This window comes from Shewanella sp. ZOR0012, from assembly GCF_000798835.1.
GTDB lineage: Bacteria > Pseudomonadota > Gammaproteobacteria > Enterobacterales > Shewanellaceae > Shewanella > Shewanella xiamenensis.
Genome location: NZ_JTLE01000094.1, coordinates 2162205 through 2219875, shown reverse-complemented (window position 1 = coordinate 2219875; position 57671 = coordinate 2162205). Strand labels below are relative to the sequence as shown.

Here is a 57671-nt window from a genome sequence, read left to right as displayed (position 1 = left end):
CGGGTACGAACGGTGACTTTTTTCGCTACGATAAAGGCGGAATAGAAGCCCACACCGAATTGACCGATTAGCTGCGAATCCTTTGAGGCTTCACCAGAGAGGTTTTTAAAGAATTCAGCGGTGCCCGATTTGGCGATCGTACCTAAATGCTCAATCACGCCATCGCGGGTCATACCCACGCCGTTGTCTTCGATGGTCACAGTGCCTTTTTCTTTGTCTGCGCTGATACGCACACGTAGCTCACCGTCACCTTCGTATAACGCGTCGTTGGTTAACGCAAGGTAACGCAGCTTATCGGCCGCATCCGCAGCGTTAGAGACCAGTTCACGCAAGAAAATTTCTTTGTTGGAATACAAAGAATGGATCATCAAATGCAACAGCTGTTTGACTTCAGTTTGAAAACCATGAGTTTCTTGTTGTGACATGAAATTTTCCTTATTTGTTACGCAATTTGGTTAAAGCAAACGCTCAGTGCTTTATAAAATGGGGCTGCAAATCCACTTTTCAAGGGGGGAGATAAAATCACAGATCAAATGGCGAAAAATAAGGCAGTATCAAACCGAAATTACGCTATCCCTATGTCAGAATTAAGAAAGGAATATTAGACCTAGACACGCTAGGGCGTGTTCGCTAAACAAATACAGCCATAAAATAAAAACCCGCGAGCACTGGGCCAGCGGGTTTACTCTTTAGGCCATCACAGGCTACAGCGGGATACGCCCATTGAAGGACAGCGCTAAGGTGGTGCTGTCGACATATTCCAGTTCGCCACCCACGGGCACGCCGTGGGCAATGCGGCTGATCAGCACCTTGTGGCGCCTTGCCATATCGGCGATAAAGTGGGCTGTGGCCTCACCTTCAACCGTAGGATTAGTCGCTAAAATCAGCTCAGCAACATCGCCAGAGGCTAAGTGACGCTCTAATAGCGCCAAGCCTAACTCTTCAGGCCCCACGCCATCGAGGGGAGATAAATGGCCCAGCAAAACAAAATAGCGACCCGTAAAATGTCCACCTGCTTCAATGGCTAACACATCGGCTGGCGTTTCGACCACACAAATTGTCGAAGACGAGCCGCGTTTATGGCTAGCACAAATCGGACAGAGGCTTTCTTCAGTGTAGGTTCGGCAAGACTGACAATGACCGATATCGCTCATGGCACTCGACAGCGCCGAGGCTAATTTAAGCCCAGCTTTTCTATCGCGCTCAAGCAATTGAAACGCCATACGTTGAGCCGATTTCGGCCCAACCCCTGGCAAACAACGCAGGGACTGAATTAACTCGTCAAGCAGGGGACTAAATTTCATTGTCTATCTCAATTAAAATGGCATTTTCATGCCTGGTGGTAATTGCATACCGCCAGTCACTTCGGCCATTTTGGCTTTTTGGTTTTCTTCGATACGACGCGCGGCATCGTTACAGGCTGCCGCGATCAAATCTTCTAACATCTCTTTATCGTCTTCCATCAAGCTTGGATCGATTTCGACTTTACGTACTGTGTGTGAGCCAGTCATGGTGACTTTAACCAGACCCGCACCTGATTCACCGACCATTTCCATGCGGGCAATTTCTTCCTGCATTTTTGCCATTCTTTCTTGCATCATCTGGGCTTGTTTCATCAGATTGCCCATACCGCCTTTTCCAAACATAGTCATTTCTCTTCTATTAGGGTTAGTCGCAAGCTTTTAAGCTGGCTAATCTTACTGAAATAAATGGGATTGGCAATCAATGCCGATATCCCATCGCTAAACTTATGATCTTGATAGCGAGTTTTTAACAAACTCTGCCACTCCACGCAGCATATGCACAGAGGAAATATTACTCGGGCTCAGGTAACGCAGGAATAAGCCCGCTGCGCTGATTTAACAGTTCAGGCGGATAGAGCAAGCTATCCTTCTCAAGCTCAGCCCCAAAGCGGTTAATCAGCCATTGCACATTGTCATCCATTATTAGCGACTGCTGCGCCTGTTGCAGTAACTCTTGGTGAAAACGTTTACGCATCTCTAAGGGCGTCTCCCGTGAAGGATCGGTTCCTATGACCACCTCAACCTGCCTTGGGTTCCCAAGGGCTGCGGTTAAGGCTTGCTCGAGTTGCTCAATGGCCACCTGCGCCGCCAAGTGTTTCTGATCGGGTTTTAACAGTAATGGCAAAGGGTTAGCCTGCACCTGACAAACCGAGTTTACCGCCAACTGACGCACACGGCCGCCAATCTCTAGGCTCGCCATGAGCTTATACCAATGCAAATCGAGCGGATGACCGGTAATCGATTGTGCCTGCGCTAATGCGGTGAATGACGCAGGTGAAACCGTCTCGCTTGGCGGTGACTGTTGGGTCCGTTGCTGCGTCTGTGATAATTCCTGTGTCTGAGACGGTTGCAGCACGGTATTTGCTTCAGTGCGTTGCAGATCAGTCTTAATCTCTTCCACTTCGGTATCGATTGTCGAGGTTTGAGCCGAAGCATGCCCAGATACTGCCGCACCAACTGATTTTTGCGGCGCGCTCACGCCACTTTGTAGGTGTGAGCTAGCTGCCAATGGGCCCGCCTCATCCATTGCAACGACGGGTGCATCTTCCCATGGCGGACGATCGTTTGGATCAAACTGCGGAGTCGGCGTGACATTGGATAGTGACTCAAGATGGATCTCGGCCTCGAAATCGTCGTCAAAGGGCAGCTCAAAGTCGTTATCGGACTCGTTACTGACAACTTGCGGCTCGATAGAAGCATCAACTGAAGGCGTTTTATGTGTAGGCGCGTGAGAGACTGGCGCAGTATGGCCATTCTGACTCGGGGTTTTAAGCTTAACTTCCGCTGCCGACTTTTTTCCATCACCATCCTTGGTGCTGAGCGCATCGAGATCGGATAGTAAGGAGTCGCGCGCCGCTAATACCGCCGATAAAATATCGTCATCATCGAGGGACACTGTAGTTGAAGCCGGAGGAGTTGTTGAAGCCAGAGGGCTTGTTGAAGCAGAGCTTTCGGCAAAAGACTGCGACTTTTGCGTTGGTGTAGCAGACGTTTGAGCGGTATGTCCATGAACAGCGGACTCATGCATAACATGGCTATGATCAATAGACTGAGCACTGTCGCGATTAAACGAATTATCTTCTATATCAGAAAATGCGCCCTGCTCCTCAGATATAAATTGCGCATAATCATCTTGATATGCATCCAGCGGCGCGGCGGCATAATCGTATTGCCCGTAAGACTCAGCTGAATAAGCATCAGGCGTTAACTTATCTACACTTTCGTTAACACTCGTTTGAGTCTCTTCCTCGACATCATTTTCATTAGATAATGCCACTGTAGGTTCTGTTAACTGGTTGGCGTAAGGCTTAAGGTTAACACTAGCAGTATCAACAACCGCGGCTTGATTATGCTCTGCATCAGTATTTGATGCAGGCATAGAAACAGCACTTACTTCTGTCTCAGTATTCGATACAACATCCACATTTGCGCCAAAGCCCTGACTTTGGGCTTGACTTAAAATCACTTGCTGCTCGGCAATCAATGCGGCATTGAGTGCTAACGCTTCATCAACCTCATCCTCATCGACAGCTAAAACATCCTCATCGGATAAAGTTTGTTGCGATGCTTCGACGAGTGAAGTCGTAGCAAGCGCAGACGTTGCTGCAACTTGTGGCAAAGCTAGGGAATCAACGCTGGAAGTTAGCGAAGTTTTTTTTTCAGCCACTGCCTGATTAACTGTCTGTTCTACCGCGGGCATATTTGATGCGGGCGAAGCAGACATTGGCTGCTTAGAAGGCAAACTTACCTTAGCTGGGTCTTCGACTTGCCAACGTTTCACGGGCTTTTCGGGAACAAATGCCACCGCTCGCAGCAGCGCCATTTCGAGGCCTGATTTAGGATCCGGCGCATGGGGTAAGTCTTTACGGCCAGTCAGTAAAATTTGGTAATACAGCTGCACTTGTTCAGGCGCTAACTGCTCGGCAAAGGCCTGAATTTGAGCACTATAAAGGGATTGCTGTGCGGCGGCAGGGGCAAATTGAGTCAGGGTAATTTGATGCAATAATTCCAGTAAACTGCGCAGCACTTCTTGGGCGTCCGCGCCATAGGCGAGCACCTGTGCGCAGCTTTGCATCAAGACGCCAATATCGGCATCGGTTAAGGCTTTGAGTAAGCCCAGCACATGCTGCTCATCGATGCTGCCCAGCATAGATTGCACTTGATTAAGCATTACCGTGCCGCCACCGAAGGCGATGGCCTGATCGGTCAAGCTTAAAGCATCACGCATGCTGCCATTGGCCGCTTTGGCGAGCAGAGTTAGGGCTTCGTGCTCAAAGGGCAATTGCTCTTGGGTTAAAATATGCTGTAGCTGAGTGCCAATTTCCTGCTGGGTTAAACTCTTTAAATTAAATTGCAAACAGCGGGATAACACAGTCACCGGCAGCTTTTGCGGATCGGTGGTCGCCAGCAAAAACTTCACATGCTCTGGCGGTTCTTCGAGGGTTTTTAGCAGCGCATTAAAACTGCTGCGGGAAAGCATGTGTACTTCGTCGATCAGATAAACCTTAAAACGGCCTCGGGTCGGACGATATTGCACATTATCTAAGAGTTCACGAGTGTCATCGACTTTGGTACGCGAGGCGGCATCGACTTCAATTAAGTCAACAAAACGGCCTTGGGCAATTTCGACACAGCTGCCACACACACCACAGGGGGAAGCCGTTACGCCCTTCTCACAGTTAAGACCTTTGGCAAAGAGACGCGCCAAACTGGTCTTGCCCACGCCGCGCGTGCCAGTAAAAAGATACGCATGGTGTAAACGTTGCTGGGTTAACGCATTGGTTAATGCGTGCAACACATGACTTTGGCCGACCATCTGTTCGAATGTGGCAGGGCGCCATTTTCTGGCTAACACCTGATATGACATGGAACTCCCCAATGTGCATGACAAGAATGTTGGTACAAAAAAGGGGATCGCGCCCCGAGATAGTTGCAAGATAACATGTCAATTAACGACATGCCATTAAACTATCCCTAGGCGCCTTTGGCTGAAGAATTATTCGCCTTCAAACTCACAAAGTTTAACCAACTCAAGACCTAAGGCAGTTAAACGAGCCTCACCACCTAAATCAGGTAACGAAATCACAAAGGCGGCATCTTGCACTTCACCACCGAGTTGGCGGATAAGTTTTACCGTGGCTTCGATAGTACCGCCCGTGGCCAGCAAGTCGTCAACCACTAGCACTTTGTCGTTAGCGGTAATCGCATCGGTATGGATTTCAAGGCTATCGTGGCCATATTCCAGCTCATAGCTTTGGCTAATCGTCGCGCGTGGCAGTTTACCTGGCTTACGAACTGGCACAAAACCAATACCTAATTCCAACGCCAAAGGTGCACCAAATAAGAAACCACGGGCTTCGGTACCCACAATCTTGGTAAAGCCTTTGTTGCGGTAATGCTCAACTAATAAATCAATAGTCGCTTTATAGGCTGCAGCATTTTCCAGCAGACTGGTCACATCGCGAAATAGAATCCCTTCCTTAGGATAATTAGGAATGGTTTTAATGCTTTGCTTTATCAAGGATAAGGTTTCTGTATTCATAGCCATTTAATTTAACTTAATCGTTTCGCCACGCTTATTGCTGGCAGTAAAAACAAAACGTCCACAGCGAGTGTGGACGAGCTTTAATAATTCGCACAAAGCTTATGCCGCTTTGGTTTGAGTTGCAACTAGCAGCGTATTCAAGTGACGAATTGGTTATCAATTTGTGCCTTAGATCAAATGTACTTAGGATTCGATTTCAGGAATCGTTTTCAGATACCAGAGAAGCCCGATTGCCATGGTTAACAGCAACAATTTTACCCATACGATTGGCACAACAAGAATACTGACACTAAAACTGAGACCAGAGAGTAGCATAGCTCTGCGTTTAAGGCCTGGGCGCATGGCTCGGTGCTCTTGCCACTGGGTGAGCGCATCGGCAAACCAAGGATGTGTCATTAACCACTGATGTAAGCGAGTGCTTGAACGGGCGAAGCAAAAAGCGGCGAGTAAAATAAACGGCACCGTCGGTAACAGTGGCACGATAATACCTAGCAGTCCAAGGCCCAGCGCAAGGCAGCCTATCAATAAAAACAAACCACGTTTCAATATCATAGCGTGTAAATAATCATAGTGTGTAAATGCCTCGAACCTCAAAAACAAAAGCCACTCTCAGAGTGGCCAGTAGTATACTCAATTTGAGATTAAAACCTGCTTAAATTAAGCCTAATTGCTTTAACCAAGTCAGGCTTGCTGGTAGTGTCGGCAACAGTAAGACTAAAATAAAACCAATAAAATACATAACGTTAAATGGGTCTTTAAATGGCTGACTGCTCATTACAGCTCCTCAAATGTGTGCGTAGATAAGTGCGCGGGAATCATACAGTGATTAAGATCACAAAACGGGCGTCATTGTAGCGGTTTGCCACACCAACAAAAACCCTTTTTCTGTATGGTTATTGCAATTATTTTGCGTACTTAAGCACCATATCTTTCTATGTTCCGCGAACGATACCTTTAGCGGTTAGTTGTTCGAGTAACTGTAAACAACCTTGAGTTAAGGTCTCTGTTAGCATTTGCGGATAAGTCGACACCAACCATTGAATCAATTCATTAAAGGTGCTCTGCCCCTTTTCGGTTAAATAACCCAGTACTTGCGCGCTTAAAGGCGTTAATTGCAAAAAGCCTACCTCACCTGCCTCATCCTGATACAGGCAAAAAAACACTGGCTGCGGCAGAGGAGCTTCTGGGCGATAATCTTGCCGTATTTGCTGCACTGGGTACTGGTATTGCGCCACGGTTGCCGTTGCGGCTAAACATAGATTTTGATGCGTAATTCCCTCTTTACCAATCAGGACTTGGCGGCTATCTTGCTGCGCAGTTGCCACCCGTAGTTCAAGCCATTCATAGTGCGCAAGTTCCAGCATAAAGGGCGGATCAATGTTTATTGGAGAATATTGAAACTGCAGGAACTGTAAAAACTCCCCAGCAATATCGATAAAAATCGGTGATTTACAATCATGTCGACTAAAAAAAGCCTGCACTAAGGTTTGCCACTGCGCATCAGTGTATAAGCTTTTGAGTACGGGGAAGGCATTAGAAACAAAACCCATCACATTATTAAAAAATAGCTCTCGGTAAACCTGCATCCGCTCAATAGGTACACCGATCGGCACGGAATTGTTAGGATCACGAATATAATCGATAAAGGATTGCTGTACTTGCTTAAAATCCATTAGGCAATCCTCTTCGCTAGATTTTTTTTGGCCTGGGCTTGGTAAGTATGAATTTGATTAATTTCATCCAATAAATGCGCTGTTGCCGGCAGATTAAAGTCACGCTCGAGCAAGGTGGGTAATACGCCATGCATGGCATAGCAACTATCTAGGAGCGCCCATACAGGGGCGTTGATATCGCTGCCGTGGGTATCAATCAATAATTCTTCTGATTCTTTAAAATGTCCTGCGATATGCAAGTAGGCAATCCGCTCAGTTGGCATCGCCTTTAAAAATGCCGCCGCATCATATTGATGATTTATCGAGTTAACATAAATATTATTCACATCTAACAGGAGTTTGCAGTCGGCTTCTTCCAGCACTGCCGTCAAAAACGCCAGCTCAGTCATCTGCGCACTGGGCGCCGCATAAAAGGAGACATTTTCCAAAATAAGCGGTCGTTCTAAAATATCTTCGACTTGCTTAACTCGCCGAGCGACATGCTTAACGGCGGCCTCGGTAAAAGGAATTGGCATCAGATCGTATAAATGACCAGCTCCTGAGCAGTAACTTAAATGCTCTGAATAGACATCAATTTGATGTAAGTCCATAAAAGCTTTGATACGACGAACAAACTCAAGATCCAACGGCTCAGGGCTACCGATTGAGAGCGACAGACCATGGCAAAAAAAGGTATGTTGTTCAGTTAATTGTCTAAATTGTTTACCGTATTTTCCACCTAGCGTCATCCAGTTTTCAGGGGCAACCTCTAAAAAATCGATAGCACTCGGCAGCGATTGGCAAAACTCGCTGAGCATTTCACGCCGTAACCCTAATCCAACTAATCCACGATCTTGCATTGCTTTAACCCCTTTAATTTGGATGCTGCTAAACAAAGGCCAGCATAGGCTGGCCATGTGCTAGGGCAGTACCTCCACTAAGTACAACTGAACTTATTTGACTTCCTTTTTTACGGCTTCAGTTTTAGCGTCAACTTTTTCAGCGGCTTTCTTCATATCAGCACCGCATTTGCCTTCACCACATTTGCCTTCATGAGCTTTGTCTGCTGCTTTTTTCATATCAGCGCCACATTTTGCTTCACCACACTTACCTTCGTGAGCTTTGTCTGCCGCCGCTTTTTTCATATCTGCGCCACATTTTGCTTCACCGCATTTACCTTCTTTAGCTTTTTCTGCAGCCGCTTTTTTCATATCTGCACCGCATTTACCCTCGCCACACTTACCTTCAGAACCAACGAGTTGATATCCTGATTCCATGGTTTCAAAACCAAATAAATTTGTTTGCGCGTTAACAGTAAACGCTGAACCAACCACCACTGTACCTAATGCCACTGCAACCGCGGTTTGCTTAACTGATTTCATATTCTTGCTTCCTTTTATTGATTAATGGTGACCAACAATAGGGTTATCGTTGGCTTACTGCAAAAGACCTGCACCGCTTTCATTTCATTTCAAAAAATATCACCAAATCACAGAAATTATCAAAATATGCTGATAGAAAGCTGAATTTGGCCAATTAAATAGCTATAAATAGTTGTCATTGTTGCCAAGTCTCTCTGCGCACTTTGTAACAGCAAGCCAATAGGATAGAATGCACGCCCTTTGTTTCTCTATATGGGTTTGTAGCAGTGCGGGTAATCTTGGCTCCGATGGAAGGCGTGGTTGATGACTTAATGCGAGATATTTTGTCGTCGATTAACCCTTACGATTTGCTTGTCACCGAATTTGTGCGCGTCGTTGACCAACTCTTACCTGAAAAGGTCTTTCTTAAACTCTGTCCAGAGCTACTGAGCGGTGGCTATACGCCATCGGGTACCCCAGTCCGCGTACAACTTTTAGGCCAAGAACCTCATTGCATGGCCGAAAACGCCATGCGCGCAATTGAGCTTGGCTCCCACGGCGTAGATGCAAACTTTGGCTGTCCTGCCAAGATGGTCAATCGCAGTAATGGCGGCGCGGTGTTGCTGCAATACCCAAATACGATTCACGATATTGTGCGCGCCATGCGCCAAGCAGTGCCCGCTGAGCATCCGGTGACAGCCAAAATCCGTTTAGGCTACGAAGACAAATCCCTGTTTATGGAAAATGCGCTGGCCGTTTATGAAGCGGGCGCAACTGAGCTTGCTATCCATGCCCGCAGTAAGGTTGATGGTTACAAACCACCCGCTTATTGGGAATACATCACCGAAGTGCGCAAACGTTTGCCAATACCGGTAATTGCCAACGGTGAGATTTGGAATAGTGACGACGCTAAACGTTGTATGGAAGTGACGGGGTGCGACAGTATCATGATTGGCCGCGGCGCGATCTCGCTCCCCAATCTTGCAGACACCATAAAAACCGGTGCTACGCCCTACAGTTGGGCTGACACGTTACAATTAATGCTCAGTTATACCCAAAGGGAGCTTAGTGGCCGTAAGAGTGATTATTATCCAGCGCGCATTAAGCAGTGGTTTAGTTATCTCAATCGCCAATATCCCGAGGCAGATACCCTATTTCGGGAACTTAGGATCTATAAAACTACTGAAGACATTGTGCGTGTGCTAGAACAAGCGCAACAACATCTTAGCCAGTAACCCCATACAAAAGTGGTGGTTTTTTATGTTAACCACCACGTTACCCCTAAAAATCGTACAGATACTTGATCTTTATCATAGTCGTTGGTAGTGGAACTATTAGACTGAATGCCCAGAGTCAGATAAAACAGGCGATTTTACGTGAGCACCACCCATATCAGACAAGAATTGTCAGAGCTTGAAGCTAATCTAAGGAAGGAAATCGGCGCGCTCCCTCAGTTTATTGAAATACTTGGGACGCATTGTGCCAACCTCAGCCTAGGGGAACTCATCGACCGACTGGCACAGAGCCACCTTGCCGATCACCCGCTATTTTGTCGTTTAAACCGCCTCGATGCCGCATTCTGCCAACTTGACTTAGGTCTTTATGGCCTTTGTTCCGATTGCGAAACTGAAATCGAAGCTGAACGTTTAATGCAAGATCCTACCGAACAACGTTGCAGTTGCTGCGCTGAGCATTACCAGCATGAGCATCGTCATGAACTGCGCCTGAGTCATTAAGCAGCGTCTCTATATTCCACAAGCAAAAAAACCTCCGCAAGCGGAGGTTTGAGTTATCCAGGGAGAAGGATAACTTAAAACTTCTGGTTAATTCTCAAATAGTAAGTACGGCCCAACACATCATACAGTCCAACGTTTACATCACGGTAATCAGCATAGGTATAAAAGTTTGGTGCATCGGCATCAAACACATTATTCACCCCAACCGTGATTGAACCATTGTAAGCATGGTTATAGGCAAACTGGATGTTGTGTTTAAAGTAGTTTGAATAATCGACGTAAACATCGGTTTCTTCTAACTGATTGTAGTAATCAGCCGATTGACGACCAATATACACTACGGTCCAGGCCGCAGAAAAATCGTCATATTTCCAGCTGGTTGCAAAATTACCACGCCAATCAGGCGAATCGGTTAGCCCGGCATAATCAATCATTTCTGATTCGGCATTATCTTGCTTTTTAAAATCCAAAACATGGGTTAAATCGAGTCTGAAGTTGAAATCACCGATCCCCGTTTCTAGGTTATAAGCTGTGACAAAATCAATACCTGACGTTTCAACCGTCGCTAAGTTGCGCACACCCGCTTCAATATATTCAATCTTGCCATCGGCACCACGGTGAACATAGGGTGATGAACCATTTTTAATTTCATCACGCAGTATGTCGTTCACACTTATCGACTCAATTTTATTCTCGTAGGCAATCGAAAAGTAGGATAATTCGATATTCCAATTATCAGTAGCATTCCACACGCCACCTAACGTCAAGGAGTTACCCTCCTCGGCCTCAAGGTCGGGATTACCACCATACCAAGTTTTGTGTTGATTACTGGTCGCACAATAAACCGCATCCACATTACCTGGCTCATTACACCAAAGCGAATCGACGGCTTTTTCAAAACTTAAAGATTGTGAAGAGAACATTTCACCCATATTGGGTGCTCGGAAGGAGTCACCGTAACTGGCACGCAGTAACAAGCTATCCACGGGGCGCCAACTAATACCAAATTTAGGCACTACGGCATCAAAAGTTGATGAATTAACCACCTGCCCTTGTGGACCCGTTAACGAGCCTTCCTGTTCATAACGCTCGTATCGAACGGCGGCCGATAACTCAACATTCGCGGGTAAGCCAACTTGGAATTCTAAATAAGCTGCACTTCGATCACGGGTTGCATCCACATCATCGCCACCCGAGCCACCTGAGATAATGCCCGAAGCAGACTCTGGATCACTGGTCTGCTTAAACTTAATCATTTCATATTCAAGCCCACCGACCATAGCAACAGAGACATCGCCATTATCAACAAGCAGCGTTGAAGCCAGTCCATCAATTTGAGTGCTTTCAAACTTACCTTGATACACGCCTGTATGAGCCGCCTTACGATACAGCTCAGTCATCTGCTGGTTCCACTGCTCATAACTCATGCCCGTGGTATTAAAAATATCGTACTGTTCAGAATCTATTCCTTGCTGAACTATCTCATCATTAATTAAATTGTAATTAAATGAATTCGTGGTTGAGCGGGAATGTTGGGCATTTAATTCCCAATCAATGCCATTGCCTAAATCCAGCGTACCAATAAAACCACCGAGAATATCGACATTATTGGTCTCAGTTAAGGTATCACGCTCGCCAATTTGGGCAGAGCGCATATAAAGTGTCATATCTTCCCCAACGGGGTTGAATTTATTATCAGCACTCATTACTGGATAATTTGTTGACACAGGTGTCCCTGCGTAACGCGTTTCAGTTTCAGCTAACGAGGCAGATGCACGACCGCGAAATTGAATACCGTCGGTAATTTCATAGGTAAAATTGGATAAAAAGGAATTACGGGTCTGATCACCAAATAATTTAGTCACTCTACCTGAATCATATAAACAGCGGCCCTTATTATTTCCATCGGTTGTATCGACGGTATTTTCAGTTTGATCACAAATATCTGAATTGCTATACCAACTGCCATTACCTGTGCCATATTTACCATTTGGCACAGAACTAAAACCACTGTAGGTTGCGTAACTCGGATCGTCCATATTCCAAATATCACGATCCATGACGGCTTTGGTATCATAATATTCATAGGTTAAGGTAATATTGCCTTTATCCGTATTATAACCAGTTGCAATGGATAAACGATTAGCATCACCGCCTTCAACACTAGGCTGCTCTGTACTGTAATCTAATTGCAAGCCATCAAATTCTTTTTTGGTAATAATGTTGATCACACCCGCAACAGCATCTGAACCATAAACAGCAGAGGCGCCATCACGTAGGATTTCAATGCGCTCGACTATCGCCATTGGAATTGAGGATGTGTCTGCAACAGAGCCAGAGCTTGAGCTCGTACCAGGCATACGGCGGCCATCGAGCAACACCAGCGTAGCAGACGAGCCTAGTCCGCGAAGATTAACATTACTTGTTGAGCTAGCACCTGAACCATATCCAGAAATCCCTCGCCATGAACCAAAGCTATTGATTGCCGAGTTATTCAAAACATCAGCAACGGTTTTTTCACCCGTCATCGCAATATCAGCTGCATTAATCACAGTGACAGGAGAAACGGTTTCCATATCCACCTGTTTAATACGTGATCCAGTGACTTCAATACGTTCAACTTTGGTATTTTCTTCTGCCGCAATCGTTATTCCAGATAATAAAACACTAGCAGAACCCATAGTGATTAGACTAGCGCGAACAGCTCTAGCTGCTAACGTTAGATGATGCATATATCTCTCCTTGAGGCTTAAATGAATAAACCCGTCTTGTTGTTATTTTAGTTAATTTTCAAGTTCCCTTGACGTATCAATACTGTTAAGCAAAACGAATATCGACAACAACAAATAACAACAAAAAAACAAATTGATACATACACAGCAAATAAATTTTGAGTTTAAAACGTACAAAATTCAACCCAAACATAGCGTTAAAGGTCTTTAAGCAAATTTAAGCGATTATTGATAAACTGATACAAATAGAATCAATTGAACACCTCGCGTTACGAAATATCAATCTACTCAATTTAATATACATAGTTAGCAAAATGTATCGCTTTATTTTATTGTGATTTTAGGCTGTATCTAACGGATGGAAAAATAAACGAGCAAAATAAAAATGCCACTCAAATTGAGTGGCATTTTATTAACCGCTGTAGATTACTTAGCAGTAATCTTACAACCTTCTACACTTTCAGAGTTTTCATACACAATGTCACCTACTGGATTATAATCAGCTGCAACAATGGATTGTTTCTCTTTCAGGAAGGAATAGAGTAAATCGGCGTCTACATAACCTGTTTGGATTGGGCTCGCCAGTTTTGGATAACCGTCACCACCTGCAGCGTTAAAGCTAGGTACAGTGAATTTGTAGTTTGCTGTAGCGCTGAACTCTTTACCATTGATTTCATGAACTGTCGCTTTTTTAGCCACGCAGTCAATGGTCATCTTCACGCCGGTAATTTGCGCATAACCACCAGAACCAATTTGTAAACTACCCACAGCCCCTAAATAATCAGCAGCCGCCGCACCAGTCATTTCGTTTAAGGTTACCATGTTGCCGAAAGGTTGAACGGTGAGAACATCACGGTAAGTAATGTTACCCGCTTTAATAGAAGCGCGCACACCACCAGAGTTCATCACGCCAAAATCAGCAGACACTTTAGCACTTTGTGCCATGGCTAACATACGGCCTAAGTTGGTTTGTTTGTTACGTACGTTTGCACGTTCACCATCAAGCAGCGCATCGGTAGTCGCAATCACTTCGTCTAACTTAGCTTGACCTTTCTCTTGATAGTAAGAAAGCAGCTCTTTTAACTCTGTATCAGGCTCAATCTTTTCACCAATGAGTACTTTTTTCTTATTACCCGCTTCATCAGTGACTTCTTTAACTAAGTTCACTGGCACTAATTTATAGCTGGCTAAGTGAAGTTCACCATTAAAGTATTCAAAGTCAGCACGACCGACATACTTACCCCATTCGTGGGCTTGCATGATCCAAGTGCCATTTTGTTGATCTGGTGCGCAGGCATCGCCCGGTTTGAATGCTGCATAGGCCTTATTACCTGGCTCCATACAGACGGGATTTTGTGAATGACCACCAATCACCACTTGAAGTTCGCCTTCCTTAAGTGAACGGGCTAACGCCACATCACCAGGGGCATTGCTACCATTTTGGCCATCTGCGTAGTGACCCATATGCGTCACAGCAAAAATGATGTCTGCCGACTTAGCATCTTTGATTTCTTTGATGACTTTGGCAACTTCAGTCTTTGGATCTCTGAACTCTAATTCACTAATATATTCAGGGTTACCGATCTTAGCAGTATCTTCAGTGGTTAGACCGATAACAGCTATTTTGACACCATTAACATCAAATATTTTATAGGCATCGAAATAGCGAGTACCATCAGTCTTATAAATGTTAGCCGCTAACATAGGGAATTCAGCAAGACTACGTTGCATGTCCACAATGGATAATGGATTATCAAACTCATGGTTACCGACCGCCATTGCGTCGTAACCAATTTTGTTCATACCAGTAAAGTCAGGAATCGCATCTTGTAAATCGGATTCAGGCACACCAGTGTTAATATCACCACCAGAAAGCAACAATGTTTGACCACCTTTCTTGCTGACTTCAGCACGAATTTGATCAACCAAAGTTTTCTGAGCAGCTAAACCATATTCACCATCTTTGTTTTCCCAAAAACGGCCATGGTTATCGTTTGTATGTAATACCGTAAATGTTTTACAGGCAGCACCCGCTTCGGCGCAAGTTGTTGGAACTTTGTCATCATCACTATTACAACCTGCTAACGCAGCAAGCACAGCAGTGGCAATTAATCCTTTAATAAGCTTATTTGTCATTACATCAACCCCTTGATTTTAATTATTTTATCATAGATAGATTGTGCGAGTACCATCAACTCTCGCGTCACGCATAATATCAAAGAATAAAGATGAATTGTGTCATTTTTATTAATAAACGTGACTTTAATGTGGGATTTTTGGCGAGTTTTAATACAGTTTTGTTTCAAATAAAAAATAAGCTAATCGACTTATTTTCACTTTTCGAATTTAATGACAATTAAAAATATAATTGTAAATTTTAATGCTTTAATTTAAATAGCTTACAGAAGTTTCGCAGACAGCCGCATTGTTCTTTATATAAAACATCAAGCGGCAAAAAATTGTTTACCGCATGATGATTTTATAAGCATTTAGATTTAACTACATTTCAAAACGCTGTTGTAACCAAGCACTAATCGCTTTTAATTGCACAGGAATAACTGAATGTGGCATCGGATAGGTTTGCCATTGCACCGGATATCCACCGGCAATTAATGCCTCTTTTGCCAACAATCCAGCCGATAACGGAACGACATCATCCTGCTCGCCATGCTGCTGCAAAATCGGCGTGTCAGCATTGGCTACACTTAGCTGGCTTGGCAATACATCACCCGTTGGCAAATAGCAGGATAACGCCATAATACCGGCAAGTTTTTGAGGATAGCGTAATCCGGTAAACAGACTCATCACCCCGCCTTGGCTAAATCCCGCCAGCACAATGCGCTCACTTGGAATACCTGCGGCGATCTGCTCATCAATCAGCGCCTGAACGCTTAATTCTGATGCCATCACGCCCTGCATATCCGCTCTATCATGCAAGTCCATACTTTTAATGTCATACCAAGCACGCATAATATAACCACCATTGATGGTGACCGCCTGCTCAGGTGCATGGGGAAAAATAAAGCGAATACTGTGATCCGCTGGCAACCCTAGCGCAGGTACAACGGGGGCAAAACCAGCACCAGAATCGCCTAACCCATGAAGCCAGACCACAACTGCGGTCGCCTCAACTTGGGGTTCAATCACAATACGTTCGAGCGTCATACTGATAAATCCTTTCTAAATCAAATTGAAAACTAAGGTTAAACGTCAAGCACATTTGGCGATAATCAAGTGTGCTTACAAATAATCAATCCCGAGGAGTGCTTGTAACGCATCGAGCTGTTCCGCGTTATCTAATTTCATGCTCCAACGCACGCCGCCACCATTGGCGATGATCATTGGAGGGTCAAGCCTAAGGCTAATATCTTCGGCACTCGCTTGAAGCACAACATTGGCCACGCTTAATCTGATCTGTACTTCAAACTCTGTTGCTATCAGCTTACCCTGCGAAAAATCCAGTACCATAGTTGTCCTGTTGTAGCTATAAGACATTGTGAACACGCGTCATGATAACAAAGTTATATCGCTGGGGATGTACTTTTACATACCCGATAACCTCTATGTGCCAAGTCGCTTTGCATCCCCCTGCAAGAGTTAAATAGCACACTCTGGCGTGCGTTTTCGTAAAAGAGTAACCTTTCCTCAACATCAACCTCATTCCAAATTAAGTTTGATTACATTTTAGTGTCAGCTAAATAGCCCCAAACCTACAGAGTTCGAGTAAACTCACGCCCCAACGAATACAGTCGCCGCGGCGATCGCGTTTTACACCATACAAGAATCACAACACTGGGTGGTTATATGTTTTTATCCCGTCGTACCCTCATTAGCAGTGCCCTGTTGCTACTGCTGCCATTAGTACAATATGCCAATGCAACCAATAGCTTACCTAATAGTAATATTGCTAGCGTCGCCTCCAGCCAATTTCATACTGCCACCGATGAACTGACCTTTGCCAATTACCAACAAGTAAGTATTCGCCACATTGAACTCGCATTAAATGTGGATTTTGAGCTGCAACAACTTTCGGGCAACGCCATTCTCGAGCTAGATTGGCATAAAGCAGGCAAGATGCTGGTGTTAGATACCCGTGACCTGACGATTAACAGTGTCAGCATGTTAAATGCAAACGGCCAATGGCAATCCGTGCCCTTTAGTTTAGGTGCGACCGATAAGGTCAAAGGCGCAGCGCTCACCATCAATCTGCCTCAAGAGCGAGTCGCTAAGATCAAAGTTAATTACCATACATCCAAGAATCCATCAGGCATTCAATGGCTGACTCCAGAGCAAACCCAAGGTAAGCAATGGCCATTTATGTTTAGCCAGAGCCAAGCCATCCATGCCAGGAGCTGGATCCCGCTGCAAGATACGCCCGCAGTGCGCCAAACCTACAGCGCCACAGTCACAGCCAAGCAAGGCATTAGCGTCGTGATGAGTGCAGACCGAGAGAGCGTGTCTGCAACTCAAACCCAATTCACTATGCCGCAGGCGATTCCTGCTTACTTGATTGCCATTGCCGCAGGACACCTGCAATTTGCCGCCTTAGACGACACCTCAGGCATTTGGGCCGAGCCAGAAGTGCTTGCCAAGGCCAGCAAAGAATTTGCCGATACGCCGGAGATGATCGCCATCGCCGCCAAACGCTACGGCGATTACCGCTGGGGTCGATACGATTTACTGATCCTTCCGCCGAGTTTTCCCTTCGGCGGGATGGAAAATCCGCGATTATCCTTTATTACTCCCACAGTCATCGCGGGAGATAAAAGCTTAGTGAGTTTAATTGCCCACGAGTTGGCCCACTCTTGGTCGGGCAATTTAGTCACTAACGCCACCTGGCGCGATCTCTGGCTCAACGAAGGTTTTACCACTTATGTGGAAAACCGCATTATGGAAGATCTCTATGGCCGCGACCGTGCATTGATGGAGCAAACCATTGGTTACTCTGAACTATTGGCAGAATTAGCCGAGTTACCCGCAGGCGACACCGTACTGCATATTGACTTAGGTGAGCGCGATCCCGACGATGCCTTTAGCGGCGTGCCCTATGTCAAAGGACAATTATTCCTGCGTTTCCTTGAGCAAAAGTTCGGCCGTGAACGCTTCGATAACTTTGTCAAAAGTTACTTTGATCACTTTGCGTTTCAAAGCATTACCACGGAGCAGTTCCGCAATTACCTCACGCAGCAGTTATTGCAAAAATATCCCAATATCGTCAGTGAGTCCGAAGTGGATACTTGGGTTGAGGGACAGGGGTTACCTAGCTTTTTAGTGCCCCCCAACTCACACGCCTTCGATGATATCGATGCCCAGCGCAAAGCATGGTTAGAAGGTCAGCGTGCCGCCAGCGCCCTAAACACTCAGGGCTGGACTGTGCATCAATGGCTACGCTTTATTAATGAAATGCCAAGGCTAAATCTCACTGAGCAACAATTAGCCGAGTTAGATAAGGCCTTTCATTTTACTGGCACCCACAATAATGAAATCGCCTTTGCTTGGTATGCCCTCGCCCTCGATAACGGATACTACAGCGTGTTACCCGCATTAAAACAGCACTTAACTGAGATCGGCCGGCGCAGGCTGATTGTGCCCTTGTACCAAAAACTGGCGAGCAGCGAGCACTATGACTGGGCTAAAGCCGTCTACCTTGCGGCGCGCAGCGGCTACCATCCACAGACTCAAGCCAGTTTAGATATGATGTTTAGCGATACCCCGATTGAACACGAGCATTAACCGCAAGTGAAGATTGATCTGGAGTGTGAAAACTAAGAATTAAGTCAATTCATCGCAGTAAGCGCGGTAAAGAGCGGTTTGAGGTGAATTTACCGTCACGAAATGAGGTTAAAGCAGAATTCAAATAATAACCCAATAAAAAAGCCCAAACTTAGGTTTGGGCTTTGCTTTATCATCGGCAGGTGATTGTATCGCAGCACTTAAAATGCACTAGCAGCGCTATCAAACATCACATTCTGGCCGATTAGTGGTGATGACCACCGACACCATGGGCATGACCGTGGGCGATTTCTTCATCGGTCGCATCTCGGGCGCCAACCACTTCGATATCGAAGGTTAAGTCACGGCCCGCTAATGGATGGTTAACATCCACAGTCGCCATAAATTTACCGACTTTTACGATTGTCACTTGGCGTTGACCGTGGTCAGTATGAACTACCGCCGTCATACCTGGCTTCCACACGCTAGCGCCTAACAGGTGCTTTACCGATACACGTTGCTGCGCCGCTTCACCTTCAATACGTTGACCATAGGTTTCAGTGCATGGCAGCGTCACTGTGAACTTTTCACCAACCGCTTTACCATTAATCGCATTCTCAACACCAGGCATCATGTTGTCATGACCGTGTAAATAAGCGATAGGCTCGCGACCTTCGTTCGTCTCGATCACTTCGCCTTTTTCGTCGCGCAGGGTGTAATTAAACTGCACAACCATATCGTCTTTAATGTTCATCGAATATCCTTTGACTTGCTTCGATTTCAAATGTCGGCCGAGCTTAACAAAACTGGCCTTTGCACTCCACTGTTTTATCCCTACAAAACCACTGCGCCAATGGAGCGCAGTGGTTGCTTCAAGCATTGTCTGCGGGCGATGACCTATAACGAGGCGTCTATCAGAGTGAAATACCTAGGGCAGTAAAGACTTCAGGACTTGGGAAACCATCGGCAATCATATTATTACTGCGTTGGAATGCTTGGATCCCCGCAGTCGAATTGCGGCCTAACACACCATCAGGTTTACCAACATCAAAGCCTGATTCATTCAGTTTGGTTTGTAACTGTTTGATTTGCTCGCGGCTCAAACGTGGCTGCTCGGGCGGCGCGACTTTTAATGGTTCGCCGCCATTAATTCTATCAGCCAAATGGCCCACGGTAATGGCGTAAAACTCCGAGCGATTCCAACGCATAATCACATTGAAGTTTTCATAGCCTAAAAACGCAGGTCCAGTGTGACCTGAAGGCAAATATAGCGCGGCCTTCATATCAATAGCGGGCAAAGACAATCCATTCGTTTGCCGCACAGATTGCGCAGCCCATTGTGACAGAGGCTGCGCCTCTTTAGCCCCAAGATGTTGGTAGCTAAAATTGTTTGGCAATAATACTTCGCGGCCCCAACGCTCGTTACGCTGCCAGCCTAAGTGTTGTAGAAAGTTAGCCGCTGATGTGAGGGCATCCTCTGTGCTATTCCACAGATCCGCTTTACCGTCTCCATCGCCATCGATGGCATATTTAGCATAAGCCGAGGGCATAAATTGAGTATGCCCCATGGCGCCCGCCCAAGAGCCCACCATAGTGCTCTTATCAAAGCCATATTTTTCTTTAAGCTTAAGCGCTTGCATCAGCTCAGTCGTAAAATAATCACTTCGACGAGGCTCACAGGCTAAGGTTGCAAGGGAATCTAAGACGGACATTTTGCCTTTATAAGAACCATAGTTGGTCTCTAGTCCCCAAAAAGACAGAATGTATTGTGGCTGTACGCCGTATTGCTGCGCGAGTTTATCAAGCAATACTCGGTGTTTTTTCAGTAGACGTCGACCTTCATTAACTCGCCAATCCGTTGCCCGTTTGGTGAAATAATTCGTGAAGGTTTGACTAAATTCAGGCTGAGCTTGATCAAGCTCAATCACCTTAGGTACAAACTGTAGGCTTGCCACTGTATTGTTAATCGTCTCTTCAGATAGACCTTCACGTTGCGCGCGCGCCTGAAGGTTTGCAACACACGTAGGAAAGGCGGCCGCATGGCTGGCGATAATCTCGTTCAATTGCACGGCTTGCGCCTGTTCGATAGCAATTTGACTATTATTGTCAAACGTAGCATTAGCGGTCGGCGCGCTAGAACAAGCACTTAAGCTAACACAGGCCGTGATGCTCGCTGCAAGATAGTACATGCCTTTTGCTTTCATCAAATCAATTACTCCTCAATTCAGTGCTAAGGTATGCCTTAGCTGAGCAAGACACGAGTTGGGATCGACTCATGCCAAGAGAGATACGATTTTTAGCCACAAAGCAGTTGCTGGCTTAATTCAAGGATAAACGAGAATGAACAACGGCTAAAAATCCACAAAGGTATTTTCTCCCCCACTGGAAATCCTCCAGATGCGCGTAATTCCGGTTAACCCGATTTACGCCTCTAGAGCGCACATCCTGACCGATAGCGCCCGTCAACACAATGCTCATCACCATAAATACACGGATAAATTCGCTTATTGCTCAGTTAAACAACAGCGAAAAAATCTTAACAAAGAATCCCTTGGTCTATCTAGCCGTTGCCGTATAATGGGTGAGTTAATAGCAACTTCAAAGAGACCTATCATGACTGAAATCAACGCGGCTTTAGCTGGCTTTATCGAAAACGTAAAAGAGCATCAAACACTGTGGGGTTTGATGGATGAAACAGGCGAAGGCTGGGTGGTTTGTGACTCAGGCGAGTTCGAAGACACTGATGTAATGCCTTTGTGGTCAAGCGAAGCGCAGGCAAAATCCCACTGCACCGAAGAATGGAAAGACTACCAAGCCGTTGCGATTAGCCTTGAAGAATTTCTTGAATACTGGGTATTCGATTTAAATGATGATGGCGTGCTCATTGGCGTTGATTGGCAAAGCGATGAAGAATGTTTAGAACTCGATCCTATCGTACTTGCCAAAAATTTAGTTGATGTTGAAGAAGCTTAATTTTCTCAGCGTCATGCTTAACACATCAAGGCCAGAGGAACTCTGGCCTTGATGTTGCCTATTACTTGTATCGATATTCCCTTCGATAAGCGCCACCTTTGCTGGTTTTGTGGTGAACCTTGTAAAGATTTTTTTGAATATCATGCAACGCCGCATGCGCCCCATCCTTCCCTTGCCGTGCCTTGCTGCAGCGAATGCTTAAAACTGGCGAAACAACATCCCTTAACCTCAATTTGGGACTGCCGAATGGCGGTTAAAGATGCCTTAATGGCCCTTTACGCTAAACATTTAGCCATTGGCATTAATTGGACAGAAGTGGAACTCGCCGAGTCTGAGTTTTCCTGCAAAGTGTTTGAAGGCTTTAAAAAAAGTGCTTGGATGATGTATCAAATTGCCCGCGACAGGATCAACTTTCCCGGATGGCCCATTCTGCTTGAAGGCGTTGACCTCGAATGTCAACAAGACAGTACTCAGTTTGAGTTCGATGGCGTAAGCTATTCATCATTGCCTGCTGCCATTCACTACTACAGCAAACAATTTTGCTTAGATTCAGCCTTTTTTGCAGAATTACTTAGGCTCGTTGGTAAACATCGATTTAGCTACGCACTCAGGCTTGCACGTATCCACATTGCCGCGGAGAAAGAAATGAAGCGCCAAGTGTTAGCCGATGTCAAAGCAGAATTAAGCGAGTAGCCACCCAAACTAAAACCTTATGTTTCTAAAGGCAGCCACTCGTTTAGATGAAGTTATTTACCGAGAACTTGTTTTAACCTGTCCTGTACGACTTCGACCAGTAAATCAGGTTGGAATTTAGAAATAAAACGATCACAGCCCACCTTCTCCACCATCGCATTGTTAAAGCTACCGCTCAGCGAAGTATTTAGCGTGATAAATAAGTCCGCCATAGCCTTATCATTACGGACTTCATAGGTCAGTTTGTAACCATCCATTTCAGGCATTTCGGCATCGGTGATCATCATGAGCAGTTCTTTGGCGACATTCTTACCTTCATCGCGCCATTTTTGCAGTAAATGTAACGCCTGCAACCCATCGGAGGCTTCGATAATTTCAATACCCAATTGGCCAAGCGTTTCACGCACTTGCCGCCTTGCAGTCGATGAATCGTCTACAATCAATATTTTCCGGCCGGGCATTTTGTCTAACAAGCTCTCATCTAACACACCTTCAGATAGGCTAATATCGTAATGGACAATTTCAGCCAGCACCTTCTCCACATCGATAATTGAAACCAATTGCGATTGGCCTTGATACTCGATTCGGGTGATTGCGGTAAGATAATTATTCCGACCCGCCGTTTTCGGCGGCGGCATAATATCACTCCACGTCATATTGATAATATGCTCGACTTTACCGACTAAAAATCCCTGCACACTGCGGTTATATTCAGTGATGATCATATTGGCATTATCATCTGGCGGCACAGGTTTGAAACCAATGGCCGAACGCAAATCAATCACCGGAATAGACATCCCCCGAATATTAGCTACACCAGAAATATGCGGATGGCTCCCAGGCATAGCGTTAAGGTGTGGTAGTTTAACGACTTCTTTAACTTTAAAGACGTTAATCGCAAATAGCTGCATCGAATTAATGCGAAACAGCAGCAGTTCAAGCCGATTTTCACCGACGAGATTGGTGCGTTGATCTACCGTTGCCAAGACATTTGCCATAATGCGACTTCTCTACTCTGGGGAGGAAGAACTTCCCTCAGCTGCTAAGGATTAAGCTAAATTATAGCGGCAAACTCGCAATGAGAACCATGTGATATGTCGATTTTATCTAAAAATTACAATCACTCTGATGCGAAAACGGCTCATTTCTCGGGCAAGCAGTTTACAGAACAAACAATCAACCCATGCTCAATTCAATATTCAGCGATATAAAGACCTTAAGGTTTAAGAAAAAACCTTTTGAGCCAGCACCATACCGCTCAAATTAAACAGATTCCTGTCACATACAATCTTAAACCCCGCTTGGCGAAGCATATGCAATAATTGCTGATGGTCAAATCGATTCTGCTGCGGATGCTCAAACAACCGGCGACTCAGTGGATTACAAATCGCGGCACGGTAAAGATCTTCTATCACAAAATACCCGTTCGGCTTTAATACCCTGGCAACCTCAACAATCGCGGATTGCCAGTCAGGAATATGGTGGAACACCGCAAAATTAAACACGATGTCAAACTGTGCATCCTTAAAAGGTAATGCGGTTGCATCGGCAACACTAAAGTCGAGCTGTTCGAGCCCATGGGCTGAAGACCTCCAGCGGGCCTTAGCTGCACTCACCATCTCAGGGTCGAGATCCACCGCGGTAACATGCTCGGCACCAAAATGCTCACGGATCAAATGAATACCATTGCCAAAACCACAACCAATTTCGAGCGCCTGTTGAATATACACAAGCGGTTTAGGCATCATTGAGGTCAATAATGGTGCTTCAATATGGTTTTGCAACCAAAAACGCAGCGGATGCTGAACCAGCTTTTTCTCGAATGGATTTAACTTCATCATATCCCCTTAAATGAGTAGGCTGTTGCTTGAAACACTGATCAAATTCTGATGATGGTACGTAATGATAGAAACTTAAGTTCACCCGAGGCCACTATGAAATTACCTCTTTTTCCATTACCCATCTGTTTATTACCTGAGGGATATACTCAATTACGAATTTTTGAACCTCGATATAAACGTTTGGTGGCTGAATCACTTAAATCAGGCGATGGTTTTGGCCTGTGTATGACCTCAGAGGAAAATAGCACGCTTTATCCAATTGGTACTCTAGTGCATATCATTGACTTTGAGACCTTACCTGATGGCATGTTAGGTGTCAGCATTGAAGGGAAACAACGATTTACTCTCGGCGACATCAATGTGGAGTCCGATGGTTTAAAGCGCGCGCAAATCAGTCTAATCGATAACTGGCCAGCAGCACAGATTCAAAAAAATGAGCGTTATCTCAGTGATATGTTGCAAAATATTCTGAAAGAGTACCCAAAGCACCTACAACAATATCAAGCGGCACAATTTGATGATATTGCATGGGTTTGCCAACGCTGGCTTGAAATTTTACCCATACGTTCAGCGGAAAAGTACACCTGCATTAATGCGCTCGACCACCAGCTCACACTGGATTTACTAAGAACCGTTATAAAATAATTTTCAGTGATCCAATTTCTAGGGCGCTGCGTATTGGTCTGCATGCTTATCGAACATTGACAGCGAAGCAGGATTTGAAGCCATGTTCGAACGGGATTGAACCTTAAATGAAGAGCTCAATAATGGAAAATTTTCAATCACATTCAGCGCAAAATCGCTATGATAGGCAGTTATCGCCCCCTATCGAAATAGCTATGGAAAACGATAACCATAATTTGATTGCCGATGAGCATAAAACGGATGCAGATCCCTTAGTAAGCGCCATCATCAAAGTTGCTAATCAACGGGACAAAGCGGCATTTGGCTATTTGTTCAGTCACTTTATGCCCAAAATTCGGGCATTTGGTCTGCAACGATTAAATCAACAAGGCCTCGCCATGGATTTAGTTCAAGAAACGATGACCATCGTTTGGACTAAATCTCATTTATACAATGCAGATAAAGGTTCTGTCGCAACGTGGGTATTTACCATTATGCGTAACCAATGCTTCGATATGCTTAGACGGGTGCAGCACAACCGTGAAGATGCATTTGGCGATGATATCTGGCCACTGTATGACGCTGCGGTTAGCCAAGATAACAACCCTGACCATAAATTGACCGCCAAGTTACTCGCTCATTTAGATGCCCTGCCCCTTGCTCAACGTCAAGTCGTACAAGGCATTTATATGCAAGAACTCACCCAACAAGAATTGGCTGATGCCTTAAAAGTCCCCATTGGCACCATTAAATCGCGACTCAGATTGGGGTTAGAAAAGCTTAAAAGCTTTTTGGAGACACAACATGATTAAACATCACCCCCATGCAGAATTACTTCAGGCCCATGCACAAGGTCAGCTCCCTTTGTCGATGTCTATCGCTGTTGCTGCACATTGTGCCTTATGTCAAGAATGCCAAACTCAAGTAGCTAAATTGACTGAAGAAGCGGCCAAACTCGCTTTTGTTTCCCCCAGTGATAATGCGGTTCAACACAACGCGTCAAATGAGATTGATGTCGTCGATAACGATCCCTGGCAACAAATGTTATCGAACATTATGGCGCTTCCCGAAAGTACTATGCATGAACCTTACATAGAATCTTCAGTGAGTGTTAACCATAAAAATATCCGCTACGAACTGCCTAGGGTGTTTCGGCAACATATTGCACAGCCATGGCAACAAATTGGTAAAGTCAGTCGGATGCGATTCGACCTAGATGAAAAAAATACTCGCGCCAGTTTATTGCATATTGAAGCGCTAGGTGAAATCCCACAGCATACCCATAAAGGGATTGAGTTGACGTTATTATTGGCGGGCGAATTTTCGGACTCATCAGGTAATTATGTTCCTGGCGACTTTATTATCTTAGATGGTAATACACAGCATTCTCCCACAACTCAAACGGGATGTTTATGTTACACAGTGTTGGACGCACCGCTCTATTTCACTAAGGGATTAAGCAAATTATTAAACCCTATTGGTGAGCTGATTTACTAAAGTCAGTTACGCATCAAATAGTGAAAAATAGCTAAAAATCTAACCCACAAAATAGCAACAAAAGAAACAATATAAAAACATTACTCGCTGAGCAAAAATTACACTTGCCAGCGGGTAATATACTGTTATACTGCACCGCGTTTTGAGAAGTATCTTGTTGTTACCCTTTTTATATCAGTTTGACTTGTATCAAACTTGATCCTCACAAAGAAAGCCTACTACAAGTAAGTCCTGCAAAAATAATGGGTTAATGATTTTCAACATTAACTCAAAAAAATGAACTCTTTAATTCGGCCAATGTCATAGTACTGTCACTTGACTATGTTTAACTGGTCTAATTGGGATATTCCATTGACACAATCGCTGATTTGCATTAGTTATCAATACAGCATCTCTTGATTAATCATGGTGGAATGGGTAACCTCAAGACTCATTAGTATCATCTTTCGCAATTATGCTAAGGATATTTTATCGTTATTACTTGCTCACCTAAGGGTGAATTTAATTAAAAGGAGTGTGGCCTATGTCATACAAAATTAACGGACATGAAATCACAGTGAACTTCCCTGTAGATTCAATTTCAGTCAACAAAACTTCAATTGCTTTTACCGATAGACAAGGTAAAAACAGACAGACGTTTTCAAAACGTACCGAAGCCTTAAACTTTATGAAATGGCTTTTGTCGTCAAATAAATAAGTCTGAATTAAGTACTCATCGAGTACACATAATGGCATGTTGGTTTATTCGGTCCCATTTTCCTCGCCATACCGAAATCAACTCGCCTTTATCGATAGCCAAATATCACGATTTGCTATCCCTTCACGTCGATATGACGAACTCGTTTGGTTCAGCCAGTATCTAGCTCACATGGATACACGCTGAACCAAATGTGTATTAATCTAGATCAATTCTATCAATTTTCGCTTCTGCTAATATGTTCACACTTTCTGACTGTGAAGTATTTTTATGTCAAAACCGAATACCAAAACCGCTATGCAACAGCTTATCGCTCAAATCCAGCAAACAATTCCGCTGAATTTAGATGAAGCACAAATGTGCCAAGGCGAATGTTTAGGTTGTTCGAAAAAAATGCTTGAAATGCTCGATGCAGAAATCCGCTATTGGCAATATTCCGATGCGGTACCCAGCCTAAAAGATTTAAAAAACCTCGAAAACATTGGCCGTCGCACCTATAAAATTCTTAAACGAAACCAGCTAGTCTCTTAGCCTTTTGTTCTCACCGTTTTATTATGTGACTAGCGCATTTAGCGATAACAGCCGTCATGACAGCCAGTATGATTTAAGTTGACTGGCAAGCGTATTCACATAAAAACCGCATTGCCAGCCTATTTTCTATCTCACTGTCGATAGGGATTTACATTGTTAACAACGAGATGCTGCCAATCTTGCGCGAATATCTGCCAAAGAATATTCAGTTAATAATTCACCATCGGCAAATACGGGGACAAATTCGCAATGGTTAACATCTTGCCAGCTCGCTTGATCTTTAAGATAAAATTGACCTTGCGCATCTTTAAATACCGCCACTAATCCCTTAGCGGATTTTTTAGTGCCATCATCGGTTTTAGGATCTTTAAATATTTCTCTGTCTTTACCATCCACTTTCGCAAAGGTCGCTTTCACCGCGTAACCGTCAGTATCTCGGGTCACGTGTTGATAGGTAAAACTGCCAATTCCAAACACAATATTGGTTGATGCAAAACCTTTGGCCTTCAAACCAGCACAAATGGCTTCAGCCCGTTCAATGGTGATTGAGTCGCCATAAATCAGTCCGACATGGCTATCGAGTAATTTGTAACCTTTGGCAGTTGTGCTGCCCCCAAAGACATCCCACAAACACTCGATAGCGCCTTTATACTCAGGGCTTCCCACAGCTGCTTGTGGATCGCCACAAATGATCTTCACCGGACAACCCGTATCAGGCCTAAACACCACTTTGCCCTCACGGGCAAGAATGCGGTCTTTTAAGGCAACGGTGAACTCTGTCATCACCTGCCAAAAATCCCAAGAATCAGAAACGATACTGACAATGCCGCTAGGATAAATATCTTCAATCAGACGGCGGAACGTCTCTAATTCATTCTCCATACCACCCGCACACATCACACTGTGCTCCGTTGCGGCCACACTGCCGCCAACGAGTTCCTTATCACTGTCTGCAAGATAATATTGTTCGAGAAAATCAATCGCGGGAATAGTATCTGTGCCCGTAAAACTGAGTAGATGGGCGGCGCCGCTCATTACCGCAGCCTCTGCACCATACATGCCGCGGAAACTAAAATCATGGCCCTGCCAATCAACAAAACCTATGTTGCCATCGGTTTCTAGCGCGTAAGTCTCAAATATTTTGCGGTATTGCAGCGCGGTAGTGGCGCTAGTACACATTCCCCACACATTCGCGGAAAGAATGGTTTCGAGATAATTAGTCAACCAAAAGAACCGCTCATCGGTATTGTACAAAACCAAGCAAGGCACTTTTAAGGGATATACTGAACCTTCCGGCAATGCCATGATTTTAATGGGTAAATAGCCTAAATCATGTAACGCCTCAATATGCTGAGTACCGACATTATTTGGCCCAAGATAGTTATTAATGCGGCGGGAGAATTGGCGAATCACTTGCTCTTTGGGCTGTTGAAAGAAATCACGGTTCCAACTGTCAATTAAGTAATGCTTGATAAAATATTGCAGACCAAAAAATACCATCTGCTCAGTATAACCACGACGGGATTTACGGGCGGTCAAGTTACTAAAAATCACTTGAGTATTATCAGGATATTGACGACGGTGGTCGACTTTGTAGCCATCAATGGCGGTAACGGGATTCAAGTACATCATATTTTCCTTAATGATTCATAAAACGCAAAACAGCATGGCAATGACAGAACTCGCTCGAAATATGTGTGGGGACACCTAAACTATCGGTACAAAATAATCTGTCTATGCCCGCCTCACGCAGAGCTGATTCGCTGGCCTTATCTTCATAATGTGACACGATCAAAATGACGCTTTGGGCCCCTTTTTGCTTTAACTTGATGGCAAGTTCGATAAAGGTTCTGCCACCAGCACAAATATCATCGACGATTAAGCAGGTTTTACCCGATAAATCATCACAAAACACTTCAGTAGCGATAATATGACCATTGACCACATCACGATGTTTATCGGCCCTGATCACCGGCATTCCCTGTAACGCCTTAGCTAAGCCGAATACTTTCTTATTCGCCCCCGCATCAGGCGAAACTAACACTAGATCACCGGTCAATTGAGCTGCAATCGCGGCGACAAAGCTGTGGTTGTCAATAACTTGCACTCGGTCTAATAATGCCGCGGTGACATCGCTGTGCGGGTCAAAAATACTGACTGAAGCATATTGCTGCTGATTAATCAGGCTGGCATAGACTTTTACCGATAAGGCCTCGCCCACATTACAGACTCTATCTTGGCGGGCGCCCGGCATATAAGGCAGTAACAGATCGATCTGCTCTGCACCGCTGCGGCGTAATGCATCAGTTAACAATAAGAGTTGCATGATGGATTGATCGCCACGATAACCGAAAAAAACTGTGACGCGTTTCGCTGGAGGAACCCGCAGTTGAACATGATTCTCCCCCGCACCAAATTGAAATAAACGGTAATTAGCCTCATCGCTAGCGGCGGGAAGTCGATAAAAATCAGCTTGCTGATGTGGTGAGTTAACTGTGCCTTGATGCATTTGAATACCTAGAGACATATTCACCTCCTGTCTGTGCAAGATCGCTGTGATATACAGCAATCTTGTTGTCTGCAAGTAATAGTGTCTTATAGACACTAATATGTAAAGTTGATTTTTAGACTATTTTTTATCGGATAATACTAAGGAATATACCTAAATTGCATATATTGTCCTTAAGACACTAAGTGCAATTTAGCTATGATAATGGGGAAATGGATATCGAAAAGTAAAGAATGGACGTATTACGACAACATCGACGGCTACATAAACCCTGATAACTCAAGCTAACTGTATGTACCGTATAATCTGTCACTATTATTGCTATGGGCAACCACTTTAAGCGGCAAACACTTTGACTAACATTCTAGATTTCTTAAGAATCGATACGATGCCGTATCCGACTTCAAACGGTATAAATTGGCTGGACGGCCACGTTCAGTACGTTTTAAGCCCGTATCAATCAATAAATCGGCCTGCTCAACCCGTCGACGGAACGATTTACCTTGGATAGGCTTACCCAGTAATACTTCATGCACATGTTGCAGCTCTGGCAAGGTAAAAGGTTCAGCCAGCGCAAAGCCTGGCACTAAAGAATATAAGGCTTTCTGAGTTAAACGTTCCCGCGCTTGCTCAATTAATTGCAGATGATCAAACGCCAAGGGCATCTGTAACACATCCTCTAATGGCCACCACTTAACATCACTCACTGAATCAATCTGGGTTTCGCAGGCTTGATAACTCATCAACGCGGTATAACACACGGTCACCGACCAGCCTCTCACGTCGCGGTGACTATTACCGACAGTGCAAAGCTGCTCAATATAAGGTGGCACTACCGCCGTTTTTTCCTGCAATTTGCGTAACGCCGCTTCCTCTAGGGATTGATCGGAATGTTCATCGATAAATCCTCCGGGTAATCCCCAAAAACCTAAAAAGGGATGATTTGAGCGTTGTACTAAGAGTACTTTAAGTTGCTGATCATGATAGGTAAATAATACGGCATCAACCGTCAGTAGCTGAGCCTTAAAAGCCTTAGGATCGTAATTGGCGAGATATTCCGCTTCAGTCATGAGTATTTTCCATCGTTTGACGTCGTAAGCTTAACTTAGAGATTACGTCGCTTCAAACATATTATGTCTTAGCGTCACTAAGTAAATCATCTGCTCTATAGGGTCTTACGACTTTTACCAAATTTACGCTGATAACGTGGCAACATGGTTTCATTTCCAAGCAAACCACCTTGATGGATATACATCACAGGGCTTGCGCTCCACTGCGGTAAATATTTTTCTAACACTATAAAACCTAAGGGATCGTAGAGTAATTCAAATTGAATACCTGAGGCGCAAATTCGCTGCCACATGGCATAAAACTCAGGATAGAGTTTACCAAAGTGGTATTTCTTCCCCACATTCAAAATCTGTGGATGCTCAGCAGCGTTAGGATTTAACTCATAAAACTGCTGCGCTAAATACTCATCGCCACCGACAACCGCGCAGGTAAGCACTCGAATGTGACTTTGCTTACGCACAAAATATTGGTTTAAAAATAATGCCGTGGTTCCCGTTCCCGCAGGTAAAAACACTTTCAGTTCAGTCAGTCCCTGTTGCATTGCCCAAGTCTCAATTTCAACGGCTAACAGACTGACACCATACTCCGCATACTGACAGCGCCCGCCTTCCGGAATAAATAAAGCGTCAGGCTCAGCAGCCAAAACTTGATGCTCAATGTAGTCATGACAAGTCCACTTAGACTCACGCTGCAGAAAAGGATTAACTGCTATCAGGCTTGATAAATCAATAACCTGTGTGCCATTGGCGATAGCTGCGGCATAGTTCCCTGTCGGTAAAGTCAGTACGTGGCTAGCAATATGGTCCACATAAAAATCACACTGCCAGCCTTTGAGTTTGGCGAGCGCCGACAGCGAATACAGTGAATTAGCCTGCGCGGAGCCATGACCAATTACCTTAGTCACACCAGCAAAATCATGATCTAGAAAATAGGCAAACTTACGCGCCTTATTACCACTAAAAGCAGGATGTAATAAATCATCTCTTTTAAGAAAGATCTCTCTGCCTGCAAAAGAAAATGATTCGACGGGACTATTAGCTAGCATTTATTTACTCAAGGGGAGATAAGGTGTTTAGTGTAACGCGGGCTTGGTTAAATTCTTCCTAAGAATTAAGGAAATTCACGAAATATTAGCTTAACTCACAATCCGTAGAGGTATAAACTATAATATACCATTGATTATTAATGAAAAAACTTTTGGCATAATTCTCGCTTATGACATTTAAGCATCAATTAATAATTTCGAGTGTAGATGTTGTTTCTGTCGCACAGATTTTGGATTCGATAAGGAGTTTTCAATGTCATTACTACGGTTAATTTTCAATATTGCTTGGTTTGTCCTTGGTGGATTTGTGATGGGCCTAGCCTGGTGGCTTGCGGGGATTTTGTGTTTTATCAGTATTATCGGTATTCCCTTTGGTCGCGCCTGCTTTGTGATTGGTGAATTGACCTTCTGGCCCTTTGGACAAGAACAAATTAATCGCCGTCATTTAACTGGCCGTGAAGATTTAGGAACAGGCGCCTTTGGCATGATGGGCAATATCATTTGGTTCTTACTGTTTGGGATTTGGTTGGCTATTGGTCATTTGGCCCATGCTCTTGCCTGCTTTGTGACGATTATCGGTATCCCTTTCGGGATCCAACATCTTAAGCTGGCGCTGTTAAGCCTAACGCCGATTGGGCAAACCATAGTAGCGAAAGCGTAATAACCACAGTAGCGAAAGCGTAATAACCATGATCGCCAAGGCGTAAGGCATATCACTCAGCATCTGTGGGTAGTGCTGATGCATAGTTCGGCAGCGATTGCACTAATTCTGCTTCGTAATAATCCCTTTATTCATTGAGTAAATCAGCGCTATCAGCAAACTGCTCACCCGCATCCTGCTCCGGTGAGCAGATGATTTCAAAGAGATAATGCGCCAGTTTAGCTGGCGCATCTATGGTGATGTCATGACCACAATAGGCCAACACAACTAAGTCGACCTTAAAATATTGTACCAATGCCCTGCTGGTTTGGATCTTGACTAACCCATCGCGATCACCCGACAAGATACTCACTGGCACACACAAACATGCAGAGCAGTGATAACGAAATACCGCCCACAACTGATTACTCGCAGTGTTAGACAAAATGATGACAAAACTTGTCATCTCACATCTTTGGTTAGGTGCAAAATAGCATTACTGACTTAAGGCTTCTTGCTGAAATAACAAATCGCCCATAATGCTATCAATATCGAGCTTCGCTAAACCTTGATCAAAAATATCCCGCCAACGCCGCCCCTCTTCTGTATTACGAAACGCGACATAAAGTTGTTTATTGGCAATCAGTTGTCGATTGACCTGTAACTTATCTGCGAGCGGCTGAAGGTGGGGTTGTTTAAGTAGATAATTCAGCACATTAATATCAATCACAGCGCCGTCAATACGACCAGCCGCCACCTTTTTGATATTTTGCTCATCGGATGTTGCCGCTTCAACAGGTTGACTCCCTGAAGCAATCATTACATCCAGCGAGTCGGTATTCACATAATCCTGCACAATACCTAAAGTATAACGATTCAAATCGGCTAAATGATGCCAACTAATGGGACGGGATTTTTGCTCAACAATACCTAATGGGCCAATACCAATCGGTTTAGAAAAAATAAACTTATCGGTTTCAAAATAATATTCTGGAAAATAGCCAATATAGTCAGAGCCCGGCATAACGGCTAATTTAATCGCACGGCTCCAAGGGTAAAAATCCACGATAAGTTGTTGTTCCATTTGCTCAAACGCCGCCTTAGCCACCGCAACACTCGCGCCTTGGTGCTGGAGTTGATAGCCGGAATACGGCGGCCAAAGTAATGACGTTAGCTTCAGCGTGTCAGCAAATGTCGTATTTGCCACGGTTAATAGGCAACTAAACATCAGTGGGCACCAGCGGATCATAATGCCTCCATCAAAGACTCATCTATTAATCGCTAAAAAAACAAATAGCTCATCGGTTTAACTCTATTCAGTATAATCAGCCATACCTATAGGTACAGCGAATATTTGTTATCTGTTTAGCCTTGTAGAACCACGCTAAGACAGCAATGCTCGGAGTAGGCAGAACTATCGCCGCCAAAAACGACATCTTTACGACAAGGGGAAGACTGAAGGAAAACCTGATGGTCATGCGACAATGTTTTCCTTAAGCACAGATGGCCATATAAAAATAAACCCAAGCGTTCGGGCTTGGGTCGGTTTGAAAGTTTATGCCTTTTAGGCATTAATATCTTCGTACAGCTCTTGATACATCAGCTCGCGCATTTTAAATTTTTGGATTTTACCCGTAACGGTCATCGGGTATTGGTCCACAAATTTGATATAACGTGGCACTTTAAAATAGGCGAACTTTTCGGTAAGGAAATGACGAATATCCTCCTCAGTAATCGACGCCCCTGAGCGGACTTTAATCCACGCACAGACTTCCTCACCATATTTATCACTGTGGACGCCAAACACCGCGGCATCCTGCACATCTTTGTGGGTATAGAGTTTTTCTTCAATTTCTCGGGGATAGATATTCTCGCCCCCGCGAATAATCATATCCTTAATCCGCCCCACAATTTGCACGTAACCTTGCTCATCCATTTGGCCAATATCGCCCGAATGTAACCAACCTTCGCGGTCAATTGTGGCGGCGGTTTTTTCAGGATCATTCCAATAACATTGCATGATGCAATATCCTCGGCTACAGACTTCACCGGGCTGATTAATCGGCAGCACTTCGCCAAACTCATTGACAATTTTCACTTCAGTATGGGGTAACGCCCGACCAACGGTGAGAACACGCTTCTCCACTGGAGAATCGATTTCAGTAATGTGATTTAACGGACTGCACTCGGTTTGGCCATAGCCGATTAACACCTCCTGCATGTACATCAACTGCTGTACACGACGCATAACCTCTTCAGGACAAGTCGCCCCCGCCATCACGCCCGTACGCAACGAACTGAGATCAAAACGTTTAAATTCAGGATGTTCTAACTCGGCAATAAACATGGTGGGAACACCGTGCAGTGCGGTGCAGCGCTCACGCTCAATCACTTCTAAGGTCGTGAGAGGATCGAAAGAATCCCCCGGGAATATAGCTGCTGCGCCCTTAGCCAAGCAAACGAGATTACCTAGCACCATACCAAAACAATGGTACAAAGGTACGGGGATACAGAGCTTATCATCACAGGTAAACCTCATTGCCTCGGCCACTAAATAACCGTTATTCAAGATGTTATGGTGCGATAAGGTCGCCCCCTTTGGGCTACCCGTTGTGCCAGAGGTAAATTGGATATTAATCGCATCATAGGGGGTGAGTTCATTGGCAATACGCGCAAGCATTGCTTTATCATCTTCGCTCACCTCGACTAATAAGTCATCGAAGTTCAACATGCCGGGAGACTTTTCAGCTCCCATGCGGATCACAAATTGCAACTCTGGTAATGCCTTAGCCTGCAATTGACCCGCAGCGCACTGCTTAAGTTCAGGCGCAAGCTCGTAGAGCATCTGCAAGTAGTTGCTGGACTTGAATTTATCAGCGCAGATCACCGCGCGACAACCCACATTAGTCAAGGCATATTGTAATTCTTCAGGGCGGTAAGCGGGGTTAATACACACCATGATGGCGCCAATTTTGGCAGTAGCAAATTGGGTTAAACACCACTCAATATTATTGGGTGACCAAATACCGACGCGGTCCCCTGGACCTATGCCTAATTTGAGTAAACCTGTTGCAAGCGCGTCGATTTGTGCAAGATATTGACGGTAATTCCAGCGAATATTTTGATGGTTAACGACAACGGCTAACTGTTCGGGATAGGTGTTAGCAATATAGTTAAGGTATTGTCCTATGGTTTTTTCAACAAGTTTTGGGGCGTTAGCTCCCCGAAACTCACTATATTTAAGTGGACTAGTGGGTTGATTTGTTGCTTGAGTCTTTGAAGCAGACATTAAGGCCTCCGTGCTTTTTATTATGGTTAGCGTGGTCAAAACTAACCAATCCACGGAACATGTCACAAGTAAAAAAATCCAGTATTAGACTAAAGAGTAAGGTCACTCCCTTTCCCTAAAACCCGATTAACGGCTCATAAATGCATCCTGGTTATTGGATGTTGGTCCCTCTAGACACTGCAGACGCTCCATAATCGCCAGTAGCACTCCTTGGCGGCGCATATTCTCTAACACCCCTGGGCTAAAAACCTCTAAACGTGTCATTGCGGTCAATAATAGGCGGCATTGGGCCACACTGGCATCACGGATATAAGCGGGCTTATCCACCAAGTAACTGTTATTATACCAATAATCCCAAGTAAAATTAGCAAGTAACCAGCCCTGAGCGGTTAAATCGCTAATAAATTCCAACATGCGATCACGGTGTAAACTCGCATCACCTGCGGTGAAATCCTTAAGATATTTAGTGTATAAACCACAGTCTGTCGTCATTGTTGAAGCTTCCATAGCACACCTCACTGATTTCAACATTACTCTTGTTTATAAGTCAGGGATTGAAAAATTCGCTTGGGCTTAACCTAAACTCGTCAACTTTGCTTGTATTGAGTTGTGATATTGCATTGCTGCAATTGCAGCATCAGTCATACCAGACTCGATAGTGATGACAGGGTAAGCGGTGTTAACTGAACACTGACTTAACGGTTCAAAATACGCAGCCATCAATACAGTTAACTGGGAGGTCAGTAAAAACTAAGATAAACTCAAGGAATTAACGCGATAAGACTGTTATTTCAGTAAAAGGACACAAAATGAATTACTGGCTTATGAAATCGGAACCCGACGAATTTAGTATCGAAGATCTTAAAGCAAGGCCTAATCAAACCGAAGCTTGGTTTGGGATCCGTAACTACCAAGCACGTAACTTTATGCGCGATGCCATGCAAATAGGCGATCAGGTCTTCTTCTATCATTCAAGCTGCAAAGTACCTGGTATTGTCGGCATTGCTGAAGTGGTAACGAACGCCTACCCGGATAGTACGGCCTTTGATCCAGAATCAAAGTATTTTGATCCTAAGTCAGATCCTAGCAACCCAAGATGGCTAAGGGTCGATATTCGCTTTGTGGAACAATTCAAAGAAATCATTCCTCTCAGCTTAATTAAAAGCTTGCCGCAGTTAGCTGATATGTACCTAGTATCGAAAGGCTCACGGCTAAGTATTCAACCCGTTACCGCCGAGCAATGGCAAGCCGTACTGATGCTCAGATGTTAATGACATATATTCAGCTAAAGTTTATTTAAGCTAAGCTAGATTGGCCCTAACAATGCAATACCCAAGGAAGTGAGTATGAATAAATTAACTGCAACACTAATGGGTGGGGTCGTGCTCAGTCTGCTAGCCCCGTCGGTCACTTTGGCGAAACCTGAACATGACAAGAGAGATACTGGCTTACCTCCTGGCCTACAGAAGAAAGTAGATAAGGGTCAGCCTCTCCCTCCAGGTTGGCAGAAAAAACTGCACCGTGGTGATATCTTAGATTACGATATTTATGACCGCGGACGTATTGTTGTGCCCTTAGATAGAGAGGGAAGGATCAGTATCCAAGTCGAGGGTGCAATTATTAAATTGGATGAAAAGAGTCGCAAGATCCTCGATATCGTCAATATCATTACTGATTAGTGCAGATCATTCGTTGGCAAGCTCAACTATTTTTGAGAGTGCCAACATTTTAGCCAATGCTTTTATCTCACCTTAAGTTGATTCCGATAACTACATCGTTATCGGCACATTAATAACAAGTGTTACATCTTAGCAACATGCTGATATTTATCATATCTTTACGCTCTGCTGTTTGGTCGAAAATCGGTAGGATGTTAGACTCTGCAACTATGAAGCTGCGCATAAATATAAGATGAAACGGCTGCCGTGGCGTGCAATAACTGAAGCCGTATCGATGCTAAGCATCTTAAAACCTTCGCGTACAACACAGCTTCAACTCAATAAAACAAGCATCAAAAAAGCCATTGTGTCACCAATCTAATGGGATGATGCGCTTGAAGCATAAGCCGAATTGCATGCATTCCATCCACATAATGATCGCAAACTAACGCTGGATTTTGAATATGGAACAAACTTCACTTCAACGGGTTAAGCAAGCGATTGTTACAGGTTTTTGGGCATCGCTGGCCAGTATTGTCGTGGGTTTTCTATTTAAACTTTGGTTAGCACAATGGGTAGTCAAAGCTGATCTTGCACTCTATCACACTGTTATCGATATCATTTCGTTATCACTGATCTTGATGACAGGGTTTCGCTCTTCTATGGTAGTAACCTACTCTCAAACCAAGCAAGATGTGGATATCACTAATATATTCCGCTACAGCTTAATCGCAATGGTGCTACTCGCGTGGGGCGTTGTGTTGCCTTATATCAAACACAAACTCCAGCTTAATGTAGAATATTTTCAATTGGTTGGGATTATTTTGAGTATGGGGCTCAAGGTCTATTTTACCAATCAAATTGCCATGTACCGGCTATATGCCATTTCCAATCGAGTCACTTGGTTAGAGCCACTCGCGCAAGTGACCAGCTTTTTATTCTGTTTTTATGGGTTACAACAAACTGCCATTGCATCACTCTTTTACAGTATGACACTGTCATCACTCATCGTTGCCTTCTATATGTACTTCAAACGGCGCAAGGATATCGCCACACCGCCCTTAACTGCGGTGCATTTTGATACGGATTTACGCAATTTTATGAAGAAAAGTCTGACCGCCTCAATGGAAGCGGGTGCCAGTATCTTGATGATTTACATTACAGTACTACTGACTATTGCTTATTTCAGCATAGACGAATTGGGTGATTTCCAAGTGGTAGTGCGGCCGATGATCACATACCTCACCCTACTTTTTGTCTTCCCCATTTACCGTTTTGTACTACCCGAAGTCGCAGTGTGCGTGCGAGAAAAACGCTTTGAGGAGGTTCAGCAAATCAAATCATGGCTGACAAAGGTTTCGTTGTGGGTCAGCGGAATATTTTTCGTGATGATGTTATTCGCAAGTAAGCCATTGGTGGCTTGGTTGTTTCCTGAGCAATACCTTAAAGCCGCTCCAGTGTTAATGCATTTCTCCATGTTCTTTATCTTTATGATGCTTAATGGCTATCAGTTAGCCAATCTCAAAGCCCATGGCTATTTTACCCAAAGCCTACTCATACGACTTAGTGGTATCGTCGTACTGATTGGCACTTTCTACGCTTATCGATTGTATACAGAAAATGTTGTGGCGGTGATTTTGGCCTTAGGCACAGGTTATTTAATGATGTATTTGATATCGAGACAGGTTGAAAAGCGCATTCAGCAAGGTCTTAAACACAAATAAAACCCGCTTAATCAAACCAAAAACGACAATAAAAAGGCATCCCATAAGCTAGTTTGGGATGCCAGACCAATAGAAAGCGCGATTACTCGAGTGTGCAGTTTATGTCGATTTGACCGATAACTTAACGGCCATCAATCATACGACCAAGACCGCCGAGGACTGAACCTTCACCGCGGTCGCTACCGCCAGCAGAAGGGGCGTGAGCAATAATACGATCGGCCATACGCGAGAACGGCAGACTCTGCAACCATACCGTGCCATGGCCCTTTAAGGTCGCTAAAAATAACCCCTCGCCACCAAAAAACATCGATTTTAATGAGCCTGCGCGCTCAATATCATAGTCAATGCCTGGGGTAAAACCGACGAGACAACCGGTATCGACCCTTAAGGTTTCACCTTTCAGTTCCTTTTTAATCAGCGTGCCACCCGCATGGATAAACGCCATGCCATCGCCTTGTAAGCTCTGCAGAATAAAACCTTCACCACCAAAAAAGCCTGTACCTAAACGGCGGTTAAACTTCATGCTAACGCGAGTTCCGAGGGCCGCAGCGAGAAAACTGTCTTTCTGGCAAATCAGCTCGCCACCATATTGGGCGAGATCGATAGCTAAAATAGTACCGGGATAAGGCGCAGCAAAGGCGACTTTGCGTTTTTGATGCCCGAGGTTAGTAAAGTGCGTCATAAAGATGCTCTCACCAGTCAACGCCCGCTTACCCGCTCCCATTAATTTGCCAAAAAAGCCTGAATCCGGCTCTGAACCATCGCCCATTTTGGCCTCGAAGCTAATATCCTGCTCCAGATAATTCATTGCCCCCGCTTCGGCAATCACAGTTTCGTTGGGGTCAAGTTCTACCTCAACCAACTGCATACTGTGGCCGATGATTTCATAATCCACTTCATGACAACGTCTAGACATACGATTCCCCTTTATTCTGTCGGTCCTTATTGACTGGGCGTACTACATCCACATCGCCCACTTCTGTGAGTCACTTTATGACATAAAATGTCAAAAGGCGATTACTTTTATTGTTCTCGTTGTTTCAAATCATTTCGTAATATGAGGTTTATCCTAATCCAACGCCGTTAAACTGCTCTGCTTTTGCAAATTCCTCTAAAATCAACTCAGTAAATAGCTTACCCGCACGCCCTAGGGGCCGCTCAAGAGTCGACACTAATTGGGGGATAAAGGTATAACGACTGCCACCGACAAAGTCGACCTCCACCAACTCACCGCTCAAAAGTTCCTCTTGCACTAAAAAGTCTGGCAGCCAACCAAAGCCGAGTCCTTTTAATAACGCATTCTTTTTCATAATAAAACCAGAAAGATAAAACACTTTATCGCCGCCGAATTGCAGCTCATCTCGATAAGTTTTATTGGGAGAGGAATCTTCGATAGTCAATTCAACGTGCTGCTGTAACTCGGATAAACTGATTTTGTTTAATTGTGCCAACGGATGTGACGCGCTAGTCACCAGTACGCTAGTAATCGCTGGCAGCGGCTGTGGATGATAATAGGGGCCGGTGCGATAATCTTTAACCAACATCAGATCCGCATTATCACGTTCGAATCTATGCTGTACACCGCCCAAAAACTCCATATTAAGCTGAATTTTTGTCGGGATTTGATGCTCAGCCATTCGTTTGAGCGCCGTCATAATCGGCTCCATCGGCAAGGCGCCATCGATCACTAACTCAAGCTTAGGCTCCCAACCTTCACTAAAACGACTGGCTAGATGTTCAATATTGGCAAGGTGTTGCAGCAGTCTTTGACCTTCAGCCAAGATCACCCGTCCCTCGCTTGTTAATTCGGCGCGGTATTGGTCACGGCTAAAAAGCTGCACCCCTAAATGTTCCTCTAGCTTTTTAACCTGATAGCTCACCGCCGATTGCGCCTTATGCAAACGCTCGGCAGCCTTAGCAAAACTGCCCTCTTCCACCAGCACTTGCAGCACATTAAAAGCATCAATATCGATGCGCATGGGGACTCCTTAGCCGAATAAAAATGTCACGCAATCGCTACGAAGCGTAAAGTAGTTAATACCATCTATTTTTTAGATTGAGATGACAGATTTATTATTCTTTTTTTTGTTCATCTAAGCAACTAAATTGATAAGAAGATCACAGTAATGCAACTTGCAACATAACAATAAGCACTGTAGGCACAGCTCACAGCGCATAAAACTCAAGGATCCACCATGCCATTTTATGTGAAACAAGGCCAAGTACCCCATAAGCGCCATATCGCATTTGAGAAGGAAAACGGCGAGCTATACCGTGAGGAGCTGTTTTCAACCCATGGTTTTTCCAATATTTACTCGAATAAATATCACCACAATATGCCGACGAAGGCATTGGAAGTCGCGCCCTACCACCTCGGTCACGGTGCCCAATGGGAAGATTCTTTAGTTCAAAACTATAAATTGGACTCTCGCACGGCCGATCGCGAAGGCAACTTTTTTAGCGCCCGCAATAAAATCTTCTATAACAATGATGTGGCACTTTACACCGCGAAAGTCACCCAAGACACCGCTGAGTTTTACCGCAATGCCTACGCCGATGAAGTGGTGTTTGTGCACGAAGGTGAAGGCACGCTCTACAGTGAATACGGCACCCTAGAGATTAAAAAATGGGACTACTTAGTGATCCCACGCGGCACTACGCATCAGCTCAAATTTAACGATTACAGCAATGTACGTTTATTCGTGATTGAAGCCTTTTCAATGGTGGAAGTGCCTAAGCATTTTCGTAATGAATACGGTCAGTTACTCGAGTCTGCCCCCTATTGTGAACGCGATCTGCGTACACCCGTATTACAAGCTGCTGTGGTTGAGCGTGGCGCCTTCCCGCTAGTCTGTAAATTTGGTGATAAGTACCAACTGACCACCTTAGAGTGGCATCCCTTTGACCTTGTAGGTTGGGACGGTTGTGTTTACCCCTGGGCATTTAACATCACCGAATACGCGCCTAAAGTCGGCAAAATTCACTTACCGCCTTCAGATCACTTAGTGTTTACCGCCCACAACTTTGTGGTGTGTAACTTTGTGCCGCGCCCCTATGACTTCCATGAGCGCGCCATTCCCGCGCCTTACTACCACAACAACATCGATAGTGACGAAGTACTGTACTACGTCGATGGCGACTTTATGAGCCGCACCGGGATTGAAGCTGGCTACATTACCCTACACCAAAAAGGCGTAGCGCACGGCCCGCAGCCCGGCCGCACCGAAGCCTCGATTGGCAAAAAAGAAACCTATGAATATGCAGTGATGGTGGACACCTTCGCCCCACTGAAACTAACCGAACATGTGCAAAATTGCATGAGTAAAGACTACAACCGCTCCTGGCTAGAAAACTAAATCTGCGCAGCAGAACTAGTGAAGGGTTTATTAACTAAGCAACTAGCCGTAAGTCACCACCGCAAACAAGGCAAAAAGAGTGACTGCGTGTTGAATTAATCAAGAGGAACAGATCATGGCAAGCGAACTTAATCCATTGGGCCTACTCGGTATCGAATTTACCGAATTCGCCAGCCCCGACAGCGATTTTATGCACAAAGTGTTTATCGACTTTGGTTTTTCACTGCTGAAAAAAGCCAAGAATAAAGACATTTTGTACTACAAACAAAATGATATTAACTTCCTGCTCAATAAGGAGCGCGAAGGGTTTTCGGCAGAATTTGCCCAATCCCACGGTCCTGCAATTTGCTCTATGGGCTGGCGTGTAGAAGATGCAAGCTTTGCTCACCGCGTAGCGGTGGAGCGCGGCGCCAAAGCCGTAGCCGATTCGGCCAAGGATCTGCCCTATCCTGCAATTTATGGTATTGGCGATAGCTTAATTTATTTTATCGACACCTTCGGTGCCGACAACAATATCTATGCCACTGACTTTGAAGACTTAAGTGAACAAGTTATCACCCAAGAGAAAGGCTTTATTGAAGTCGACCACTTAACCAATAACGTCTATAAAGGCACCATGGAACATTGGGCCAACTTCTACAAAAACATCTTTGGTTTTACCGAAGTACGTTACTTCGACATCAGCGGCGTACAAACCGCACTGGTGTCTTACGCCCTGCGCTCACCCGATGGCAGCTTCTGCATTCCGATTAACGAAGGTAAAGGCAACGATAAGAACCAAATCGATGAATACCTGAAGGAATACAATGGTCCTGGCGTACAACACTTAGCCTTTAGAAGCCGTGATATCGTAAAATCCTTGGATGCGATGGAAGGCAGCTCAATCCAATGCTTGGATATTATTCCCGAATATTACGACACCATTTTCGATAAAGTCCCGCAAGTGACCGAAAACCGTGAACGTATCAAGCATCACCAAATTCTGGTGGACGGTGACGAATCAGGCTATTTATTGCAGATCTTCACTAAGAACCTGTTTGGCCCAATCTTTATCGAAATCATTCAACGTAAGAACAACTTAGGTTTTGGTGAAGGTAACTTTACTGCCCTGTTCCAATCGATTGAGCGCGATCAAATGCGCCGCGGCGTACTGTAACAACAGTGAGCGAGATAGATTGAATGGTGCCGCTCGCTTTACTGCGAGCGGCATTTTTATCGCTAAGCTTTTTAACCGCAAACATGGGTTAGGTTTATGCCGTCTGCTGCGCGAGTTGAGAATCCTCATGTAACTCGGCAAATAAATAGACCAAACATAAACTGTTTAACGGCATGACGGGGTTAGTCCAAATCATTCGGCTGTGACGCCCAGCGTCGCCGAAAATCTCGAGCAATAAATCCGAAGCGCCATCGAGTGCTTTGGGATGTTCAAAGCAAGATTGATGAACATTTAGCACCCCTTCTAAGCGGTAAATTTGTTTTATTCGCGACAGCTCACCACAAGCCTGTTTCAATTGCGCGATGGCATTTAGGGTAGCAAGACGACAGGCCGCGTAACCTTCAGCAACAGTATGATCTGCGCCCAATTGTCCTTGATACTTAAGCTTTCCCTGTAAATAGGGAAACTGACCCGAAGTCATTAATTGGCTACCAACAATTGAATAAGGTTCGTAATTTCCAAGCGCCGCTGCAACTTCAGGTAATTCAAGCCCAGCAGCCACTAACCGTGATTCCGGAGTGTTCATCATAATGTCACCTCCTGAGATGTGACATTCGAAGGATTAAGCAGCGGAGCTAACCACGTCGTCAAATGCGAAGGATTGGCTTCTAGCCAGTTCACAGCAGCCTCATCTTCCGTCATTCCTTGTCGATTAACCGCATAATCGAGTTCTGCAACAATTTGATTCGATAACACTATGCTATCAAGCACTTGAATTTGTGCAGGCGAGAAATTAATCGCTAACTCGCGTTCACGGGCGAGCAAAACCGCTTTATCTTTTCCCCCGAGTAACCCTTTTGAGTCCTGAAGATCACGAATACCATATTGATGGTGTAAAAATTGCGGATGCCACAATGGCACAATGACCCAGTCCCGTACTGACACTGCCGATTCAAATGCCGCCACACAATCGGCCTGAGTACCCGTTCTAAACTGATAACCTGCCGCAGCTAATCCATATTGCGCCATGATATTTTTAGAAAAACGGGTGATACCTGCACCTTCACCAATACCTTGAATAATCGGCCGCATCCGTTGTTTTACCTCAGGTTTAAGCAAGTCTTCGATGCGTGAAACCGCATCTTCAGGCACATAATCTGGTACACCCCAAAGTGCGTAAGGCTCATAATGTAGCCCTAATTCACGCGTTGCAGCTTGAGTCTCAACCTCCTGCCGATACACCCCATGACTGTGAGGTAACCAAGCCGAGCAAAGCAAATCTATCTGCCCAAGCTTGAGCCGATTAAAATTGGCCTCATGCAGGGCATAACTTAGCTCAACTTGTTTGCCCATCCGTCGCATTACCTGGGCAACAACTGCCGCCGTTACCCGATGAAAGCTTAAATCCGTTACACCTAAACGAATTGGCATTGTGTGATAATGGGCATGTTGGTCATTACATAATTGTTTTTGTTGAAGATCATCGATTAAGTTCATTGCTATCGCTCCAAGGGAAAACAAGCTAGATGAGGCAACACGCCCACGGTTATCAATTGTGCTATCGTGCGAGATCGACTTGCGACATTTAGGCTGATCCCTCAGGCAAAATTGCCAGTCTTTCCATCGCGACACCCACGATGGCGTTATCTCTTGCATAGGGAAAAATCATTTCCACCGTAATGCCATTGGGATCTTCAATAAATAATTGATGCTCTCCAATCTCTGGGACAATTCGCTCCCTAAATGGGCATTGTTGTCGGCATAGATGCTGCTGCATTTGGGCCAAATTCGTCCCCCGAAAAGAAAGGTGATCAACCCGACCCGAACCAAACAGTGCACTGCTCTCGCCCAAATAAGCATCTAACGCTCGACTCCCAACTTCCACTAAATGCAAAATAGGTTTCTCTTGCGCATAAAGCCAATGACCAGGAAAACCAAACCGTGGCCGCCAACCTTGCGTTAACCCAAGGATGACTTGATAAAACTGAACCGTTTCAGCCAATATCGGGGTACGGATCGTAAAGTGGTCTAATCCAACAATATTCATGTGATTTACTCCTGGTTTTAACAGTTAGTTACCCGGAACGCCGGCAGCTAATGGCTTAAAGCGGAAGATATAATAAGGTGGACGATTTTCTGCTTTGCCATTGTTTAATGCAGCGGACAGCGGCAGTTGGGCAGCGCCAGTATACAGGTAGCCCTCTTTGCCAAAGCTCACACCATCAGGCCACACCATGCGCTCGTCATGCACATAGGTTTGATATTGGCGACCCGTGGCAGGGATAATGCCGATAGCGCGCTCACCCACATCGGTTAGATAAAGATTATCTACTGAATCAATGCTTAACCCGCCGTTATTTGGCTTATCCGCGTATTCTTCAACCTTGGCGGACAGCGCCTTCGGGCTGAGATCCGGGTTAAGTAGATCTGCCATCGCGACACGATAGACTTTGTCCTTATTCATCGGCGCAAAATAAAGCCAATGTTGGGCATTGTCTAAGGCAATACCATCGGCGCCAACAAACACGTCAATACGCTTTGGATTGGCACTGGTACTATCAATAATCAGCGGTCGCTTCAGATCAGGCATCACGCTAGTATCCCCCTGTAATACACGCCGACTCTTACCCGTGGTTAAATCCACGACAACTAAGGCAGCCTTATCACCAACAGGACCCGTTGCAATACCTTCATCAGCAATCACAATCGCTTGATGACGGTTTGAAATAACAAAGTCATTGTGCTGCGATTCAGGAATAGACACAGGGAATGGCAACGGAATAATCCGGTCTAATTGATTTTTACGGGTATCCCATGCCACCAACTTAGGCTCAATTCTGGGTTCAGCTTGGCCAGAATCGAGCAACCATACTCGGTCCCGATCGTCGGTTCGCAAACCTAAAACCCAATTTAAACAAGTATTAGGATCTTTCGGTTTTCCTTGAGGATCATGACATTGTTGCCAATCTGAATTAGGAAATGGGTTTACTTTGCCATCTGCCAACAATTCACCCACCTTGACTTTAGGTTGATAAAAAGGGTGATAACTAAAGATAAGCCTATCGGTTGAGGTAAAACTAATGCCGCCAACAGCACCATCAAGCGTGGCATAAACCTCAGGTTGCGCCTGTGGTATTGCAGCTTGCTGAGCCATCAGGTTAGGTGAGATAAATGCTTGGCCTGTTAACATGACGAGCGAAGCGATGAGGGGGTGATAAGAATTAAATTTCATAAGCTTGCTCCTATTTTGAACCCGCTAATACAGTCAAGTTTGCTTCAGCTAGGCGATGTTGCCATAGATAAAAACCCACTAAGGCGGGACTAGCATTGGCGTCAATCGGTAACTTCGCAACATCCAAGGCATGCACTGTCCATACATATCGGTGTTCACGTCCCTTAGGTGGGCAAGGGCCAAAAAATCCTGGTTTACCTAAATCCGTATTGGCCTCAATCGCCTCAGCGGGTAATGTTCCTCCATTTACCCCACCTTCCAATTGATTGATTTGTGATGGAATGTTGTAAACTACTCGATGCCAGAAACCACTACCAGTGGGGGCATCTTTATCATAAAAAGTGACCGCAAAACTTTGAGTACCTTTTGGGGCGTGTTCCCAGGTTAACTTTGGAGCCAGATTGGCACCCGAACAACCAAATTGATTCCAATAATAATCGGCCGGAATAGAGGCATTAGGTGTTAAATTACTCTGCAAGCTAAACGTTGTAGCGCTATCTAATGAAGTCGTTTTAATGGGTTTATCTTGCGCACTCATGCTTGCCGGACTTAATAACATAGCACTGGTTATAAGAGACAATTGAAACAAATAAGCAGTAGAAAATCCTTGTATCATCGTATTCACTCACTATAGAAATAGAATTGTGAACAAGCATAACCTGAGTTCTTAGTTTGATAAGTCACGCTTCATTGATATTAGTTTCAAAAATTATTAGATAATCTCTTAAGGTATTTTTTAATTGAATAAGTTATGCTGCATTTTAATCACTAAATCACATCAACATAATTTACCGTATCTCGCTGCCATAAAACTGCAATGACACTTAATATGACCTTTATGCTTAGGCTGCTTTCTATTCAGCTGCTTTCTATTCAAAAATTGAGGAAAAATCCATGTATCAGCCTTGGTTTCCACTTAAGACTCCGCTAAAGCCCTATCCATTAGTACATTGCCAACTAGATAATCTTTCATTAACACTTAGTTGGCAGCAAGACTCTGTGACCATGAAAATCCATTTCGATACCATTGCGGGATTACAGGTAGTTGATGAATCAAGCTATCAGACTTATTTGAGTCATGTTGGTAATCGTAATATTACCTTTCCGTTAGATGAAGACCTAAACATCAGCACAAAAAACAGTGAATATTTTAGGTTGCCATGGCCGATATGGAAGTCGGTAAAAAATACCCGGCTTGATTGTTATGGTGAACTAGGCAAACACATTTACACTCAGTTATACAGTTATTATATTGTTAGCCAAGAATGCGTATATTTAATTGATACCGAATGCGAACCTGAAGTTACACAATTGCTCATTTAAACATAATTGATTATTTAAAAAGCACTGTTTTAAAAGTCTTATATCAATATCAGCCTAATTGGGTTCACGGTTAATCACATGTAAAAACGCGAGCATAGCCTGCTCATCTTTAAACGATACGATTACAAGAGACTTGTTTACAGGAAATCCTATTTAAACAAGCCATAACTGTTCTTTTTGTAAATTGGACTACTAGCTCTTGGCAATCATCCTGATGGTTCACTCCCCCACATTAGAAACAGAGAGTTAGCGGTAAGTAACCCCATTCAGCCATAGAAAAAGAAACATCATCCTGTCTACGTTGGCTAACTTAAGCATTTTCATTACACTAGCGTTCTAGTTAATTTCATATAGACCGCTTAGACCATGCCAGACTTTGCCTTACTCGCTGTTTTTATTCCGACGTTCTTTTTTGTTTCTATCACACCGGGTATGTGTATGACACTCGCCATGACACTCGGGATGAGCATTGGTGTTCGCCGCACCCTGTGGATGATGCTCGGCGAGCTTGTGGGAGTTGCCTTGGTCGCTACAGCGGCAGTCATGGGCGTAGCTAGCATCATGCTTAATTATCCTGAGGTTTTTCAGGTGTTTAAATGGGTTGGCGGCATTTACTTAGGCTATATCGGTGTGCAGATGTGGCGTGCTCGAGGCAAGATGGCGATGCTCAGCGATGATGACACTAATCCAAGAGCCAGTAACTTTACCTTAATTTCACAGGGCTTTATTACCGCCATTGCCAACCCTAAGGGTTGGGCGTTTATGGTGTCACTCCTACCGCCCTTTATTAATGCAGAACGGGAAGTCGCGCCGCAGCTCCTTGCTCTACTGAGTATTATTATGGTGACAGAGTTTACTTCTATGTTGGCCTACGCTAGTGGTGGCAAAAGTTTGCGGATCTTTTTAAGTCGCGGCGATAACATTCGTTGGCTAAATCGTATCGCCGGCAGCCTAATGATTGGTGTTGGGATCTGGTTAGCGATGAGCTAATCAAACATGCCGTCTTGAGTCATATGTGCTTAGCACATCACTTTTTGTATAGCATCATTCGCATCGCGCCAACGGATTTGTTGACACGACGCTTTAGGTTTATGGTGGCTATTGGCCCTTCTTATAGGGCAATACCTCACGCATCTGCTGTATATACACTTCCATTTGCGCAGCTTCCTCCTCGGTAAAATGCGCAATCGCCCGCTTAAATTCAGGATGGGCAATATTGTGGTAGGAATAGAGCACCACAGGCTCGAACCCACGCAGTACTTTATGTTCGCCCTGCGCGCCTGCATCAAATAGATCAATGCCATGGGCGATGCAATATTCGATGCCCTGATAATAACAGGCCTCAAAGTGCAATCCCTCAAGCTCGACAATACTGCCCCAGTAACGGCCAAACAGGCACGTCTGCCCTTGCTCGTTGCGGCCCGTAAAATACAGCGCGCCCGCAACCATCTGCCCTTTGGCATCACTCACCACCAACAGCACAATCTGCTCGGCCAAACGCTCGGCGATCATGTTAAAAAATGTCGGGGTTAAGTAGCCGCGATGGCCGGATCGTTTAAGGTAGGTTAGTTGATAACATTCAATAAAATGCTGCCATTGCTGACTGTTAATCTCCGCTCCCGCAACAAACTCATATTGCAAACCATAGGGCTGTAATTGAGCGCGCTCCTTAAGGATATTTTTGCGCTTACGGGAGGTGAGCGCCGCTAAAAAGGCTGCAAAATCTGCATAGCCACGGTTATGCCAATGAAACTGAGTGCTTAGACGCCGAAGGGCGGTGTGATTCGATGCCTCAGTAAATAGTGCTTGCTGCGAAGACGAGACAAATAAACTATGCCAAGAGGACATAGGCGTATCCGCATTCGCATTCGCATTCGCTAATTGCCCATTTAAACAAGACAATACGACGAGACCTAGCAGCTTGATTTCCGCGGTTGAAAGCGTAGGCGACAGCCCCATCCGCCGCCCCTGCACTGGGGTAAACGGGATGGCATTTAATAATTTAGGATAATATTCAAGGCCATGACGCTCATAGGCCTGCGCCCACGCCCAATCAAACACATATTCGCCATAGGAGTGGGATTTTTGATAAAGCGGCATCAATGCCAGCAGGGGTAAATCCATAAAATCTGCGGCATCTTTTGGACTCATTATTACGGTATCAGGCGCTAATTCTTGCGCTAATTCACTGCCAGTGGCGTCGAATACACACAGATGATGTGGACGCCACCCCGTGGCGGCGCAGGCCGACAAACTCTCCTCTAAGCTCAGTAAATAGGCATGTCGGACAAAGGGATTATCCCTCCCCATCAAGCTATCCCAATTATCGGCGTCAATACTCTGCGCCGCGCTGGCAAAAGCGAAAATGAGTTGTCTCATGAGTTGAATTCTTATCCGTTAAACACACTAAGCCAAGATCCAAGGTTGCAATTAAGCCTAATTCTCGGCACATTGCATAGTCATAATGAAAATAAATTCAGGATTGAATATGCGCCGCGCAGTACCTTTTAGACCTCTAATTCTCGCCATCGCCATGGCACTGCCTTTATTGTCTTCGCCCACTCTCCATGCTGAAGAGCCTTCGATTTTCAGCCAAATGGCCACGGCACAACCCGTATGGGCAAAACATGGCATGGTCGCCAGCCAAGAAACCTTGGCCAGTCGCACAGGGGTTGAAATCTTGAAACAAGGCGGTAATGCCGTCGATGCTGCGGTGGCGGTGGCATTCAGTTTAGCGGTTACCTTACCCCGTGCAGGCAATATTGGCGGCGGTGGCTTTATGCTCGTTCATCTGGCCAAAGAAAATAAAACTATCGCTATCGATTATCGGGAAATGGCGCCATCAAAGGCAAAAAAAGACATTTTCCTCGATGAGAATGGCGATGCGGTGACTAAATTAAGCCGTGAACATGGCCTTGCTGTCGGTGTACCTGGCACCGTAATGGGCATGAGTTTAGCCCTTGAAAAATATGGCACTATGACCATGGCACAGGTCACAGCGCCCGCCATCAAAATGGCACAGGAAGGGATTAGCGTTAGCCCAGATTTGGCGGTTTCCCTTGCAGGCTTAAAGCGCCGCATGAGTCAATGGCCAAGCACAGCAGCCATCTTCTATAAGGCCGACGGTAGCGACTTCCAAGTGGATGATATTTTAAAGCAGCCAGAACTCGCCCACTCCCTGCAACTCATCGCCGAGAAAGGCACCAAGGGGTTCTACGAAGGTGAAACCGCAGAAAAGCTGGTTAAGGCCGTGCAAGAAGCTGGCGGTATCATGACCTTAGAAGATCTAAAACACTACAAGGCGGTTGAGCGCGAACCAGTGCGTGGCCAATACCGAGGATATGAGGTGGTTTCGATGCCACCGCCATCTTCAGGTGGTGTGCATATTATTGAAATGCTTAATGTGTTGCAGCAATTCCCTATCGATAAATTCGGTCACAATACGGCGCAAACTATCCATGTGATGGCTGAAACCATGAAGCATGCCTACGCCGATCGCAGCGAATACTTAGGCGATCCCGATTTTTATAAAGTGCCCGTCAAGCAACTAACGGATAAGGACTACGCCCAAAAAATTGCCAGCCAAATTGCCCTGAACAAAACAACGCCAAGCGAAGAAATCAAACCCGGTAACCTAGCGCCCTATGAGAGTGACCAAACCACGCACTTCTCGGTGGTCGATAAATGGGGTAATGCGGTGTCCAACACTTACACCTTAAACTTCAGCTACGGCTCGGGTTTAGTCGCCAAAGGTACGGGCATTTTACTCAATAACGAAATGGATGATTTCTCCGCAAAACCCGGCACGCCTAACGGTTATGGCCTAGTGGGTGGCGATGCCAACGCGGTGGAAGGTAATAAACGTCCGTTAAGTTCAATGAGCCCCACCATAGTGATGAAAGACGGCAAACCCTTCTTAGTCACGGGTAGCCCTGGCGGTTCACGCATCATTACCACCACGCTGCAAATCATTATGAATGTGATTGATCACGGCTTAAACATTGCCGAAGCCAGCAATGCTGCGCGGGTACATCACCAATGGCTCCCCGATGAACTGCGGGTCGAGACCAGCCTGAACCGCGATACCATTTCATTACTCGAAGCCAAAGGCCATAAGGTGAAAGTGCAATCAGCCATGGGTAGCACTCAATCCATAATGGTGACAGACCAAGGGATATTTGGCGCTACCGATCCCCGTCATTCAGGTAGCGAAGCCGTCGGTTACTAATAGCTGATTGATACAAGTGATATGTAAAAAGGCAAGGAAGCCATGGATTGGAGCGATAAGGCTAAGCGCCCGGTTTGATTAAGAACATTTAAACTAAGTCGCGGATATCGATTATCTCTGCAAGGATCGGGCAAACCAACAAAGCAAAGTGGTTATTTTCAGCGAATGTTGAACCTTACGACCACCTAGTTATGTGAATGCCGTGTTGTAATAGACACGGCATTCACAGCTCTAACTTACAGGAATGATTATTTAAAAGTTATAGCTTAGGTTTAACTCAATATTCCGTGGTTCACCGAAGAAACCTTGGTTGTAAAAATCAATGCTGGAGTAATATTTTTTATCAAATAAGTTATTGATATTTAGTTGAACTTTAGCATCGTCTGTCAGTTGATAGCTTGTCATCATATTGACTAGATAATAGCTATCTTGCTCGGAACGCTCGCCATTGGGACCTGCGTCATCTTTGTAGATTTTACTCTGCCAGCTTAAGTTACCACCGACTGTCAGATCCGCGAGTGCACCATCAAAGTGATAAAGCGAGGATAAACGAATCAGATCCTTCGGTAAATGAGTGCTAAAGGCTGCCCCGTCTTGATCTTCCGATGTACTATGGGTATAGCTGAAAAACAGATCCCAATCTTCTACTGGTCTACCGTTTAACTCAACTTCATAACCTTGGTTAGTGGTTCCGTCCACTCCACGCATTGGATAGCTACCATCTGGTAGAGGCGTGGGATAATTTGGGTCACGTTCTGCCACATTTTCCTTTTGCACTTTAAATACGGCAATACTAGCGGTCAGTTTCTCATCAAAGAAATCCCCTTTCGCACCCAGTTCTATATTATTTCCGGTCATGGGATCTAAGCGCTTATTGTTCGCGTCTTTTGCATCCTGTGGCTGGAAAATTTCGGTATAACTGGTGTAAATCGAGATGCTATCGTTCAGGTTGTATATAAGGCCCGCGTAGGGCGTAAAGACATCGCTATTGTTGTAGTCAGCCGCCGCGTTTGATTCAAACTTATATTGGCTAATGCGGCCACCCAGTAACAACATCCATTGATCATGTAAATTAATTTGGGTCGCGAGATAGGCCCCTTTTTGAATTTCCTCACCTTCTTGATAGATTGGCGTCGACGGATAATTAGGTTCGGCAACTGAGCCATCCCATTCGAAGAAGTTACCAATACTTATGCTATTCAATGGGTAATAGGAATCTGCGGTTGTGTCTTGCTTAGAATACAATAAACCCGCAGTCAATTTATGCTCGCGGCCAAAGAGCTCAAATGGCCCTGAAGCAAATAGTCGCGCAGCATCTTGTTTACGGGTCGATTGATAGATCATCGCCGATGCCCCCATTCCTAACCCTGTCGTTTTATCCGGCGCGCCATAAAGATAAAGCAAGTGTCCGTCCATCTCATCTTCACGATGTTCGACGTCAAATTTAAGGTCCCAATTATTATCAAAATCATGTTGAAGCGTGGCAAAGACATTCGCGCCATTACGTTGCCAACTCGACCAAGAGGCTGCGGTTGTGGTCGATCGAGGTAGATCATTGGCCAAACTGCCATCAGCATAAAATAGAGGAAGACCACCCCAAGTTGAGCCTTTTGGATCACGGTCACTGTAATCAGCACCTAGGGTAAATAAGGTACTGTCACTGAGTTTTGCCGTGATCACGCCATAAACTTGGAGGTTTTCATCTTTGGCAAGATCAATATAACTATCTGACTTCTCATAGGCAGCGGCAAAACGAGCCTGCACAGCACCACTATCCGTCACATCAACAGAGGCATCGCCTTCAACGCGGTAGCTATCCCATGAACCGACTTTTGCGCTGACATAGCCGCCAGGTGTCGCTTTAGGACGTTTGCGGATAAGGTTAATTGCCGCCGATGGTTCGCCCGCTCCTGTTAAGAGTCCCGTTGCTCCACGGACCACTTCGACGCGGTCAAATAATATAGTGTCAGTTGAGGCGTCATTAAAGAAACTCGAATAGTTAACGGGCACACCATCAAACTGGAAATTAGTAATCGGATTACCGCGAGAGCTAAAGAAATAGCGGTTGGTTTCAGCTTTTTGAGCATAAATGCCAGGGGTTAAAAACATTAAGTCCGCAACACTATTAAGTGAGAAACTTTGAATAAACTCTTGATCGATAATGGTAACGGATTGTGGCGTTTCCCGCAGAGTTAAAGGTAACCCGGTTGCCGTTGCGGCCTTATCTAAACGACTTCCCTTGATACTAATGACCTCAATATTAGTCGCGGACTTGTCTTCACTTGCGTAGGTGCTTGGTGCGAATAAAAAACTCGCAATGAGTGTAGCTAACAGCGTTTTTTGCATCATGATTCCCCATCATTGTTGTTTGAGAGATGCATTTTAATTGAAAATAATTATCAATACACAAAGATGATAACAATTCTCATTACATTTACACTCAAAATTTGTAAAAATGTTGGGGGCATCACATGCTCAAGGCGGGCCTCAATGTTGGTTTATGTTGCATGGCTAGCTAGATCGCCATCTAGATCTTATTCGATACCCTCTGTTTTCGGGCCTTTAGGATTCACTCAGCAATAGATGAAACTCACCTATTGCTTACCGCCATGCGTTCAATCCTTATGAATAAGATTGACTTAGCATTAACTCACTCTATATTATCCAGCTCTAACATATGAATTAAAAAGGAATTTATTGTGTCAATGTTCTTGCTGATTTTGCTGTTGCTCTTCGCTAGCATGATGTTTTTCGGCATATTGAGTTATTCACTCGGTCGCAAAAAAACGACAAATCCTAAGCTCACAGGGATGCTAGGCGCGATACTGGGATTATTCCCGTTATTGGGCGTTATTTTCTTGATTGTCTTAGTGCTAAAAGCTGATATCACAACCCCGAGCATCCCCCTGGAATAGTCACAAGCTCTAGTTAATACAGTTAACTGTTCAGGATTTATTCCAACAGTTAATTTAGAGCGAAAATATTATCGCAATGAGTTGTTTCGCCAGAAGAACTCTTCAAGAGACAGTTGAATTTGTGTTGGTTTCAACTGTCATTTCGGATGTTAATCTTAAAGAAGAAACTGATTCCCTTTGGGATAAAAGCGCGTTAGATTTTTTACTCTAATTAATTGGTTTTGGATTAATATTTGTAAGGCGATTATTGAACGTTAGTATTAAACCCGATAAACAAGTCATCCATTTTCGTTGCATGAACTTAAGCGAATGATCTCCAAAAACTCATTTGGTCAACACTCACAGCAGACTGAGCAGCTCAAAATGGTAGAAGTGATCACTCTTAGACAGCAGAAGCGATCAATTGTGCCAGTACCAATTAATGGTGGCGCTGCACCAAGTTGCGCACATTGCTGTTAAAGACTGCCCACTTCTACCTGTCACGACTGCCCTGAGCGCTGGCAAAATTGCCTAGTTTCAGGCAAGAAAGAGCCCTCTATAGATTGGGGCGAATATACAACTCTATTTTGAATGTCCACTCTATCTCCCCGGCCAGTAAATACCTTGCCGAACAGAAGGCAGAGCATGAGAAGGCGCAGGAAATCAGCAAACAGACTGAGCATGGGCTGGCTACCTGACTCCAGAGAAAACAAAACCCACACTCGTGGGCTTTGTTGTCTATTACTCTATACTAGGCTATTCATCAATATATACTTAAAAGCAATCAAAATAACTATTTGAAAAGAAGATAAAACCGTATATAAACCAAATCGTTTTAGCTTAAGTTTTTTCCAGCAAATAAATACAGCGGAAATGCAGCCAAGGTGCCAAAAACATAAAACACGATATCTTCTAAGACTCCATTTCTATCCTAGCAACTTAGTCATTACCAACTCGACTGCACCATAACCATAAAGATCTGATTCTTCGAGGCCTTTTGTGTCATATGGGATTGATTCCTCCTTATCTAGCTTGCTTGGATCAGCATCAGAATAGATAACGCGCCAAGCTCGCCCAGTAAGCTCATCCTGTCTTATAAAAGTTGGCACCGGCCAATCTTTATGCGACCATGAAGGCATATCTCCCAGAATCAGCCACTCGCCATTAATCAACCCTAAGTCACCAATTCGAAGACATTTAATCGCATCAGTTGACCGCATTATCGAAATTTCTGTAAACGAAGGAATCGTTTCAAATTTCTTACCAAAGAAATAAGCAAGGATAATTTTTCCTTTTTTTGCCATGCGCGCAACAACGCCTACTGCAAACCCATTATTTCGAAGAGGAACCGCAAACAAAGATCCCTCACGATATGGTATAGACTTCATTATTTACCTCCCAAGTAAAGGCGAGCAGCATCCATGTACTCATCTATCTTTGGATTGCTTGGGCTGATCGGCCTGATTTTATTAACGATAAATCAAACGATAAATCAAGCCACCCATTTTAAATCAACAAACGATAAATCAAACGATAAATCAAGCCACCCATTTTAAATCAACAAACGATAAATCAAGCCACCCATTTTAAATCAACAACATAATGCACTTTCAGTTTGCCTACAACTTGTAAAAGTTAACATTGTTAAAAAAGAACCATCAAAAGTTATAGGGACAGCATCTGAGGCAATAAATTGCGCTAATCCCTTAAAAAATCGGGCATTTCAGACGAGATAAATCATCCCAGTTCTTAGGGGATACTCAGCAAGGGTTACTTTCGAAGTTATATAAGTCGTTGTCAGTTGCAGCGCAAGTGCTGGCAGCTTGCCGCAAAATGCCGTCGTCGCTTTTCTAAGTGTTCGCAGTAATCGGTCAGTTCTTGCAATGTGCCCACTGGCCCGTGAAATAGTTTGCCAAACTCGGTGGTCAG

At 44.7% G+C, this 57671-nt stretch carries 56 protein-coding genes and 1 pseudogene (1 of these 57 only partly in view); 20 read left to right on the top strand and 37 right to left on the bottom strand.

The window, feature by feature from the left end:
• The 10 genes from htpG to L976_RS11300 form a co-directional block, all read right to left on the bottom strand.
• Positions 1 to 425, bottom strand: partial view of a molecular chaperone HtpG gene (gene htpG, locus L976_RS11340; RefSeq protein ID WP_047536788.1) — the 5' end (the start) only. Its footprint begins 1489 nt before the window's first position; only the first 425 of its 1914 coding nucleotides appear in the window; it begins with the start codon at positions 423 to 425; its stop codon lies beyond the left edge, outside the window.
• Between the two features lie 279 nt (positions 426 to 704).
• A complete protein-coding gene (gene recR / locus L976_RS11335; protein WP_047536785.1) occupies positions 705 to 1304 on the bottom strand; it encodes a recombination mediator RecR in 600 nt (199 codons plus the stop codon).
• A gap of 12 nt (positions 1305 to 1316) precedes the next feature.
• Positions 1317 to 1646: a YbaB/EbfC family nucleoid-associated protein gene (locus tag L976_RS11330; RefSeq protein WP_047540411.1), complete on the bottom strand. Its 330-nt coding sequence runs from the start codon at positions 1644 to 1646 to the stop codon at positions 1317 to 1319.
• A gap of 169 nt (positions 1647 to 1815) precedes the next feature.
• A complete protein-coding gene (gene dnaX / locus L976_RS11325; RefSeq protein WP_047536782.1) occupies positions 1816 to 4890 on the bottom strand; it encodes a DNA polymerase III subunit gamma/tau in 3075 nt (1024 codons plus the stop codon).
• 129 nt (positions 4891 to 5019) lie between these two features.
• Positions 5020 to 5571, bottom strand: coding sequence for an adenine phosphoribosyltransferase (gene apt, locus L976_RS11320; protein ID WP_023265726.1), 552 nt, complete (start codon positions 5569 to 5571; stop codon positions 5020 to 5022).
• 180 nt (positions 5572 to 5751) lie between these two features.
• Entirely contained in the window at positions 5752 to 6120 is a 369-nt protein-coding gene (locus L976_RS11315; protein ID WP_037417764.1) for a YbaN family protein, read from the bottom strand.
• Positions 6121 to 6220: 100 nt separating this feature from the next.
• Entirely contained in the window at positions 6221 to 6343 is a 123-nt protein-coding gene (locus L976_RS23765; RefSeq protein WP_011072094.1) for a hypothetical protein, read from the bottom strand.
• 157 nt (positions 6344 to 6500) lie between these two features.
• Positions 6501 to 7241, bottom strand: coding sequence for an HvfC family RiPP maturation protein (locus tag L976_RS11310; RefSeq protein ID WP_037417766.1), 741 nt, complete (start codon positions 7239 to 7241; stop codon positions 6501 to 6503).
• Positions 7241 to 8080, bottom strand: coding sequence for an HvfB family MNIO-type RiPP peptide maturase (locus L976_RS11305; RefSeq protein WP_047540409.1), 840 nt, complete (start codon positions 8078 to 8080; stop codon positions 7241 to 7243). The genes L976_RS11310 and L976_RS11305 overlap by 1 nt, the downstream gene beginning before the upstream one ends.
• Before the next feature lie 93 nt (positions 8081 to 8173).
• A complete protein-coding gene (locus L976_RS11300) occupies positions 8174 to 8602 on the bottom strand; it encodes an HvfA family oxazolone/thioamide-modified RiPP metallophore (RefSeq protein WP_037417772.1) in 429 nt (142 codons plus the stop codon).
• Positions 8603 to 8868: 266 nt separating this feature from the next.
• Here L976_RS11300 and L976_RS11295 point away from each other — a divergent pair, with 266 nt between their 5' ends.
• Positions 8869 to 9816 carry a tRNA-dihydrouridine synthase gene (locus L976_RS11295; RefSeq protein ID WP_037425279.1) on the top strand — a complete coding sequence of 316 codons (948 nt, stop codon included), beginning with the start codon at positions 8869 to 8871 and terminating at the stop codon, positions 9814 to 9816.
• A gap of 141 nt (positions 9817 to 9957) precedes the next feature.
• Positions 9958 to 10317: a TraR/DksA C4-type zinc finger protein gene (locus L976_RS11290; protein ID WP_037417804.1), complete on the top strand. Its 360-nt coding sequence runs from the start codon at positions 9958 to 9960 to the stop codon at positions 10315 to 10317.
• A 74-nt stretch (positions 10318 to 10391) separates the two neighbouring features.
• On the opposite strand, the gene L976_RS11285 is transcribed toward L976_RS11290, so the two are convergent.
• The 4 genes from L976_RS11285 to L976_RS11270 form a co-directional block, all read right to left on the bottom strand.
• Entirely contained in the window at positions 10392 to 13049 is a 2658-nt protein-coding gene (locus L976_RS11285) for a TonB-dependent receptor (protein WP_047536779.1), read from the bottom strand.
• A 426-nt stretch (positions 13050 to 13475) separates the two neighbouring features.
• Positions 13476 to 15185 carry a bifunctional UDP-sugar hydrolase/5'-nucleotidase UshA gene (ushA, locus tag L976_RS11280; protein WP_047536778.1) on the bottom strand — a complete coding sequence of 570 codons (1710 nt, stop codon included), beginning with the start codon at positions 15183 to 15185 and terminating at the stop codon, positions 13476 to 13478.
• A 363-nt stretch (positions 15186 to 15548) separates the two neighbouring features.
• Complete coding sequence (locus L976_RS11275) at positions 15549 to 16214, bottom strand: alpha/beta hydrolase (RefSeq protein WP_156143183.1); 666 nt, start codon at positions 16212 to 16214, stop codon at positions 15549 to 15551.
• Between the two features lie 75 nt (positions 16215 to 16289).
• On the bottom strand, positions 16290 to 16517 hold the full coding sequence (locus L976_RS11270) for a DUF3389 domain-containing protein (protein ID WP_037425292.1): 228 nt from the start codon (positions 16515 to 16517) through the stop codon (positions 16290 to 16292).
• 336 nt (positions 16518 to 16853) lie between these two features.
• Here L976_RS11270 and L976_RS11265 point away from each other — a divergent pair, with 336 nt between their 5' ends.
• Positions 16854 to 18782, top strand: a complete 1929-nt coding sequence (locus L976_RS11265) for a M1 family metallopeptidase (protein WP_047536775.1) — start codon at positions 16854 to 16856, stop codon at positions 18780 to 18782.
• Positions 18783 to 19026: 244 nt separating this feature from the next.
• On the opposite strand, the gene L976_RS11260 is transcribed toward L976_RS11265, so the two are convergent.
• Positions 19027 to 19515, bottom strand: a complete 489-nt coding sequence (locus L976_RS11260) for an FKBP-type peptidyl-prolyl cis-trans isomerase (protein WP_037425387.1) — start codon at positions 19513 to 19515, stop codon at positions 19027 to 19029.
• Positions 19516 to 19675: 160 nt separating this feature from the next.
• A complete protein-coding gene (locus L976_RS11255; protein WP_080612377.1) occupies positions 19676 to 20950 on the bottom strand; it encodes a lytic murein transglycosylase in 1275 nt (424 codons plus the stop codon).
• A gap of 424 nt (positions 20951 to 21374) precedes the next feature.
• Here L976_RS11255 and L976_RS11250 point away from each other — a divergent pair, with 424 nt between their 5' ends.
• Together L976_RS11250 and L976_RS11245 are read left to right on the top strand one after the other, a co-directional pair.
• Positions 21375 to 21734: a DUF2750 domain-containing protein gene (locus L976_RS11250; protein WP_037425300.1), complete on the top strand. Its 360-nt coding sequence runs from the start codon at positions 21375 to 21377 to the stop codon at positions 21732 to 21734.
• A gap of 51 nt (positions 21735 to 21785) precedes the next feature.
• Positions 21786 to 22427, top strand: coding sequence for a hypothetical protein (locus L976_RS11245; protein ID WP_047536771.1), 642 nt, complete (start codon positions 21786 to 21788; stop codon positions 22425 to 22427).
• 53 nt (positions 22428 to 22480) lie between these two features.
• On the opposite strand, the gene L976_RS11240 is transcribed toward L976_RS11245, so the two are convergent.
• Together L976_RS11240 and L976_RS11235 are read right to left on the bottom strand one after the other, a co-directional pair.
• Entirely contained in the window at positions 22481 to 23425 is a 945-nt protein-coding gene (locus tag L976_RS11240; protein ID WP_037417686.1) for a chemotaxis protein CheV, read from the bottom strand.
• A 225-nt stretch (positions 23426 to 23650) separates the two neighbouring features.
• The gene (locus L976_RS11235) at positions 23651 to 24265 is read right to left on the bottom strand and encodes a class I SAM-dependent methyltransferase (RefSeq protein ID WP_047536769.1); all 615 of its coding nucleotides are present in this window, start codon (positions 24263 to 24265) and stop codon (positions 23651 to 23653) included.
• Between the two features lie 96 nt (positions 24266 to 24361).
• On the opposite strand from L976_RS11235, the gene L976_RS11230 reads away from it, so the two are divergent.
• The 5 genes from L976_RS11230 (at position 24362) to L976_RS11215 (ending at position 27617) form a co-directional block, all read left to right on the top strand.
• A complete protein-coding gene (locus L976_RS11230; RefSeq protein WP_037417721.1) occupies positions 24362 to 24913 on the top strand; it encodes an LON peptidase substrate-binding domain-containing protein in 552 nt (183 codons plus the stop codon).
• 122 nt (positions 24914 to 25035) lie between these two features.
• Complete coding sequence (locus tag L976_RS11225) at positions 25036 to 25704, top strand: sigma-70 family RNA polymerase sigma factor (RefSeq protein WP_047536767.1); 669 nt, start codon at positions 25036 to 25038, stop codon at positions 25702 to 25704.
• Positions 25697 to 26389 carry a ChrR family anti-sigma-E factor gene (locus L976_RS11220; RefSeq protein ID WP_047536764.1) on the top strand — a complete coding sequence of 231 codons (693 nt, stop codon included), beginning with the start codon at positions 25697 to 25699 and terminating at the stop codon, positions 26387 to 26389. The genes L976_RS11225 and L976_RS11220 overlap by 8 nt, the downstream gene beginning before the upstream one ends.
• Positions 26390 to 26912: 523 nt before the next feature.
• The gene (locus tag L976_RS23265; RefSeq protein WP_011072074.1) at positions 26913 to 27086 is read left to right on the top strand and encodes a hypothetical protein; all 174 of its coding nucleotides are present in this window, start codon (positions 26913 to 26915) and stop codon (positions 27084 to 27086) included.
• Between the two features lie 270 nt (positions 27087 to 27356).
• On the top strand, positions 27357 to 27617 hold the full coding sequence (locus tag L976_RS11215) for a hypothetical protein (protein ID WP_037425313.1): 261 nt from the start codon (positions 27357 to 27359) through the stop codon (positions 27615 to 27617).
• A gap of 156 nt (positions 27618 to 27773) precedes the next feature.
• Here the strand turns inward: L976_RS11215 and L976_RS11210 are convergent, their stop codons facing one another.
• The 4 genes from L976_RS11210 to L976_RS11195 form a co-directional block, all read right to left on the bottom strand.
• Positions 27774 to 29246, bottom strand: coding sequence for a nicotinate phosphoribosyltransferase (locus tag L976_RS11210; protein ID WP_047536762.1), 1473 nt, complete (start codon positions 29244 to 29246; stop codon positions 27774 to 27776).
• A gap of 10 nt (positions 29247 to 29256) precedes the next feature.
• Positions 29257 to 30144, bottom strand: a complete 888-nt coding sequence (prs, locus tag L976_RS11205; protein WP_047536760.1) for a ribose-phosphate diphosphokinase — start codon at positions 30142 to 30144, stop codon at positions 29257 to 29259.
• A gap of 338 nt (positions 30145 to 30482) precedes the next feature.
• A complete protein-coding gene (locus L976_RS11200) occupies positions 30483 to 31196 on the bottom strand; it encodes an NrtR DNA-binding winged helix domain-containing protein (RefSeq protein WP_047536759.1) in 714 nt (237 codons plus the stop codon).
• Positions 31197 to 31291: 95 nt separating this feature from the next.
• Positions 31292 to 32242 (bottom strand): pyridoxal-phosphate dependent enzyme, encoded by a 951-nt coding sequence (locus L976_RS11195; RefSeq protein WP_037417666.1) that lies wholly within the window; start codon positions 32240 to 32242, stop codon positions 31292 to 31294.
• A 253-nt stretch (positions 32243 to 32495) separates the two neighbouring features.
• Between L976_RS11195 and L976_RS11190 the strand changes: the two genes are divergently transcribed.
• Positions 32496 to 32903 (top strand): YccF domain-containing protein, encoded by a 408-nt coding sequence (locus tag L976_RS11190; RefSeq protein WP_047536757.1) that lies wholly within the window; start codon positions 32496 to 32498, stop codon positions 32901 to 32903.
• 127 nt (positions 32904 to 33030) lie between these two features.
• Here L976_RS11190 and L976_RS11185 read toward each other — a convergent pair whose 3' ends face one another.
• The 4 genes from L976_RS11185 to L976_RS11170 all read right to left on the bottom strand — a co-directional run bounded on the left by L976_RS11185 (position 33031) and on the right by L976_RS11170 (position 36678).
• Positions 33031 to 33348, bottom strand: coding sequence for an alpha/beta fold hydrolase (locus L976_RS11185; protein ID WP_069454786.1), 318 nt, complete (start codon positions 33346 to 33348; stop codon positions 33031 to 33033).
• Between the two features lie 30 nt (positions 33349 to 33378).
• Entirely contained in the window at positions 33379 to 34131 is a 753-nt protein-coding gene (locus tag L976_RS11180) for a substrate-binding periplasmic protein (RefSeq protein ID WP_047536756.1), read from the bottom strand.
• 315 nt (positions 34132 to 34446) lie between these two features.
• Positions 34447 to 36171, bottom strand: a complete 1725-nt coding sequence (locus L976_RS11175) for an AMP-binding protein (RefSeq protein WP_047536755.1) — start codon at positions 36169 to 36171, stop codon at positions 34447 to 34449.
• 126 nt (positions 36172 to 36297) lie between these two features.
• On the bottom strand, positions 36298 to 36678 hold the full coding sequence (locus L976_RS11170; RefSeq protein WP_047536754.1) for a DUF6508 domain-containing protein: 381 nt from the start codon (positions 36676 to 36678) through the stop codon (positions 36298 to 36300).
• Between the two features lie 302 nt (positions 36679 to 36980).
• Here L976_RS11170 and L976_RS11165 point away from each other — a divergent pair, with 302 nt between their 5' ends.
• From L976_RS11165 to L976_RS11155, 3 genes are all read left to right on the top strand, one after another.
• Positions 36981 to 37442 carry an EVE domain-containing protein gene (locus L976_RS11165; protein ID WP_037417654.1) on the top strand — a complete coding sequence of 154 codons (462 nt, stop codon included), beginning with the start codon at positions 36981 to 36983 and terminating at the stop codon, positions 37440 to 37442.
• A gap of 75 nt (positions 37443 to 37517) precedes the next feature.
• Complete coding sequence (locus L976_RS11160) at positions 37518 to 37850, top strand: hypothetical protein (protein ID WP_037425338.1); 333 nt, start codon at positions 37518 to 37520, stop codon at positions 37848 to 37850.
• A 443-nt stretch (positions 37851 to 38293) separates the two neighbouring features.
• Positions 38294 to 39553, top strand: coding sequence for a lipopolysaccharide biosynthesis protein (locus L976_RS11155; RefSeq protein WP_037417648.1), 1260 nt, complete (start codon positions 38294 to 38296; stop codon positions 39551 to 39553).
• Between the two features lie 121 nt (positions 39554 to 39674).
• Here the strand turns inward: L976_RS11155 and L976_RS11150 are convergent, their stop codons facing one another.
• Positions 39675 to 40469, bottom strand: a complete 795-nt coding sequence (locus L976_RS11150; RefSeq protein WP_037425344.1) for a TIGR00266 family protein — start codon at positions 40467 to 40469, stop codon at positions 39675 to 39677.
• A 148-nt stretch (positions 40470 to 40617) separates the two neighbouring features.
• Positions 40618 to 41532, bottom strand: a complete 915-nt coding sequence (locus tag L976_RS11145; RefSeq protein WP_037417642.1) for a LysR family transcriptional regulator — start codon at positions 41530 to 41532, stop codon at positions 40618 to 40620.
• A gap of 216 nt (positions 41533 to 41748) precedes the next feature.
• On the opposite strand from L976_RS11145, the gene L976_RS11140 reads away from it, so the two are divergent.
• Together L976_RS11140 and hppD are read left to right on the top strand one after the other, a co-directional pair.
• Positions 41749 to 42909 carry a homogentisate 1,2-dioxygenase gene (locus L976_RS11140; protein WP_037417639.1) on the top strand — a complete coding sequence of 387 codons (1161 nt, stop codon included), beginning with the start codon at positions 41749 to 41751 and terminating at the stop codon, positions 42907 to 42909.
• Positions 42910 to 43024: 115 nt separating this feature from the next.
• Positions 43025 to 44065, top strand: a complete 1041-nt coding sequence (gene hppD, locus L976_RS11135; RefSeq protein WP_047536753.1) for a 4-hydroxyphenylpyruvate dioxygenase — start codon at positions 43025 to 43027, stop codon at positions 44063 to 44065.
• Between the two features lie 94 nt (positions 44066 to 44159).
• Here hppD and L976_RS11130 read toward each other — a convergent pair whose 3' ends face one another.
• The 5 genes from L976_RS11130 to L976_RS11110 form a co-directional block, all read right to left on the bottom strand.
• Positions 44160 to 44654: an Atu1372/SO_1960 family protein gene (locus L976_RS11130; protein ID WP_037417633.1), complete on the bottom strand. Its 495-nt coding sequence runs from the start codon at positions 44652 to 44654 to the stop codon at positions 44160 to 44162.
• The gene (locus L976_RS11125) at positions 44651 to 45562 is read right to left on the bottom strand and encodes a glycine betaine ABC transporter substrate-binding protein (protein ID WP_047536752.1); all 912 of its coding nucleotides are present in this window, start codon (positions 45560 to 45562) and stop codon (positions 44651 to 44653) included. The genes L976_RS11130 and L976_RS11125 overlap by 4 nt, the downstream gene beginning before the upstream one ends.
• Before the next feature lie 88 nt (positions 45563 to 45650).
• Positions 45651 to 46112 carry a VOC family protein gene (locus tag L976_RS11120; protein ID WP_037417625.1) on the bottom strand — a complete coding sequence of 154 codons (462 nt, stop codon included), beginning with the start codon at positions 46110 to 46112 and terminating at the stop codon, positions 45651 to 45653.
• Positions 46113 to 46136: 24 nt separating this feature from the next.
• Positions 46137 to 47297 (bottom strand): L-dopachrome tautomerase-related protein, encoded by a 1161-nt coding sequence (locus tag L976_RS11115; protein ID WP_050991290.1) that lies wholly within the window; start codon positions 47295 to 47297, stop codon positions 46137 to 46139.
• A gap of 10 nt (positions 47298 to 47307) precedes the next feature.
• Positions 47308 to 47835, bottom strand: coding sequence for a YbhB/YbcL family Raf kinase inhibitor-like protein (locus L976_RS11110; protein ID WP_226770084.1), 528 nt, complete (start codon positions 47833 to 47835; stop codon positions 47308 to 47310).
• Positions 47836 to 48191: 356 nt separating this feature from the next.
• On the opposite strand from L976_RS11110, the gene L976_RS11105 reads away from it, so the two are divergent.
• Together L976_RS11105 and L976_RS11100 are read left to right on the top strand one after the other, a co-directional pair.
• Entirely contained in the window at positions 48192 to 48620 is a 429-nt protein-coding gene (locus L976_RS11105) for a hypothetical protein (RefSeq protein WP_047536750.1), read from the top strand.
• Between the two features lie 366 nt (positions 48621 to 48986).
• Entirely contained in the window at positions 48987 to 49610 is a 624-nt protein-coding gene (locus L976_RS11100) for a LysE family translocator (RefSeq protein WP_047536748.1), read from the top strand.
• A 108-nt stretch (positions 49611 to 49718) separates the two neighbouring features.
• Here the strand turns inward: L976_RS11100 and L976_RS11095 are convergent, their stop codons facing one another.
• On the bottom strand, positions 49719 to 50999 hold the full coding sequence (locus tag L976_RS11095) for a GNAT family N-acetyltransferase (protein WP_047536746.1): 1281 nt from the start codon (positions 50997 to 50999) through the stop codon (positions 49719 to 49721).
• A gap of 109 nt (positions 51000 to 51108) precedes the next feature.
• On the opposite strand from L976_RS11095, the gene ggt reads away from it, so the two are divergent.
• Complete coding sequence (ggt, locus tag L976_RS11090; protein WP_047536744.1) at positions 51109 to 52848, top strand: gamma-glutamyltransferase; 1740 nt, start codon at positions 51109 to 51111, stop codon at positions 52846 to 52848.
• 252 nt (positions 52849 to 53100) lie between these two features.
• On the opposite strand, the gene L976_RS11085 is transcribed toward ggt, so the two are convergent.
• Positions 53101 to 55194: a TonB-dependent siderophore receptor gene (locus L976_RS11085; protein ID WP_047540403.1), complete on the bottom strand. Its 2094-nt coding sequence runs from the start codon at positions 55192 to 55194 to the stop codon at positions 53101 to 53103.
• A gap of 353 nt (positions 55195 to 55547) precedes the next feature.
• Between L976_RS11085 and L976_RS11080 the strand changes: the two genes are divergently transcribed.
• Positions 55548 to 55763, top strand: a complete 216-nt coding sequence (locus tag L976_RS11080; RefSeq protein WP_156143182.1) for a hypothetical protein — start codon at positions 55548 to 55550, stop codon at positions 55761 to 55763.
• 905 nt (positions 55764 to 56668) lie between these two features.
• Here the strand turns inward: L976_RS11080 and L976_RS11075 are convergent.
• Both L976_RS11075 and L976_RS22770 read right to left on the bottom strand, forming a co-directional pair.
• Positions 56669 to 57130 (bottom strand): Imm26 family immunity protein, encoded by a 462-nt coding sequence (locus L976_RS11075; RefSeq protein ID WP_037431474.1) that lies wholly within the window; start codon positions 57128 to 57130, stop codon positions 56669 to 56671.
• 409 nt (positions 57131 to 57539) lie between these two features.
• Positions 57540 to 57671 (bottom strand): annotated as a pseudogene (locus L976_RS22770) (transposase); the annotation flags it as partial.

What these genes read in the sequence shown, in the direction of transcription:
- L976_RS11155 (WP_037417648.1), top strand. Translation starts at nt 38,294, where the DNA reads ATGGAACAAACTTCACTTCAACGGGTTAAGCAAGCGATTGTTACAGGT.
- L976_RS11100 (WP_047536748.1), top strand. Translation starts at nt 48,987, where the DNA reads ATGCCAGACTTTGCCTTACTCGCTGTTTTTATTCCGACGTTCTTTTTT.
- hppD (WP_047536753.1), top strand. Translation starts at nt 43,025, where the DNA reads ATGGCAAGCGAACTTAATCCATTGGGCCTACTCGGTATCGAATTTACC.
- L976_RS11160 (WP_037425338.1), top strand. Translation starts at nt 37,518, where the DNA reads ATGAATAAATTAACTGCAACACTAATGGGTGGGGTCGTGCTCAGTCTG.
- L976_RS11275 (WP_156143183.1), bottom strand. Translation starts at nt 16,214, where the DNA reads ATGACGCTCGAACGTATTGTGATTGAACCCCAAGTTGAGGCGACCGCA.
- recR (WP_047536785.1), bottom strand. Translation starts at nt 1,304, where the DNA reads ATGAAATTTAGTCCCCTGCTTGACGAGTTAATTCAGTCCCTGCGTTGT.
- L976_RS11145 (WP_037417642.1), bottom strand. Translation starts at nt 41,532, where the DNA reads ATGCGCATCGATATTGATGCTTTTAATGTGCTGCAAGTGCTGGTGGAA.
- L976_RS11110 (WP_226770084.1), bottom strand. Translation starts at nt 47,835, where the DNA reads ATGAGTGCGCAAGATAAACCCATTAAAACGACTTCATTAGATAGCGCT.
- L976_RS11190 (WP_047536757.1), top strand. Translation starts at nt 32,496, where the DNA reads ATGTCATTACTACGGTTAATTTTCAATATTGCTTGGTTTGTCCTTGGT.
- L976_RS11105 (WP_047536750.1), top strand. Translation starts at nt 48,192, where the DNA reads ATGTATCAGCCTTGGTTTCCACTTAAGACTCCGCTAAAGCCCTATCCA.
- L976_RS11330 (WP_047540411.1), bottom strand. Translation starts at nt 1,646, where the DNA reads ATGTTTGGAAAAGGCGGTATGGGCAATCTGATGAAACAAGCCCAGATG.
- L976_RS11315 (WP_037417764.1), bottom strand. Translation starts at nt 6,120, where the DNA reads ATGATATTGAAACGTGGTTTGTTTTTATTGATAGGCTGCCTTGCGCTG.
- L976_RS11115 (WP_050991290.1), bottom strand. Translation starts at nt 47,297, where the DNA reads ATGAAATTTAATTCTTATCACCCCCTCATCGCTTCGCTCGTCATGTTA.
- L976_RS11230 (WP_037417721.1), top strand. Translation starts at nt 24,362, where the DNA reads ATGAAATTACCTCTTTTTCCATTACCCATCTGTTTATTACCTGAGGGA.
- L976_RS11085 (WP_047540403.1), bottom strand. Translation starts at nt 55,194, where the DNA reads ATGCAAAAAACGCTGTTAGCTACACTCATTGCGAGTTTTTTATTCGCA.
- L976_RS11200 (WP_047536759.1), bottom strand. Translation starts at nt 31,196, where the DNA reads ATGACTGAAGCGGAATATCTCGCCAATTACGATCCTAAGGCTTTTAAG.
- L976_RS11310 (WP_037417766.1), bottom strand. Translation starts at nt 7,241, where the DNA reads ATGGATTTTAAGCAAGTACAGCAATCCTTTATCGATTATATTCGTGAT.
- L976_RS11270 (WP_037425292.1), bottom strand. Translation starts at nt 16,517, where the DNA reads ATGGTACTGGATTTTTCGCAGGGTAAGCTGATAGCAACAGAGTTTGAA.
- L976_RS11220 (WP_047536764.1), top strand. Translation starts at nt 25,697, where the DNA reads ATGATTAAACATCACCCCCATGCAGAATTACTTCAGGCCCATGCACAA.
- L976_RS11095 (WP_047536746.1), bottom strand. Translation starts at nt 50,999, where the DNA reads ATGAGACAACTCATTTTCGCTTTTGCCAGCGCGGCGCAGAGTATTGAC.
- L976_RS11245 (WP_047536771.1), top strand. Translation starts at nt 21,786, where the DNA reads ATGTTGCCTATTACTTGTATCGATATTCCCTTCGATAAGCGCCACCTT.
- ggt (WP_047536744.1), top strand. Translation starts at nt 51,109, where the DNA reads ATGCGCCGCGCAGTACCTTTTAGACCTCTAATTCTCGCCATCGCCATG.
- L976_RS11210 (WP_047536762.1), bottom strand. Translation starts at nt 29,246, where the DNA reads ATGTACTTGAATCCCGTTACCGCCATTGATGGCTACAAAGTCGACCAC.
- L976_RS11240 (WP_037417686.1), bottom strand. Translation starts at nt 23,425, where the DNA reads ATGGCAAATGTCTTGGCAACGGTAGATCAACGCACCAATCTCGTCGGT.
- L976_RS11170 (WP_047536754.1), bottom strand. Translation starts at nt 36,678, where the DNA reads ATGGAAGCTTCAACAATGACGACAGACTGTGGTTTATACACTAAATAT.
- L976_RS11265 (WP_047536775.1), top strand. Translation starts at nt 16,854, where the DNA reads ATGTTTTTATCCCGTCGTACCCTCATTAGCAGTGCCCTGTTGCTACTG.
- L976_RS11300 (WP_037417772.1), bottom strand. Translation starts at nt 8,602, where the DNA reads ATGAAATCAGTTAAGCAAACCGCGGTTGCAGTGGCATTAGGTACAGTG.
- L976_RS11175 (WP_047536755.1), bottom strand. Translation starts at nt 36,171, where the DNA reads ATGTCTGCTTCAAAGACTCAAGCAACAAATCAACCCACTAGTCCACTT.
- L976_RS11120 (WP_037417625.1), bottom strand. Translation starts at nt 46,112, where the DNA reads ATGAATATTGTTGGATTAGACCACTTTACGATCCGTACCCCGATATTG.
- ushA (WP_047536778.1), bottom strand. Translation starts at nt 15,185, where the DNA reads ATGACAAATAAGCTTATTAAAGGATTAATTGCCACTGCTGTGCTTGCT.
- L976_RS11235 (WP_047536769.1), bottom strand. Translation starts at nt 24,265, where the DNA reads ATGAAGTTAAATCCATTCGAGAAAAAGCTGGTTCAGCATCCGCTGCGT.
- apt (WP_023265726.1), bottom strand. Translation starts at nt 5,571, where the DNA reads ATGGCTATGAATACAGAAACCTTATCCTTGATAAAGCAAAGCATTAAA.
- L976_RS11075 (WP_037431474.1), bottom strand. Translation starts at nt 57,130, where the DNA reads ATGAAGTCTATACCATATCGTGAGGGATCTTTGTTTGCGGTTCCTCTT.
- L976_RS11250 (WP_037425300.1), top strand. Translation starts at nt 21,375, where the DNA reads ATGACTGAAATCAACGCGGCTTTAGCTGGCTTTATCGAAAACGTAAAA.
- L976_RS11185 (WP_069454786.1), bottom strand. Translation starts at nt 33,348, where the DNA reads ATGACAAGTTTTGTCATCATTTTGTCTAACACTGCGAGTAATCAGTTG.
- L976_RS11125 (WP_047536752.1), bottom strand. Translation starts at nt 45,562, where the DNA reads ATGAACTTAATCGATGATCTTCAACAAAAACAATTATGTAATGACCAA.
- L976_RS11130 (WP_037417633.1), bottom strand. Translation starts at nt 44,654, where the DNA reads ATGATGAACACTCCGGAATCACGGTTAGTGGCTGCTGGGCTTGAATTA.
- L976_RS11180 (WP_047536756.1), bottom strand. Translation starts at nt 34,131, where the DNA reads ATGATCCGCTGGTGCCCACTGATGTTTAGTTGCCTATTAACCGTGGCA.
- L976_RS11195 (WP_037417666.1), bottom strand. Translation starts at nt 32,242, where the DNA reads ATGCTAGCTAATAGTCCCGTCGAATCATTTTCTTTTGCAGGCAGAGAG.
- L976_RS11260 (WP_037425387.1), bottom strand. Translation starts at nt 19,515, where the DNA reads ATGAACATTAAAGACGATATGGTTGTGCAGTTTAATTACACCCTGCGC.
- dnaX (WP_047536782.1), bottom strand. Translation starts at nt 4,890, where the DNA reads ATGTCATATCAGGTGTTAGCCAGAAAATGGCGCCCTGCCACATTCGAA.
- L976_RS11215 (WP_037425313.1), top strand. Translation starts at nt 27,357, where the DNA reads ATGTCAAAACCGAATACCAAAACCGCTATGCAACAGCTTATCGCTCAA.
- L976_RS23765 (WP_011072094.1), bottom strand. Translation starts at nt 6,343, where the DNA reads ATGAGCAGTCAGCCATTTAAAGACCCATTTAACGTTATGTATTTTATT.
- L976_RS11285 (WP_047536779.1), bottom strand. Translation starts at nt 13,049, where the DNA reads ATGCATCATCTAACGTTAGCAGCTAGAGCTGTTCGCGCTAGTCTAATC.
- prs (WP_047536760.1), bottom strand. Translation starts at nt 30,144, where the DNA reads ATGTCTCTAGGTATTCAAATGCATCAAGGCACAGTTAACTCACCACAT.
- L976_RS11255 (WP_080612377.1), bottom strand. Translation starts at nt 20,950, where the DNA reads ATGTACTATCTTGCAGCGAGCATCACGGCCTGTGTTAGCTTAAGTGCT.
- L976_RS23265 (WP_011072074.1), top strand. Translation starts at nt 26,913, where the DNA reads ATGTCATACAAAATTAACGGACATGAAATCACAGTGAACTTCCCTGTA.
- L976_RS11140 (WP_037417639.1), top strand. Translation starts at nt 41,749, where the DNA reads ATGCCATTTTATGTGAAACAAGGCCAAGTACCCCATAAGCGCCATATC.
- L976_RS11165 (WP_037417654.1), top strand. Translation starts at nt 36,981, where the DNA reads ATGAATTACTGGCTTATGAAATCGGAACCCGACGAATTTAGTATCGAA.
- L976_RS11150 (WP_037425344.1), bottom strand. Translation starts at nt 40,469, where the DNA reads ATGTCTAGACGTTGTCATGAAGTGGATTATGAAATCATCGGCCACAGT.
- L976_RS11225 (WP_047536767.1), top strand. Translation starts at nt 25,036, where the DNA reads ATGGAAAATTTTCAATCACATTCAGCGCAAAATCGCTATGATAGGCAG.
- L976_RS11305 (WP_047540409.1), bottom strand. Translation starts at nt 8,080, where the DNA reads ATGCAAGATCGTGGATTAGTTGGATTAGGGTTACGGCGTGAAATGCTC.